General features: G+C 41.5%; 81 protein-coding genes and 1 pseudogene (1 of these 82 cut by a window edge). 8 read left to right on the plus strand and 74 right to left on the minus strand.

Going from position 1 to position 53,392, the window contains the following annotated elements; all coding sequences use genetic code 11:
* The 3 genes from ABHN01_RS00370 to ABHN01_RS00380 form a co-directional block, all read left to right on the plus strand.
* Nucleotides 1-589 (plus strand): hypothetical protein (locus ABHN01_RS00370; RefSeq protein WP_429873891.1); only part of this gene is annotated, 589 nt, incomplete at its 5' end.
* Nucleotides 589-741 carry a hypothetical protein gene (locus tag ABHN01_RS00375; protein WP_429873892.1) on the plus strand — a complete coding sequence of 51 codons (153 nt, stop codon included), beginning with the start codon at nucleotides 589-591 and terminating at the stop codon, nucleotides 739-741. The genes ABHN01_RS00370 and ABHN01_RS00375, both read left to right, overlap by 1 nt.
* 97 nt (nucleotides 742-838) lie before the next feature.
* On the plus strand, nucleotides 839-1,585 hold the full coding sequence (locus ABHN01_RS00380; RefSeq protein ID WP_429873893.1) for a type II toxin-antitoxin system PemK/MazF family toxin: 747 nt from the start codon (nucleotides 839-841) through the stop codon (nucleotides 1,583-1,585).
* A gap of 272 nt (nucleotides 1,586-1,857) precedes the next feature.
* On the opposite strand, the gene ABHN01_RS00385 is transcribed toward ABHN01_RS00380, so the two are convergent.
* The 23 genes from ABHN01_RS00385 to ABHN01_RS00495 form a co-directional block, all read right to left on the minus strand.
* Complete coding sequence (locus ABHN01_RS00385; RefSeq protein ID WP_429873894.1) at nucleotides 1,858-2,064, minus strand: hypothetical protein; 207 nt, start codon at nucleotides 2,062-2,064, stop codon at nucleotides 1,858-1,860.
* Between the two features lies 1 nt (nucleotide 2,065).
* Complete coding sequence (locus ABHN01_RS00390; protein WP_429873895.1) at nucleotides 2,066-2,332, minus strand: hypothetical protein; 267 nt, start codon at nucleotides 2,330-2,332, stop codon at nucleotides 2,066-2,068.
* 18 nt (nucleotides 2,333-2,350) lie between these two features.
* The gene (locus tag ABHN01_RS00395) at nucleotides 2,351-2,572 is read right to left on the minus strand and encodes a hypothetical protein (RefSeq protein WP_429873896.1); all 222 of its coding nucleotides are present in this window, start codon (nucleotides 2,570-2,572) and stop codon (nucleotides 2,351-2,353) included.
* 53 nt (nucleotides 2,573-2,625) lie between these two features.
* A complete protein-coding gene (locus ABHN01_RS00400; protein WP_429873897.1) occupies nucleotides 2,626-2,892 on the minus strand; it encodes a hypothetical protein in 267 nt (88 codons plus the stop codon).
* Nucleotides 2,893-2,953: 61 nt separating this feature from the next.
* Nucleotides 2,954-3,136 (minus strand): hypothetical protein, encoded by a 183-nt coding sequence (locus tag ABHN01_RS00405; RefSeq protein ID WP_429873898.1) that lies wholly within the window; start codon nucleotides 3,134-3,136, stop codon nucleotides 2,954-2,956.
* A 97-nt stretch (nucleotides 3,137-3,233) separates the two neighbouring features.
* Nucleotides 3,234-3,428, minus strand: a complete 195-nt coding sequence (locus ABHN01_RS00410; RefSeq protein WP_429873899.1) for a hypothetical protein — start codon at nucleotides 3,426-3,428, stop codon at nucleotides 3,234-3,236.
* Between the two features lie 316 nt (nucleotides 3,429-3,744).
* Complete coding sequence (locus ABHN01_RS00415) at nucleotides 3,745-4,440, minus strand: hypothetical protein (RefSeq protein ID WP_429873900.1); 696 nt, start codon at nucleotides 4,438-4,440, stop codon at nucleotides 3,745-3,747.
* A 185-nt stretch (nucleotides 4,441-4,625) separates the two neighbouring features.
* Nucleotides 4,626-5,129 carry a hypothetical protein gene (locus ABHN01_RS00420; protein ID WP_429873901.1) on the minus strand — a complete coding sequence of 168 codons (504 nt, stop codon included), beginning with the start codon at nucleotides 5,127-5,129 and terminating at the stop codon, nucleotides 4,626-4,628.
* A complete protein-coding gene (locus tag ABHN01_RS00425; protein ID WP_429873902.1) occupies nucleotides 5,126-5,371 on the minus strand; it encodes a hypothetical protein in 246 nt (81 codons plus the stop codon). The genes ABHN01_RS00420 and ABHN01_RS00425 overlap by 4 nt, the downstream gene beginning before the upstream one ends.
* Nucleotides 5,368-5,562 carry a hypothetical protein gene (locus ABHN01_RS00430; protein WP_429873903.1) on the minus strand — a complete coding sequence of 65 codons (195 nt, stop codon included), beginning with the start codon at nucleotides 5,560-5,562 and terminating at the stop codon, nucleotides 5,368-5,370. Before ABHN01_RS00430 ends, ABHN01_RS00425 begins: the two co-directional genes overlap by 4 nt.
* Nucleotides 5,559-5,753, minus strand: a complete 195-nt coding sequence (locus tag ABHN01_RS00435; RefSeq protein ID WP_429873904.1) for a hypothetical protein — start codon at nucleotides 5,751-5,753, stop codon at nucleotides 5,559-5,561. The genes ABHN01_RS00430 and ABHN01_RS00435 overlap by 4 nt, the downstream gene beginning before the upstream one ends.
* The gene (locus ABHN01_RS00440; RefSeq protein ID WP_429873905.1) at nucleotides 5,746-6,063 is read right to left on the minus strand and encodes a hypothetical protein; all 318 of its coding nucleotides are present in this window, start codon (nucleotides 6,061-6,063) and stop codon (nucleotides 5,746-5,748) included. The genes ABHN01_RS00435 and ABHN01_RS00440 overlap by 8 nt, the downstream gene beginning before the upstream one ends.
* Before the next feature lie 93 nt (nucleotides 6,064-6,156).
* Nucleotides 6,157-6,354: a hypothetical protein gene (locus tag ABHN01_RS00445; RefSeq protein WP_429873906.1), complete on the minus strand. Its 198-nt coding sequence runs from the start codon at nucleotides 6,352-6,354 to the stop codon at nucleotides 6,157-6,159.
* A complete protein-coding gene (locus ABHN01_RS00450; RefSeq protein ID WP_429873907.1) occupies nucleotides 6,351-6,770 on the minus strand; it encodes a hypothetical protein in 420 nt (139 codons plus the stop codon). The genes ABHN01_RS00445 and ABHN01_RS00450 overlap by 4 nt, the downstream gene beginning before the upstream one ends.
* A complete protein-coding gene (locus ABHN01_RS00455) occupies nucleotides 6,748-8,349 on the minus strand; it encodes a DNA cytosine methyltransferase (protein ID WP_429873908.1) in 1,602 nt (533 codons plus the stop codon). Before ABHN01_RS00455 ends, ABHN01_RS00450 begins: the two co-directional genes overlap by 23 nt.
* Nucleotides 8,350-8,446: 97 nt before the next feature.
* On the minus strand, nucleotides 8,447-8,638 hold the full coding sequence (locus tag ABHN01_RS00460) for a hypothetical protein (protein ID WP_429873909.1): 192 nt from the start codon (nucleotides 8,636-8,638) through the stop codon (nucleotides 8,447-8,449).
* A 71-nt stretch (nucleotides 8,639-8,709) separates the two neighbouring features.
* Nucleotides 8,710-8,922: a hypothetical protein gene (locus ABHN01_RS00465; protein WP_429873910.1), complete on the minus strand. Its 213-nt coding sequence runs from the start codon at nucleotides 8,920-8,922 to the stop codon at nucleotides 8,710-8,712.
* Nucleotides 8,923-9,394: 472 nt separating this feature from the next.
* Nucleotides 9,395-9,664, minus strand: coding sequence for a helix-turn-helix transcriptional regulator (locus ABHN01_RS00470; protein WP_429873911.1), 270 nt, complete (start codon nucleotides 9,662-9,664; stop codon nucleotides 9,395-9,397).
* A gap of 623 nt (nucleotides 9,665-10,287) precedes the next feature.
* Nucleotides 10,288-10,455, minus strand: a complete 168-nt coding sequence (locus ABHN01_RS00475; RefSeq protein WP_429873912.1) for a hypothetical protein — start codon at nucleotides 10,453-10,455, stop codon at nucleotides 10,288-10,290.
* A 282-nt stretch (nucleotides 10,456-10,737) separates the two neighbouring features.
* Nucleotides 10,738-10,923: a hypothetical protein gene (locus tag ABHN01_RS00480; RefSeq protein ID WP_429873913.1), complete on the minus strand. Its 186-nt coding sequence runs from the start codon at nucleotides 10,921-10,923 to the stop codon at nucleotides 10,738-10,740.
* Between the two features lie 329 nt (nucleotides 10,924-11,252).
* Entirely contained in the window at nucleotides 11,253-11,492 is a 240-nt protein-coding gene (locus ABHN01_RS00485; RefSeq protein WP_429873914.1) for a hypothetical protein, read from the minus strand.
* Between the two features lie 19 nt (nucleotides 11,493-11,511).
* On the minus strand, nucleotides 11,512-11,790 hold the full coding sequence (locus tag ABHN01_RS00490; RefSeq protein WP_429873915.1) for a hypothetical protein: 279 nt from the start codon (nucleotides 11,788-11,790) through the stop codon (nucleotides 11,512-11,514).
* 36 nt (nucleotides 11,791-11,826) lie between these two features.
* Nucleotides 11,827-12,414, minus strand: coding sequence for a recombinase family protein (locus tag ABHN01_RS00495; protein ID WP_429873916.1), 588 nt, complete (start codon nucleotides 12,412-12,414; stop codon nucleotides 11,827-11,829).
* A 630-nt stretch (nucleotides 12,415-13,044) separates the two neighbouring features.
* Here ABHN01_RS00495 and ABHN01_RS00500 point away from each other — a divergent pair.
* On the plus strand, nucleotides 13,045-13,200 hold the full coding sequence (locus ABHN01_RS00500; RefSeq protein ID WP_429873917.1) for a hypothetical protein: 156 nt from the start codon (nucleotides 13,045-13,047) through the stop codon (nucleotides 13,198-13,200).
* Nucleotides 13,201-14,184: 984 nt separating this feature from the next.
* Here ABHN01_RS00500 and ABHN01_RS00505 read toward each other — a convergent pair.
* The 43 genes and pseudogenes from ABHN01_RS00505 to ABHN01_RS00715 all read right to left on the minus strand — a co-directional run bounded on the left by ABHN01_RS00505 (nucleotide 14,185) and on the right by ABHN01_RS00715 (nucleotide 47,045).
* Nucleotides 14,185-14,700: a hypothetical protein gene (locus ABHN01_RS00505; protein ID WP_429873918.1), complete on the minus strand. Its 516-nt coding sequence runs from the start codon at nucleotides 14,698-14,700 to the stop codon at nucleotides 14,185-14,187.
* 172 nt (nucleotides 14,701-14,872) lie between these two features.
* Nucleotides 14,873-15,109 carry a phage holin gene (locus ABHN01_RS00510; protein ID WP_429873919.1) on the minus strand — a complete coding sequence of 79 codons (237 nt, stop codon included), beginning with the start codon at nucleotides 15,107-15,109 and terminating at the stop codon, nucleotides 14,873-14,875.
* Nucleotides 15,110-15,862, minus strand: coding sequence for an N-acetylmuramoyl-L-alanine amidase (locus ABHN01_RS00515; protein WP_429873920.1), 753 nt, complete (start codon nucleotides 15,860-15,862; stop codon nucleotides 15,110-15,112).
* Complete coding sequence (locus tag ABHN01_RS00520; protein ID WP_429873921.1) at nucleotides 15,862-16,230, minus strand: hypothetical protein; 369 nt, start codon at nucleotides 16,228-16,230, stop codon at nucleotides 15,862-15,864. Before ABHN01_RS00520 ends, ABHN01_RS00515 begins: the two co-directional genes overlap by 1 nt.
* A gap of 314 nt (nucleotides 16,231-16,544) precedes the next feature.
* Complete coding sequence (locus tag ABHN01_RS00525; protein ID WP_429873922.1) at nucleotides 16,545-17,879, minus strand: hypothetical protein; 1,335 nt, start codon at nucleotides 17,877-17,879, stop codon at nucleotides 16,545-16,547.
* Nucleotides 17,880-17,907: 28 nt separating this feature from the next.
* Nucleotides 17,908-20,025: a hypothetical protein gene (locus tag ABHN01_RS00530; protein WP_429873923.1), complete on the minus strand. Its 2,118-nt coding sequence runs from the start codon at nucleotides 20,023-20,025 to the stop codon at nucleotides 17,908-17,910.
* Between the two features lies 1 nt (nucleotide 20,026).
* Entirely contained in the window at nucleotides 20,027-20,311 is a 285-nt protein-coding gene (locus ABHN01_RS00535; protein WP_429873924.1) for a hypothetical protein, read from the minus strand.
* Nucleotides 20,308-22,389: a hypothetical protein gene (locus tag ABHN01_RS00540; RefSeq protein WP_429873925.1), complete on the minus strand. Its 2,082-nt coding sequence runs from the start codon at nucleotides 22,387-22,389 to the stop codon at nucleotides 20,308-20,310. The genes ABHN01_RS00535 and ABHN01_RS00540 overlap by 4 nt, the downstream gene beginning before the upstream one ends.
* Entirely contained in the window at nucleotides 22,389-26,387 is a 3,999-nt protein-coding gene (locus ABHN01_RS00545) for a transglycosylase SLT domain-containing protein (RefSeq protein ID WP_429873926.1), read from the minus strand. The genes ABHN01_RS00540 and ABHN01_RS00545 overlap by 1 nt, the downstream gene beginning before the upstream one ends.
* A gap of 43 nt (nucleotides 26,388-26,430) precedes the next feature.
* Nucleotides 26,431-26,733 carry a hypothetical protein gene (locus ABHN01_RS00550; RefSeq protein ID WP_429873927.1) on the minus strand — a complete coding sequence of 101 codons (303 nt, stop codon included), beginning with the start codon at nucleotides 26,731-26,733 and terminating at the stop codon, nucleotides 26,431-26,433.
* Nucleotides 26,734-26,741: 8 nt separating this feature from the next.
* Nucleotides 26,742-27,266, minus strand: a complete 525-nt coding sequence (locus tag ABHN01_RS00555) for a hypothetical protein (RefSeq protein WP_429873928.1) — start codon at nucleotides 27,264-27,266, stop codon at nucleotides 26,742-26,744.
* 101 nt (nucleotides 27,267-27,367) lie between these two features.
* Nucleotides 27,368-28,174: a hypothetical protein gene (locus tag ABHN01_RS00560; RefSeq protein ID WP_429873929.1), complete on the minus strand. Its 807-nt coding sequence runs from the start codon at nucleotides 28,172-28,174 to the stop codon at nucleotides 27,368-27,370.
* The gene (locus tag ABHN01_RS00565) at nucleotides 28,174-28,386 is read right to left on the minus strand and encodes a hypothetical protein (RefSeq protein ID WP_429873930.1); all 213 of its coding nucleotides are present in this window, start codon (nucleotides 28,384-28,386) and stop codon (nucleotides 28,174-28,176) included. Before ABHN01_RS00565 ends, ABHN01_RS00560 begins: the two co-directional genes overlap by 1 nt.
* A gap of 128 nt (nucleotides 28,387-28,514) precedes the next feature.
* Nucleotides 28,515-28,871 carry a hypothetical protein gene (locus tag ABHN01_RS00570; protein ID WP_429873931.1) on the minus strand — a complete coding sequence of 119 codons (357 nt, stop codon included), beginning with the start codon at nucleotides 28,869-28,871 and terminating at the stop codon, nucleotides 28,515-28,517.
* A 162-nt stretch (nucleotides 28,872-29,033) separates the two neighbouring features.
* Nucleotides 29,034-29,480 (minus strand): hypothetical protein, encoded by a 447-nt coding sequence (locus tag ABHN01_RS00575; protein WP_429873932.1) that lies wholly within the window; start codon nucleotides 29,478-29,480, stop codon nucleotides 29,034-29,036.
* 4 nt (nucleotides 29,481-29,484) lie between these two features.
* Nucleotides 29,485-29,847: a hypothetical protein gene (locus ABHN01_RS00580; RefSeq protein ID WP_429873933.1), complete on the minus strand. Its 363-nt coding sequence runs from the start codon at nucleotides 29,845-29,847 to the stop codon at nucleotides 29,485-29,487.
* Nucleotides 29,844-30,242: a hypothetical protein gene (locus ABHN01_RS00585; RefSeq protein ID WP_429873934.1), complete on the minus strand. Its 399-nt coding sequence runs from the start codon at nucleotides 30,240-30,242 to the stop codon at nucleotides 29,844-29,846. Before ABHN01_RS00585 ends, ABHN01_RS00580 begins: the two co-directional genes overlap by 4 nt.
* A 31-nt stretch (nucleotides 30,243-30,273) precedes the next feature.
* Entirely contained in the window at nucleotides 30,274-30,657 is a 384-nt protein-coding gene (locus ABHN01_RS00590; RefSeq protein WP_429873935.1) for a hypothetical protein, read from the minus strand.
* Between the two features lie 104 nt (nucleotides 30,658-30,761).
* On the minus strand, nucleotides 30,762-31,811 hold the full coding sequence (locus ABHN01_RS00595; protein ID WP_429873936.1) for a hypothetical protein: 1,050 nt from the start codon (nucleotides 31,809-31,811) through the stop codon (nucleotides 30,762-30,764).
* 14 nt (nucleotides 31,812-31,825) lie between these two features.
* A complete protein-coding gene (locus ABHN01_RS00600; RefSeq protein WP_429873937.1) occupies nucleotides 31,826-32,221 on the minus strand; it encodes a hypothetical protein in 396 nt (131 codons plus the stop codon).
* Nucleotides 32,221-33,489: a hypothetical protein gene (locus ABHN01_RS00605; RefSeq protein WP_429873938.1), complete on the minus strand. Its 1,269-nt coding sequence runs from the start codon at nucleotides 33,487-33,489 to the stop codon at nucleotides 32,221-32,223. Before ABHN01_RS00605 ends, ABHN01_RS00600 begins: the two co-directional genes overlap by 1 nt.
* Nucleotides 33,486-33,689: a hypothetical protein gene (locus ABHN01_RS00610; RefSeq protein WP_429873939.1), complete on the minus strand. Its 204-nt coding sequence runs from the start codon at nucleotides 33,687-33,689 to the stop codon at nucleotides 33,486-33,488. Before ABHN01_RS00610 ends, ABHN01_RS00605 begins: the two co-directional genes overlap by 4 nt.
* Nucleotides 33,686-33,859: a hypothetical protein gene (locus tag ABHN01_RS00615; protein ID WP_429873940.1), complete on the minus strand. Its 174-nt coding sequence runs from the start codon at nucleotides 33,857-33,859 to the stop codon at nucleotides 33,686-33,688. Before ABHN01_RS00615 ends, ABHN01_RS00610 begins: the two co-directional genes overlap by 4 nt.
* Before the next feature lie 343 nt (nucleotides 33,860-34,202).
* Nucleotides 34,203-36,524, minus strand: a complete 2,322-nt coding sequence (locus tag ABHN01_RS00620) for a phage minor head protein (RefSeq protein WP_429873941.1) — start codon at nucleotides 36,522-36,524, stop codon at nucleotides 34,203-34,205.
* Nucleotides 36,525-36,641: 117 nt separating this feature from the next.
* The gene (locus ABHN01_RS00625) at nucleotides 36,642-37,619 is read right to left on the minus strand and encodes a S8 family peptidase (RefSeq protein ID WP_429874004.1); all 978 of its coding nucleotides are present in this window, start codon (nucleotides 37,617-37,619) and stop codon (nucleotides 36,642-36,644) included.
* Between the two features lie 61 nt (nucleotides 37,620-37,680).
* Nucleotides 37,681-38,232, minus strand: a complete 552-nt coding sequence (gene terL, locus ABHN01_RS00630) for a phage terminase large subunit (protein ID WP_429874005.1) — start codon at nucleotides 38,230-38,232, stop codon at nucleotides 37,681-37,683.
* A 12-nt stretch (nucleotides 38,233-38,244) separates the two neighbouring features.
* Nucleotides 38,245-38,826, minus strand: a pseudogene (locus ABHN01_RS00635) (phage terminase large subunit); the annotation flags it as partial.
* Nucleotides 38,827-38,956: 130 nt separating this feature from the next.
* Entirely contained in the window at nucleotides 38,957-39,436 is a 480-nt protein-coding gene (locus ABHN01_RS00640) for a transposase (RefSeq protein WP_429873942.1), read from the minus strand.
* A complete protein-coding gene (locus ABHN01_RS00645) occupies nucleotides 39,405-40,196 on the minus strand; it encodes a sugar phosphate nucleotidyltransferase (RefSeq protein ID WP_429873943.1) in 792 nt (263 codons plus the stop codon). The genes ABHN01_RS00640 and ABHN01_RS00645 overlap by 32 nt, the downstream gene beginning before the upstream one ends.
* Nucleotides 40,197-40,214: 18 nt before the next feature.
* Nucleotides 40,215-40,955: a hypothetical protein gene (locus tag ABHN01_RS00650; protein WP_429873944.1), complete on the minus strand. Its 741-nt coding sequence runs from the start codon at nucleotides 40,953-40,955 to the stop codon at nucleotides 40,215-40,217.
* Nucleotides 40,952-41,587, minus strand: coding sequence for a ParB N-terminal domain-containing protein (locus ABHN01_RS00655; protein ID WP_429873945.1), 636 nt, complete (start codon nucleotides 41,585-41,587; stop codon nucleotides 40,952-40,954). The genes ABHN01_RS00650 and ABHN01_RS00655 overlap by 4 nt, the downstream gene beginning before the upstream one ends.
* A gap of 16 nt (nucleotides 41,588-41,603) precedes the next feature.
* Entirely contained in the window at nucleotides 41,604-41,927 is a 324-nt protein-coding gene (locus tag ABHN01_RS00660) for a thermonuclease family protein (RefSeq protein WP_429873946.1), read from the minus strand.
* Between the two features lie 186 nt (nucleotides 41,928-42,113).
* Nucleotides 42,114-42,572: a sigma-70 family RNA polymerase sigma factor gene (locus ABHN01_RS00665; RefSeq protein ID WP_429873947.1), complete on the minus strand. Its 459-nt coding sequence runs from the start codon at nucleotides 42,570-42,572 to the stop codon at nucleotides 42,114-42,116.
* Nucleotides 42,573-42,585: 13 nt separating this feature from the next.
* Nucleotides 42,586-43,113 (minus strand): hypothetical protein, encoded by a 528-nt coding sequence (locus ABHN01_RS00670; protein WP_429873948.1) that lies wholly within the window; start codon nucleotides 43,111-43,113, stop codon nucleotides 42,586-42,588.
* Nucleotides 43,114-43,272: 159 nt separating this feature from the next.
* Nucleotides 43,273-43,803, minus strand: a complete 531-nt coding sequence (locus tag ABHN01_RS00675) for a Holliday junction resolvase RecU (protein WP_429873949.1) — start codon at nucleotides 43,801-43,803, stop codon at nucleotides 43,273-43,275.
* Between the two features lie 4 nt (nucleotides 43,804-43,807).
* Nucleotides 43,808-44,068 (minus strand): hypothetical protein, encoded by a 261-nt coding sequence (locus ABHN01_RS00680; RefSeq protein WP_429873950.1) that lies wholly within the window; start codon nucleotides 44,066-44,068, stop codon nucleotides 43,808-43,810.
* A complete protein-coding gene (locus tag ABHN01_RS00685) occupies nucleotides 44,068-44,235 on the minus strand; it encodes a hypothetical protein (protein WP_429873951.1) in 168 nt (55 codons plus the stop codon). Before ABHN01_RS00685 ends, ABHN01_RS00680 begins: the two co-directional genes overlap by 1 nt.
* A gap of 64 nt (nucleotides 44,236-44,299) precedes the next feature.
* Nucleotides 44,300-45,064, minus strand: a complete 765-nt coding sequence (locus ABHN01_RS00690) for a DnaD domain protein (RefSeq protein ID WP_429873952.1) — start codon at nucleotides 45,062-45,064, stop codon at nucleotides 44,300-44,302.
* A 48-nt stretch (nucleotides 45,065-45,112) separates the two neighbouring features.
* Entirely contained in the window at nucleotides 45,113-45,880 is a 768-nt protein-coding gene (locus tag ABHN01_RS00695) for an ERF family protein (RefSeq protein ID WP_429873953.1), read from the minus strand.
* A complete protein-coding gene (locus tag ABHN01_RS00700; protein WP_429873954.1) occupies nucleotides 45,873-46,196 on the minus strand; it encodes a hypothetical protein in 324 nt (107 codons plus the stop codon). The genes ABHN01_RS00695 and ABHN01_RS00700 overlap by 8 nt, the downstream gene beginning before the upstream one ends.
* Nucleotides 46,196-46,381 carry a hypothetical protein gene (locus ABHN01_RS00705; RefSeq protein WP_429873955.1) on the minus strand — a complete coding sequence of 62 codons (186 nt, stop codon included), beginning with the start codon at nucleotides 46,379-46,381 and terminating at the stop codon, nucleotides 46,196-46,198. Before ABHN01_RS00705 ends, ABHN01_RS00700 begins: the two co-directional genes overlap by 1 nt.
* Before the next feature lie 96 nt (nucleotides 46,382-46,477).
* On the minus strand, nucleotides 46,478-46,744 hold the full coding sequence (locus ABHN01_RS00710; RefSeq protein ID WP_429873956.1) for a hypothetical protein: 267 nt from the start codon (nucleotides 46,742-46,744) through the stop codon (nucleotides 46,478-46,480).
* Nucleotides 46,745-46,826: 82 nt separating this feature from the next.
* A complete protein-coding gene (locus ABHN01_RS00715) occupies nucleotides 46,827-47,045 on the minus strand; it encodes a helix-turn-helix transcriptional regulator (RefSeq protein WP_429873957.1) in 219 nt (72 codons plus the stop codon).
* A gap of 464 nt (nucleotides 47,046-47,509) precedes the next feature.
* Here ABHN01_RS00715 and ABHN01_RS00720 point away from each other — a divergent pair, with 464 nt between their 5' ends.
* Nucleotides 47,510-47,905, plus strand: a complete 396-nt coding sequence (locus ABHN01_RS00720) for a helix-turn-helix domain-containing protein (protein ID WP_429873958.1) — start codon at nucleotides 47,510-47,512, stop codon at nucleotides 47,903-47,905.
* Between the two features lie 29 nt (nucleotides 47,906-47,934).
* Here the strand turns inward: ABHN01_RS00720 and ABHN01_RS00725 are convergent, their stop codons facing one another.
* The 8 genes from ABHN01_RS00725 to ABHN01_RS00760 all read right to left on the minus strand — a co-directional run bounded on the left by ABHN01_RS00725 (nucleotide 47,935) and on the right by ABHN01_RS00760 (nucleotide 51,601).
* A complete protein-coding gene (locus ABHN01_RS00725; protein ID WP_429873959.1) occupies nucleotides 47,935-48,261 on the minus strand; it encodes a hypothetical protein in 327 nt (108 codons plus the stop codon).
* Nucleotides 48,254-48,730, minus strand: a complete 477-nt coding sequence (locus tag ABHN01_RS00730) for a SprT-like domain-containing protein (RefSeq protein ID WP_429873960.1) — start codon at nucleotides 48,728-48,730, stop codon at nucleotides 48,254-48,256. Before ABHN01_RS00730 ends, ABHN01_RS00725 begins: the two co-directional genes overlap by 8 nt.
* Before the next feature lie 49 nt (nucleotides 48,731-48,779).
* Nucleotides 48,780-49,277: a helix-turn-helix domain-containing protein gene (locus ABHN01_RS00735; RefSeq protein ID WP_429873961.1), complete on the minus strand. Its 498-nt coding sequence runs from the start codon at nucleotides 49,275-49,277 to the stop codon at nucleotides 48,780-48,782.
* Between the two features lie 236 nt (nucleotides 49,278-49,513).
* Nucleotides 49,514-49,936 carry a hypothetical protein gene (locus ABHN01_RS00740; RefSeq protein ID WP_429873962.1) on the minus strand — a complete coding sequence of 141 codons (423 nt, stop codon included), beginning with the start codon at nucleotides 49,934-49,936 and terminating at the stop codon, nucleotides 49,514-49,516.
* Between the two features lie 33 nt (nucleotides 49,937-49,969).
* The gene (locus tag ABHN01_RS00745; RefSeq protein ID WP_429873963.1) at nucleotides 49,970-50,437 is read right to left on the minus strand and encodes a molecular chaperone DnaJ; all 468 of its coding nucleotides are present in this window, start codon (nucleotides 50,435-50,437) and stop codon (nucleotides 49,970-49,972) included.
* Between the two features lie 323 nt (nucleotides 50,438-50,760).
* Nucleotides 50,761-50,949 (minus strand): hypothetical protein, encoded by a 189-nt coding sequence (locus ABHN01_RS00750; protein ID WP_429873964.1) that lies wholly within the window; start codon nucleotides 50,947-50,949, stop codon nucleotides 50,761-50,763.
* Nucleotides 50,946-51,116, minus strand: a complete 171-nt coding sequence (locus ABHN01_RS00755; RefSeq protein WP_429873965.1) for a hypothetical protein — start codon at nucleotides 51,114-51,116, stop codon at nucleotides 50,946-50,948. Before ABHN01_RS00755 ends, ABHN01_RS00750 begins: the two co-directional genes overlap by 4 nt.
* Nucleotides 51,113-51,601: a hypothetical protein gene (locus ABHN01_RS00760; protein ID WP_429873966.1), complete on the minus strand. Its 489-nt coding sequence runs from the start codon at nucleotides 51,599-51,601 to the stop codon at nucleotides 51,113-51,115. The genes ABHN01_RS00755 and ABHN01_RS00760 overlap by 4 nt, the downstream gene beginning before the upstream one ends.
* Nucleotides 51,602-51,844: 243 nt before the next feature.
* Here ABHN01_RS00760 and ABHN01_RS00765 point away from each other — a divergent pair, with 243 nt between their 5' ends.
* The 3 genes in view from ABHN01_RS00765 to ABHN01_RS00775 are tightly spaced (at most 20 nt apart) and all read left to right on the plus strand, a layout consistent with a single transcriptional unit that may run on beyond the window.
* Entirely contained in the window at nucleotides 51,845-52,990 is a 1,146-nt protein-coding gene (locus ABHN01_RS00765) for a ParM/StbA family protein (protein WP_429873967.1), read from the plus strand.
* Nucleotides 52,987-53,319 carry a hypothetical protein gene (locus ABHN01_RS00770; protein WP_429873968.1) on the plus strand — a complete coding sequence of 111 codons (333 nt, stop codon included), beginning with the start codon at nucleotides 52,987-52,989 and terminating at the stop codon, nucleotides 53,317-53,319. Before ABHN01_RS00765 ends, ABHN01_RS00770 begins: the two co-directional genes overlap by 4 nt.
* Nucleotides 53,320-53,339: 20 nt before the next feature.
* On the plus strand, nucleotides 53,340-53,392 hold the 5' portion of the coding sequence (locus ABHN01_RS00775) for a hypothetical protein (protein ID WP_429873969.1). It continues 187 nt past the right edge of the window; only the first 53 of its 240 coding nucleotides appear in the window; it begins with the start codon at nucleotides 53,340-53,342; its stop codon lies off the right edge, out of view.

Genomic DNA, 53,392 nt, shown 5'->3' on the forward strand with positions numbered 1-53,392 from the left:
AATAACATTGACATTAATAACAATAATTATATCGGATCGTCTGGATCGACCGTTACAGGATGGGGCAGCTCCCCGTCCTACGGTTGCAGACAAGAAAGAACCCGAACAGAATGTGACCGAGAAAGATGTTCAAACTGTTGAGAACATGACAAGAAATCTGCTGAATAACTTTAAAGAAGGTCAAACGAGAACACCGGGACAAATAACCGATATCACCGAACAGATCATGAGCAAAGACTTTTTCGAAAATACGTACACCGTTGAATTCCAGAAAGAGAGATGGCTCGGAATGTACGGTTTAGGATCATTTTACGATGAAGAAGTAAAAACAGGATCGACCCCTTTATCGACCGAAACCGCTTATGTAAAGGGAGAGATCAAACAATTTGAAATCGCTGATATCCAGAAAGATCAAAATAACAACACGATCACAACTTATATCCGATACGATGCTTTTTCACCAAACGAGAAAGAATGGATCGAATGGAGAGACATCCCGGGAGAAGGTTGGAAGATCAACGCCGTTTCGTTTAACGCAAATATCGAAGATATCGAAATCAATATATCACCTAAAAAGGAGTGGGAATAATGAAACTATATGAAACTGCATGGTTCATGGCGATGTGTGCCGCAGAAGAAAAGAAAGGGAAGAAACCGAAACACCGCTTAATCAAAACACTGATCTTCTTTTATCTGCTGTATCACGTATTGAACTACCTTACAACTGAACTTCTGTATTAAAAAGCAGCCGGTGAACTGACCGACTGCTCTTTTTTTATGTATTCGAATTAACCAAAATCTGCTAAAATTAAGGTACTTTACGAAAGGAGAATATATATTGAGAACAAGAGAATATTATAAATCTCAGACCAAGAAAGACCCCACGACTCAACGAAACCTCTGTTTCCAAAAGAAAGTCAAAGATGATCCGCAGATCGTACTTGATCTCTATGAAATTAAGAGATCATTGGATGATGATTTTCGTGAATGGGATTTGGAACGAGGAATCCATTGGCTACTCGGATTTGAAGCCTATGTAAAAGAGAAAAAGATCGGATTTAAATCAAAATACTTAGATTACACTTTCCGCCGGGGAACAATCCTTATGGTCGATTTTTTCGGACACTTCGGTAAAGAATTAACCTATGAACATCCTGCCGTCGTCCTTTATGACGATGGTCATTGTGTCCTGGTTGCCCCTATCTCTTCTCCTTGTTATCAAGATGGAATCGAAACACATGTCAATATTGAGAAAAGAAAAAAAGACCAGGCTAATATGCCGAATAATTGTGGGATTAAACTGGAACAAATTCGGTATGTTTCAAAATCGAGGATCATAGAACAATTCCAATATATAACCAATCGCGATATACTCGCCGAGATTGATATCAAACTTATGGCGTTATTGTCTCCCTTTACCGTCAATGAACTGCTGAACGATAAAGACCTGATGCTCACAACAATGATCGATCAAGAACAAACGATCAACACACAAAAACAAAAAATCGATCATCTGGAGAAACGAATCCAGCTGCTCGAACAAGAATTAGGTGGATCAATTCAACCGGATGAAGATGCGTCATAATCAATGCTATAAAATGTTTCAAAATCTAATATACAACTGTAAGCACTTTTTTGTTGATTTTCGCATATAATGTGTTATATTTATATCTAAATAGGATATATTTAGTAATATACAACATAACAACACCTGACAACACCTATTATTTCCGGGCCTTTGAGTCCATCGCGTTAAGCGCGTAAAGCAGAGTAACCATTTGATCAGAGCCGAAGAGCTCATAACGGAAAAGAAGAAGGATACCATCTTACTAGGCCTTGATGGTGTCCTTCTTCTATTTATTTATTTAACAGACGATCCACGACTTTCTGATCCACCGCGACCGTCCGTTTATCAAAATCGGATGAAACCTCTTTGTCCGCTTCCTGATCTGAAAAGATGCCCGCCTCGTCGATCCTGTTTGTATAACCATGACGATTACCTTTCCAATACGTTGTGATACCGTTTAAAATGCTTCGTTCTAAATCAATCAATATTTTCGGCATTTTACCCTTCCTTGTTCTGATCTATAAAATGTTGCTTCGTTTGTTCCCACTCTTCCGAATTGAGATAGACTAATAATGCATTATTTACAAAAGAACTAAAATCAAGTCCCATTGCATCCCCTGAAACTTCTTCAACTTCTTTGTTCACCCGCTCGATTAACGATTTGTGCATGATGAACCGAACCCATGAATGTTGGTACCTCGCTTCCTCTGTATATCCTTCTGATCCGTCTAATTCAAAGAAATAAACATTTTTACCTTTACCCATGATCTAGCCTCCATTCGTTTAATAAACACCCGGAAATGCTTTCACGACACGATCCCGAAACCGATTGAAAGACTCTTCAACCTCTTTCCGCTTTTCTGCGATAGCTGCAGGTGTGCCGTAAAAATTTCGATACTTCTTTTTCTCGATCTGATCTAATGATAATTCTAACAGAAGGTTAAGTATTTTGCGCTGTTCTTCAATTTGCTTTTCATCCTGAAACAATCCGATCTGGACGTTCACAATTTAATCTCCCCTTTACTTATTAGATTAAGATTTATTCGGAATGTTCACTACTACAAACGTTTATTCCAAGCTTCAATAGCTTCCTCTCGACTGTCGTAAAGGTAAACACCAACAGTCCCACCATCTTCTTCAAAATTCGCTATTGGGCAACCTTTATTACTTTCGTGGTCATGTTGTATTTTAAAGGAAAGCCCAGACCACGGGTCATTTTCATATTCCTCATTGCGATGATTCCCTTCATCATCGCTAACAGAAATTTCTGCCTTTCCTCCACAAAACGGACACGGTTTAAGAATTTTTATTTCTTCCATTTTCATCTCCCTTTCTTCTGGTGATTAAACTGACTGCTCTTTTTTTATATTATCTTCGTAATGCGACTTACACTTCTTCAAATCTTCCTAACATCGTTTGCAAGAAATCACCATTATCATCATTTAATTTTTTCATGCTTTCACCATTTCCCAAGTTCTCCATTTCAACGTCATAAATTCCCCCTTTTGTTAAGCAATCCTCATAATCAATGTTGTTTACACATCTCATTCTTTTGGTTTCAATACTCATTTTTATCCTCCTTTCTGTGTCGCAATTTGGGTCTACTATTCAACTTCTGAACAAGAAAAGAACAGCATTTAACTGCTCTTTTTGATTATCTTCGTAATTAATCAAAATCTTTTCCCTCTTTTGCAACTCCTAATTTGTATTTTAAAGCAAACAAAAACCCCTGATCTTTCCCGAATGAATACCAATCTTTAATAAAAAAGATAAATTTTTTCAAATTAACTACTCCTTCACATTTTACTTTTCTTCCTCTTCTAATTTTTCTCTTATCTGTGAAGCGTGATGACTTGCCCATGCCGCCGCCGTCCTAACGTTTTCAACCTCATTCCGTAAACTCGTAAGCGTGTTTTGTATCTGAGTTAACATCAGAATCATAACGAATGATATTAGACAGATGGGAATTAATATGACTGCAAGTTCCATCAATATCCTTCCTCCTTTTCTAAATCAAAATAAAACTTTCCGACTAAACCTTGACAATAACAGCAATTCAACTCAAAATGCTTGTTCTGTATTTTCATAGATTGAATTACTTTCGGAGGGGTTATTGTCATTTTAGCCCCACAATCACAAGTTATGTTTATAGATACTTGCATTTTAAGAACCCCTTTCTATTGAACTATTCCAAAGATTTTTTCGGATTTTAGCCTAAAATATCTTTGTTTATTTTCTACTTTTGTTTCACACCATCCACGATTCCAAGTAGCTTGGAGGGTAGCAATCAGACTTGGTTTAGGTTTCGCATAATAAACCTCACAACTATTTAATATTTCCTCAATTGTTACCCATTGACCACGTTTTCTATAAGCAAGGAAATCCTTTATGCTGTCGATCATAACTGAATAATCGGTTTTTCCTTCGCCGCCTTTAACTCCTCCAACCTGATCTTTATGATATTCCCTAATAAATTTTCTAATCGAATATTGATTCCTAATTGTTAAACGGTTGAATCTTGCCGGAATTTCAACATGCATGAAACCTTCACCATACATTTCTTTATACAATTCACCATGCATTTCTTTATACATTAATAATCCAATTTTGTTTTCTTCCAAAATCCTTTTTACGCATCTTGGGAGAGGCCCTTTTCTGTTAGGGATAGCAATATATACATAATGGCCATAACTTAACCGTTCAATAGCTTGGTCAATTAATTTGAAACTCAATGTTTTTTTAAGTTCAACTATGATGTTACAAGCACCATTTATTCCTAAAACATCACAATCCAAAACCTCTCCATAAACATCAGAACAACCATTTTCTAAAAGGAATTCTTTTACTGGAGCAAACAATTCAGACTCTTTCAAAACAACCCTCTCCTTTTCTAAAATCTAAACCGTGGCTTTCCCCCACACCCCCGATTCCCCGGCATCGGCCTCGCCTTCAAAACGTTTGGTTTTGAAGTACATAAAAGGGGTAAAAGCAAAGGGCATCCGTCAACTCCTTATCCTCCTTCGTCCGGTACCGTTGACAGACAACCCCTTTAATTCATTTATGAACTCTTCTTGAAACTCTTTTTGAACTGCATCGGCTTGTGATTCTTGTCCTCGCTCATTCGCTCTAAATACTTCTCTAAATACTTTTCACTGATAACCTCTGGAATGTAACCCACTCTCTCCAGAAGAAGATTCTCGACCGCCCACATCCTCCTGGTGATCAACTCGTATTCATTTGCCGCGATCTGCTCCCCTTCTCTGTACTCTGGAGAATCCGCCTTTTTGATCGTTCTCATAAGATCGAAATTCTCTCTCCGTTGCTGGCGTAATATCCTAAGAACCAAAAGGAGATCGAACGTGTGATACGTCATTAACTCACTTAACGGTAATCTGCAATCATCCTCGGAGATCATCTGCTTGATCTCGAATTTGTTGGATCGCGCTCCATCCTCGACCGGATTCACCTTCATTACACATAACTGACAGGTCCAGACGCCCAATGAATAGGCGTCCCTCTTTTTCCTGACTACTTCGCTTCCACAATACGGACAAGTTTTCATGCTTCCACCCCTTCATATTGGTACCGCTTGATAAGATCAAGAACCGCCAAGATTTGCTCTTTCCTGTTGACCTGAACCGCTAAATCCTTTTTACATTCATTGATCCGTTCTTCTTTATGAACATCTAATAGATGCAGCTGCACTCCTAAGAAATGAATTTCTAACTCGATTGACCGGATGTTCTTGTCCAACTTTCCCAATTCATCACTTAATTTCTGTTCTGGATAAGTCATATCGATCACCTACAGCACACCTTTCCGCGATAGTTTCGGCTTTCCCCCGCTACTTCAAACACACATCCATCCGGTCGTAATTCATACCAATTTTCACTCTCGACCGATTTATAATAAGCACCTGTTTCCTGATTTCCGAAATACTGAACCGGTTCATCGACAACCCATGAAACCGATTCAACTACTTTATTACTGCTCATGCTGAACCTTCCTTTATGTCTGATTTCATTCGGCATTGGATCGTCATTGATGGCTTCTGACCGACGATCGGTTCCATCTCTGGATGATTCTTTTTTAAATAAGCTGCCGCATACTGTTTGAACTGTTTTTCATTGGAGAGGAACGCCCGATACATGACGGGCATCCCAATGGAATATATAATATTATTCATTTCGTTGACCTTCTTGTTTAACAAAAACTCGATCCCGGATCACTTTGAAATCCATCGGGAAAAGGATCGATTCAGGATACGTTGCTCCAAACACTGGGTATCCTGCTTTTCCTAGAGATAGAATGACACGTTCGATGTCGCACCCATCGAATATGTACCAATCTGTCCATGTTTCTCCCCATTCCGAAGTATAAACCGTTCCTCGATTGATCTCCCCTTCTACTGGAGAAGGAAAAGGAAAAGAGAAATTTCTTTTGTACCAATCCTTCATCGCTTTTTTCTCATCGCGCGTTGCTTCCGATACTGACATTCCGCAACATCCTTTCGTTTATGAACTTCCTTACAAGTAAATTATACCATACTGTTCTCGAAAAGAGAACATATAAACAGAAAAAAACAGGGATTATTTTCCCTGTTCTAACTGGTTTTTGAACCACAATAACTCCTGAACCCTGCCCTCTAAGATCATCGCCTGATTGTCTGCTTCTTCGTAATCGTCCAATTCTATATCCGTTTGACGTAATACATCTTCTCGATCACTTAATTGATCCTGAACCTCCTGCAAACGATCCTCGACCGCTTTCTTTAATGATAGGCTCATACGTCATATTCCTTTCTGTTTTCAGCAATATAACCGATTTCATACCAAACTTGATCGGCGGCAGACTCGATCAAAATCTCATCCACCTGTTCCATTAATTCTTTTACAGAAAGATCGGTCATCCCCTTATCTCTCATGATCTTTCTGATCTCACCTTTATTAAATTTAAGATGAAACGAAATATAGCTATCATCTTCACACATGAAATTCTCTTTCCATTTTTCCAGATTCCCTTTTGAAATGAAATAAGCATCCTTGTATTCACGACCTGACACCCAATCTAATTCTTGAACCTTATAGAACCCATTGGGCTGTAAACCGAACAGGCGAACTACATGGCCTGTCGTCTTATGAATATACTCTTTATAATCTTGCATAACTTTTACCTCTTCCTTATTGTAAGATTGATAACTCATTCTCTTCGCTTCCTTCCTCTGGAGTAACCCAAATTTCAGTGAATCCTAATTCCCATTCGCCCGCCGCGCTGACCATTAACGCGTATAACATAACGTTCGCGATCGCCTCGGCTGCTTCTGGAGGAACCGCATTTCCGATCCGTTCTCTCCATCTTGCATCGTTCTTTCCTTCTAACTGGAACGGAACTCCATCCTCGAAATGAGACGGGAATCCTTGTAACATGGCTAATTCGAATGTGGTCAATGGACGATGCCAGGTGCCGTCCTCTGCAATAATGACGAACACTCCTTTATCTGTATCCTCTGGAATTCTTGGATCGGCAATTGCTGAACATCCCGCGTGTACATCGCCTGAACCTGTAACTGTCTTTGCCGCTTCGTTCCAATCCATAACACCGAACGTTCCCGATCGCATTGAACATCCGAATCTAGGATCAGGAATGGAGAGAGCACCATTGTTCGGACGATACGCTCCGGTGATCGTGCTTGCTGATTCTTCCCATCTCGTAACCTTGTAAAATGTACTTGATGCATTTTCTTTAAATCCGACTCTTGGATCACTGATCGCAGGTGCGCCGGAACCGAATCGATTACCCGTCACTGTGGGGCTTGATTCGTCCCATTTTTCGATTTTATACACGTTTGGATGTCTGCTATCTCGATCGTTCAATTTTGGATCAGTGACGCCTGTACGATCCCTCTTTTCGACCTTATCATATCCACTCCCATGATAATGATCGATCCTGTAATTCTCCCAATCTATATCTTTTAAATCTCTCCAATCGCCGCCCGCCGGGATCAATGCTAATCTCACCCATGTTTTCCATTGAAGATTCGGCATCTTATGAAGAGGTCCAGCAGCTGCATCATCCGGTAAAGGCAAGGGACCAAATACATCCCCGATCGTCTTTAACTTCTTTTCGACTGGCTTATATACGAACGCGCTCATCTTTTCCTCATTACGTGCGATTAAGAGATATCGTTTTCGATGCTGTGCTAACCCGCCGATCTCGCCGCAATCATGAGACTCATCGCTGACGACATAACCACGGGAAATTAATAACGCTTTAATCTCGTCTAATAACTTCTTTCCTCTCGATGTGATCCTCGGTACATTCTCTAATAAGAAAAGAGACGGAAGATCATGATCGAATGCATCCAAACACAACCGAATGCCGCGAACCGTTAATTTATTCAATGCCTGATACTTACTTGTTTTTGCTGATTTCTCAGGTAACAATCCTGAGAAGCCCTTGCAAGGTGGAGATGTAAACACGACATCAGGTGCTTGGCATCCTGCCGCCATCCAGATATCATCCCCCGTCACTTCTCTCCAATCTTCCGGAGGCTCTTGACCGTGAAAATCGATATATTGATCTCTGGAGAACAAATCCATGCAAACTCCCTTTGAACCTGTGATCCTTTCATAATCCTTAACTATCTCTGGATCGGCATCTATGCCGCATATATTTTCAAATTGACCGACCGCGCCTTTATACTCTGTTTTGGATCTTCCGAATCCTAATGATCCGCCGCCGATCCCGCAAAATAGATGCATCGCCTTATATTTTGTTGTCATTCCGATTCCGCCTTTTCATTTTTTTAAGAAACAATGTCCTGTATTCATTCATGTGGTGGTTAAACTCATCAAACGTCATGATTTTTCCGTAATCGATTCATCGGCAGAATTTCGCAAAAGAGATCACTTGAGGCCGTCTGCCGTACTTCTTCGCGATCGACTTGGATCGTTCATTAAACTCATTGATATAAGGCATGATCTTCTCGGCTGCTTCCTTCCTGCTGATTTTATTGATCTGATAAAGATGTCTCGCCGCTTCTGCCTGTTGCAAAAACTCTGAATTGAACATTATCGATATTCTCCTTTATATAATTATTGATATTGATATTGATATTTAGGGGAAAATAATCTCCCCCGTTTTTACGCTTTTTTGAAACCCTTGTAATAACTTAACGCCTTGCCGATCGCTTGAGCTGCTGTTGGAAATGGATCAGACTGTCCTCCATAACCTTGACCATCCACCAAATCAACCACATAACCACTTTGATCAAAATATAGATAAGTCAAAAACTCTCCTTTGTAATGTACTTCTTTGAACTTCTTGCCAGGTACGGGCTTTACAAAAACCGTCATCTCATCCCTCCGTTTTTATCGTTCTCCTTACGAGAACTTATATTATTAATATACAGGTGTTTATAAAGGAGGTAAAGTATATTTTGGTAAATATTTATATTTTTATAAATAAAAATATCGATATTAATATCGATAATCCAAAACTTTCTTATAAAAAAAAGAGGGCGTCTACGCCCCCATTAATACCCCTCTTGATATTAATTCCTTTTCTATTGCTTCCCTTTGCCCTGTTGTCAATCTCTTATTATGGAGCAAGTACCCTAAAAGTAATGTTGAATTCAATTGGATTAGTTCTTTAATTGTCATTATATTTACCTCCATTTAATTGTTCTCTTTACGAGAACTTATATTATTAATATACAGGTGTTTATAAAGGAGGTAAAGTACATTTCGGTAAATATTTATATTAATATTTATATTATTATCGATAATGATATCGATCTTTTTCTGGACATAAAAAAAGAGATTGAAATCAATCTCCATAAAAACGAAACGAAATATGATTGACATCTACGACCGACTCTTTCCCTGCCAACATATCATTTTTATAAAAATACTTGCTCTTAACATGAAAGATCGATTTTAACTGATTAACTTCGTTCATCCCCGGATCACGATATCCGTTTTCATATTCCCATATGCGCCGCTCATTGACTCCAATTTTGTCCGCTAACGCTTTTTGAGATAAACCATACCAGAAACGCAAATTCTTTAAATTGACCCCAATAAACTTGTTAGCCATGATATACCCTCCTTTAATAAAAAGAGAGAAGATCATCCTCTCTCTTTCTTTTCCTTATGGTATTCTGCAACTCCCTTTAATTGCTATTTATCAACCTTGCTTTCCATTAGATTTTGTAACCATGATTTGAAATCACCGTCAACCACTCCAGAACCTTCACATGAGGGACAAGGTTCTATTTCGAACAGACCCCCATCGTCTCCGCTTCCGTTACAATCTGGACACTCTTTCACATTTCATCTCCTTTTAAATATTCTCTTTATGAGAATTTATATTTTCATAATACGGGCTTTTAATCGGTCGGTAAAGAACTTTTTTATTTTCTTTTCGATGTATAAATCTTATTCATTTTGAGAACACTATTATTATAATTCTATTTCTATAAATCTATTTCAATGAGTCTAGTTCAATGAATATAGTTAGTGCCGTTCTGGGCGACCATCCTAGCCGTTGAGAACGACTACCCCCGCCGTTCTAACAGACTACCCTAGCCGTTGAGAACGACTACCCCCTAGCCGTTGTGATCGGGTACCCTATAAAAAGAAAAAGATGAAGATTCATATGAACCTTCACCTAAATAACAATATTGATATTAATGTTGATATTGATGTTGTTTTAAAAGATTAACCGATTTTTTGCTTTGAAAAATTCTTATTGATGAATTCAATTTCATCTGTTAAAAAGTTGAACACTCCTTGTGGGTAATGTTGCAAACAATGACTGCCGTTTTCTAATTGGATAGATACCGTTTTGGACTCTGGATCAATTTGAATTTTTCCCTCAATCACCATTTGTGGTTTCCTCCTCCGGTTTTGAAAGATTTTTTAATTTCGTGGCACAAGTGGAACAAAGTTTCAAAGAATATTGATCCGAGATGTAGCATTGATGAGTGGCTTTTACCTTTTTGCCAATCTCTTTACAAAAGATACAATCATGATGTTTTGAGATGTCCAGACATCCATCATTGCATTGTGAATAATACGTTCGATTTTCAAAATCATCATGAATATCAACATATCGAACAGGTTTTACTTGTCCGCACTTATCACATTGGCGACAAGGAATTTTTATTGTCATTCTTCATTCTTCTGTCTTTTTATACATTTAGAACATAGACATGCATTATATAAACTGTCTTGTGCACACTCCAAATCTTCTTCCATTTCGTTGATCCATTCAAAATAATCTTGATCCAATCCGTTCCACCATTTAGGTACTTGGTTCCACCATTCTACTGTACTGCCCTTTCTTTCCTCCATTCTCTACCTCCTTTTTCAATTTGCTTAATTCGACCGTGAGAATGATTTATCTGGAGAAACTTATCCCCTTAATTGTTCTCTTTTTGAGAACTCTATATTTATTATTATAGTTACATTAACGGAATCGGTAAAGTGTTTTTTTACAAAAGAATTTAAATATTTGTATTCCTTTCGAGAACAACCTATGGTATTATGTATTTATTCCGGTTCTGCTTTCTGTGGTGGAAAGCGTAATTCAGAACAAACGTCCAACAACGTTAAATTCGACAAGAAAAAAGAGAGAACATCGTTTATTGGAGTAGGCGATGTGGCTCTCTTTTTTCATGCTTTTAATCAAATCCTTTTTTATAAATCATAACAGAATCCCTTAATCCAAAAAGTAACAATCTGTGTACCGGGCATTTATCTGTTGATTTATCCACTCCAATCACCCTATACATTATCTTATTATTCTTTTTAATTTCCTCAGCAAAAACAGGAACTTTATGATAATCATTCTTTAATTTAACAAATATTTCAGCCTCATATTTACTAATCGCTCCCCATGCCAATTTACATGTACATGGCATCCCCGAACCTCCTTCTATACTATACATACTGTTTCAACTCTTCTTCTAATACTTGCTCCGCGATCGATAAAGAGACAGCAGCTGCATGGATGCATTCTTCAAATAAGTTATTGGAATCTGAATCCTTTGCCCATTCCTCATCCTTTTGCATGGCCTCGGCTACTTCTCCGACCTCTTCAACTAAAATCTTCAACCAACGTCCATAAGACATCCTTTGTTTTCCTCTTTTGGCGATCTGCCGCTCACGTTCCTTTTTGACTGCGAAAAGTACAATAGCCCTTAATTCCTGATCCGTCACGAATTGCCTCCTGATTAAAGCCTTTTTCTCACCTTATCATAAAGACTGATCCTCCTGATTATCTTTAATATTTTTTAACTCTGCATAGATCGTTGATCTCGGAACACCTGTCATTTTACTTATATCGTTCACACTCATTTTATTGATCTCTCGTTCTGCATACATCTTTAACGCCCGTTTAATCGCCTTAGCGTCCTGGCTTGGACGTCCTAAATGCTTTCCTTCTCTCTTCGCCCGTTCTCTACCCTCTGATGTTCGCTCGATGATTAAACCCCGTTCAAACTCACTAATTGCCCCTAACATCGTAAACATGAATTTTCCTGCCGGGGTACTGAAATCGATCTGCTCTTTTATGAAAACAAGACTGACACCTTTCTCTTCCAACTCATTCGCGATATTATGAAGATCACGAACGGATCGGGCTAACCTGTCAATTTTGGTGACGACGATCTTATCACCTTCCCGAGCAAATTCTAAAGCTTGATTTAATTCTGGACGATTCTTTGATTTTGCGCCGCTCATTTTTTCTTTAAATATTTTCCCGCATCCATATTTTTCTAACTGCTCGATTTGGCTTTCCAATGTCTGCCCGACGGTCGAAACCCTCGCATAACCGATTAACATTTTACAATTACCCCCAGTTTGTTTAAAAGATTATTTCTTTTAGACGAATAATTTTAGACTAACTTTTAGACAGATAACATATAAAAAAATAGATCAAAATTGATCCGCGTTCTCTCTGTCCAGAACTTGAAACTTTTAGACGTCCACTTCATAATCTAATATACAACACTTTGTACTTTTTATGAAGGGTTGTACGAAATTTTAAAAAATTTTTTCAAAAGAAGGGAGAATATAAAATTCTGAATATTCCTTGACTAAATCAACTCAAAGATTATATACTTTTGGGCGGTAAAGATGAACCAAAAATTGACATGTAAATTATTGTTTTCAATCCCGAAAAATTCTGTTATAATCCCGGCGCTAGGTAATGAACGAACGACGAACTGAAAATAAATGCGCGATAAGATTTCAGACTTCGTATGATTCATTGAAAGGGGGAATGCGATGCAAAAAAAACAAAGAAATAAAATAGATATTTAATCACTTTGTTTCATACTGGATGAAGGGGAATTACAGGGGTTATTTCAGCAACGAAGAGACGGGGTGCTCACATAGGCATGGTAAATGTCTCCAACAGAGAATATAATATAAACAGGTGCTGAAATACCTCCCGAGAAGGGAGACCATCGAATGATAAAAAAACCGCAACAACAAAAAGACCGCGTCTCTAAAAAAGAGACAAAAAAGAAACAACCCGCCAGCAATGGCGAACGCTTTAAAAATGTATGCCTCGGTATCGCCGCTTTGGGTACCATGCTTCTTGGCTACATCCAATTTTTCATGTAAGACAATAGAACACCTTAGAATTACTTAATTGAAGATTGTCTGGAACATGCTCGTGACTCATGGCAGCTGCACTCAGGGACTGACCACCCCTGAGAGGCCATTCAGCACTCGAATCCCGGGAGAGACGATCGAGGATGGGAAAGACTTTCTTTCCATAAAAAAAGAACATCCAGGGAACCACCCCTGAATGCTCTTCGAACGTTAATGATCTTGATGCTTAACGATGTCGTTAAACCATCGAATGACGAGGGAACCACCCTCGCGAGGGAACCACCCCTCGTTGCTAGTTTAATCGACTTGCACCATAAGTATACCATTTTTTAGTGCTCTGTAAACAAAGTTAACGCATTTTCATCATCTTTTCTGAAACAAAAATCCGTTATTTTAATGAGACACGAAAAAAGGAACCCTTTCTATGAGTTCCTTTTTTACTTGCTCATCTATTTTATAGGGGAGTTATAATTCATTTCTTTTCCCCGTTTTTTGATCTGATAAACCTGTTTTTTAAAAAATGATGTTGCTGACGGCCTCTCTGTTGCAATTATCTTTTGATTCCTTTGTAACTATATGATTAATTGCAAATAAAAAAGAAGGGTCTGCCAACCCTTCTCTTTCGTCCGTCCGAGTTATCGCTCAGAACAGATGCAAACACAATTATTGCTGTTTGTTCGCTCCTTACTGTTACGCTGAGGATCGTTCAAATGAGCAATAATAGAACCAAAAAGTAATAAGAAGGGTTTGTGAGCCCCTTCTTTCTTGGCGTTTAGGATATTGCGAGTATCCTAAACATGTAGAAAGGGTTTGCAGCCCCTTCCTAAAAAGCAATACTTTTGTTTAAGGGAAAATATAATCTGAATCTGGGTTCATACACCATAATTTAATACTACCATTAACTGTATACTACTTCAACTACAAAACATTATTAAGATCAAAATAAAGGGGCGTCAATCGCCCCTGAACTTACTTAACCCTTACTAATTTCAATCAAGAAGCCTGATCTTCTTCTTCCTTATCCTTTAATGTTCGTTTGAAATCACCCGCTATAAAATAATTACCGAATTCGTCTTGATGTGGTAATCCTCTGCTATCTGCTAATCGAACAGGCATTTCATGAGAACAATCCGGTTTATGACAATTGATCTTTCTTGCCCCGTCTGGAACGAAATGTTTCCCCTTATTGCCGCATTCTGGGCAAATATAAAACGTTTGGTAATGCTTCGTTCCTAAGATCGTACGGACACCCATTTCCTTCGAATAGCCAGATGTGTTATATTCTGATTGTGGCTTATGTAATCCTTTAATGTCGTTTTTAAATAACTGATACCCTGACTTGTACTGCTTTTCCTGATCCTTCTTGATCTCTTCATCGAAAAAATCGGAAACATCTATATTAAAAGATTTCAATAATCCCTTAACCATAACCTCTTCTTTTTTCTTTTCGTACCCATCCCATTTAAGCTCCATTGTCTTTTCATTATCTGAAACCTTTAATTCTAACATGATCTCACTCCCTATATATGTTATATTATACAATTCGTATGTTGTTCTCTTTACGTGTGCTAAAAAAAGAAAAAGAACCCCATAATTACCATATGAGGTTCTCATTTCTATAGGATTATTAAGGACTTTAGAGGATTGTAAATTTTGTGTAAATTCTCGATTCGACCCTTTTTTATACAAGATTATTCCGTTTCAAGATCGCTTTTTGCTTCTCACCCTTCTTCGTGATGTAATTGTTTTTCCATGTTGCATAGATCACAAAACCAAAAGGAATAAGATTCTCCAAAGCAACTAATTGTTCATCGGTAAAGAAATTATATCCCAATGTGCCGATAAAAACTTTAATAGCTGCTAACATCGCGATTATAAACCTAATCTTGTCCTCGGTTGTATCAACAGACGGGATCATCTACTCGTCCTCCTTTGTAATAATCGCCGTGATTCCTTTCTTTTTCAGATCGGAGACCATTCGTTCCGCGTTTTCACGTAAAGAAAAAGCACCGACCTGAACCTTGTAAATTGCAGAAGGTTCTTGATCCGGTGCTTTTGGTGGTGTTGTTTCTGCTTTTTTCTTGATGCCGTATACATCGGCGATACCCTGTTCGATCGATGTCGCGATCAATTGCTGATACTCTTTTGTTTTTAACAGCTCGCATTCCTCGCGATTTGTCATGAATCCTGATTCAACGAGGATCGCTGGCATTTGAGTTTCACGGACGATATGAAGATTCCCACGTTTAACCCCTCTGTTCTTTCGACCTGTATTACGGATCAATCGATTCTGAACATGAGAGGCAAGGTTTAAAGATTCGTTTGAAGGTTCTGTATAAACCCATGTCTCGATTCCCGCATGATCTGTCCATTCGTTAGTCATCGCGTTTGCATGAATGGAGATGAATATTTGTTTTTCATCTCCTGATTGAATCTTCGCCCGATCATTTACAAACATTGCATTCGCCTTATCTGTTCGGGCTTTGAGAGGGGTATCTTCTGCATGGTTATAGGTCTGAACGACTGTTACATCCTCATATTCCGTTAATGCTCCCATAAGCATGACTGCCGTTGCATGATTGAAAAAATGTTCTCTCAAACTTCCGTCCGGGGATCTTTTTCCGGGTGTATCCGGGCCATGTCCGGCGTCTACATAAACGACCAAATTCATCAATCTGACTCCTTCCTCATTCGAAGTTTTTTAGTGTCATACTGGATTTCTTTTAATGCATCCTGAATGACGATCTGAGTCTCGGAGATTTTGTCTAAAGTTTTTGATTGCTCTTGGATGATACCGAGTAAAAGCGTTCTCTCTCTTATTGCATCCGCTCTGATTTCTGAATGAATTTCATCTAGTTTTGCTTGCCGCATCATGTGAGCTGCCTTGTCGGATTCCCTCACTTCCTTTTGTGTTTCGGCATCGAGAATTTTGGATTTCCACGACATCCACATCATCGCCCCGAGAAACGCGACAAAAAGCATTAACCAGGGTGCTTGACTGTCGGCGAAGGATTCCAACCCCGACACAATCCCATCCATAGGCATCACCACCTTTCAGGCATAAAAAAAAGCCCTGTACAAGGCTTTTACATTTTCTTACCTAGAATGATGTAAGTCCCACTTATACGAGCAAGAATAACAACGTCATTCGCCGCCGGTGTATAACTGGAGAGATACGGATACTGTTTTCCACTCACGAGAGTTTCACCGTCAAAACGAACCTTCGGTCGCCCTGAGACATAACTCGGATCGATCGTTCCTTGAACAAAACTCTCCACTAAATCCCGCCGATCACGAATGACCTGAGTTGAGACTTTCCGAATCAATGAGATAAGGTGATCACTGGATAACACTTAGATCATGACCACCTTTCGCACCTCATGGCGCATTTCTCCCCCAACATCAAAAGGAATGCTCCATGATGTCTCTGAATACTTGCCATCGATGGCAAGATTTGAATTTCGAATATATAAAGTGTCTGCATACCGATGGAACGGCATAATCGCAGTCGTGAATTGAAGTTTTCCATACACTTGAGACGCTTCGAACGCGATCCTCTCCGTGTATGCATCGAGTGATTCCTGATCCGCTATGTTTTCGACCTCCCGATAATCGACGATATTCCTTCCACGACTCGGAATAGATGTGATACTATCAGGATTTTCATTTCGATAAGACGATCTCAAATAGGTTGTATTCGTTCCTTCGCTGTCGATGTTGGAATAGACCACTGTCCAGACGTTAGGAACACTATAGAGATCAAGTTCTTCCTCCATTCCATTGAAGACGACCGACATTTCAAGATCATCAATATACTCATAAGATGGGGTCTTGTCCTGCGGTGAAACATACTTCGATGATGTATAATAACCATACTCATCGACCCAAAACGGAGTAAAATTGATCTGACTTGCAAGATCATTCAGAACTGATCGTTTACTTGTTCCTGGTTCATACTCCATATCGTTTGGAAGAACCTTGTCCGAGAATTCAACATTATATTTCTTGATCCCCGCACTCGATAAGATATCGACCATGACGGAATAATATCCGCTTCCCGCTTTGATCGTGTACCGATCCGAGAACTTATCTTCCTCCAGAACGACCAACCCATCGTAAGCATCGACTTCTCGATAAACTTCTTGATTGACTTCTTTTCTTACTGGAGTGCTGAGAAGAAAAATCCCTAAAGGAAACTCGATCCATCGCCCCTCTTCGAATTCATAATGAGATTCACTGTCCGGTCGATCTTCCATCACCGATGCCGTGTTTAATTCCGCGTTATTCACCGTGACACGCATAAAAACTGCATTGGATGGAGTTGTCCATGTTGGCTGTTGAGTACCCGAAATGTACTTTTTGTCACTGTCATAAAAGGCGACTCCCGCAGAAGCAGAAAGCCTTAATCCTGTACTGACATAAGGGGTTGAAGGATTGACGGAAATCCAATCGCTTGCTGTATTTCCTGCCGAAGATGCCCCGATCGCTCCTGTTGTATAATTGACAAAACTCGCCGTCGTTACCGTGTCTTTATTGAAGAGATTCACCCTCGGATTCTCGACCGTCACTGTCTTTCGCTTGTTTGGCATTTTGAAACAGATTACAGGTTGAATCCGATCACTTAACCAATCGACCTTTTGTCTCGTGACTTCCTGTGATTTGTACGATAAATCCATTAATCGGGCCATAAAAAAACACCTCCTTTAGGGGTGTGCGTTACACATCGACTCGCCAATTCATGACCACATTCCCGGTTCCCGTTGCAGGTGCTGTCTTGAAATTAACTGTCAAATTGGTTGCGTCTGCTGTCACATAACTAATTTCAGAGGTCCCCGCAGCTGCGCTCGCTTCCTGTACGATCCATGAAGAAGGCGTAACTCCCAAACCATGCGCGATCGTGAATGCCGTCTTTGTTCCGTCTCCGTTTTGTGTGGATTGACCGACTTTCGATCTCAAAACCGTTTCGTTCAAAATGGCCACATCACCGGTTGCTCCATAGAGCGTGTAGGGTGAATCAATGATCGTACGCTTACCAGAACCGCTCCCTAAATTGAAGTTAATACCTTGCTGGAGGGCTGAAAAATCTGATCCGATCATAATCACGCGTGCTCCTGTGGTTTGGAACAAGAAACGTCCTGCGGTTTCCGCAGTTGACAACACGTCGGAATTAATGATCGTCATTTTTCCGAAATTGGTTAAATTCATCCCCAGATACTTGTTTCCAAAATGGCAGTTCTCGATCAAAATATTGTCCAATTTACCTGTAGCGCTAGTGAACGGTGATGCAGGAGCAATTTGATACAAATGGTTGTAACTCTGATCATTATACACATTTCGTAAAGTCAAATTGTTGATATTATCCTTTGCCCAGAAATGAACGTTTTTACAATTTTCAATGGTCAGATCGTTGATCGTAACCGTTGGTGCGCTGGCATTGTTCGCCCCTTGAGGAGAACTCATGGCTGCATACAAGATAAACGTTCCGGAAGTTACTACATTACGCAAGGTGATGTTTGAAATCCTGTCTTGACCTGTCCAGGTTCCCCCTGATTGCATGGCACCTACACAACGCAACGAACCCACATTCGGAAAGATCACATTATCGAAAATATAACTGTTCTTCATCGGATCATCCCCCGGTTTATAGGAAGAATCCGTTCGTCCCTTGTGGTGAACCGTACAATTTGTCATTGTACAATTTCCGATGATCGTAAACGAATCAAAATCGCAATTCTCAAAATCGATCTTGATTGCGTTATCATGCAAATCAAAAGCATATTGAACCGAAAATCCTGCCGTTGTCTGCAATTCATGTTCATTAAAGAAGGAACAATTTTTGAAAGAAATACGATCTAGAGGTTCATTGCCGCCGCCTGTATGCCCATGTCGTCCAGATCGGGTATGACAATCCTCATAATGAATATCCCTTGATGATACCGTTGAAAATCCGTATGACCCGCCGGAATTGACGTTTGTCGTACCGCTGACCGTCCAATAATACGCGCGTCCTGTACGGCATGACCTGAACGTTCCCCCTGTGCAAAATACCGGGGTGATGTTCGTATCAAAACCATCGACAAATAAACCCTCGACTTCAAACCCCGCGCATCTTTCCAACTTTACCCCCATGCTTCCTGCTGATACCGATGTTTGGGTGGTGCTTGTCGCTGTATTAATAACATCCATTCGACCTTCGATCTTAACTTGTCCGGGCTTATAGATTTGCACTACATCGATCGCCGCCATACTGAAAGGCAATGCATCCGAGAAATAAATACGGTCTGATTGAACATGAGTGACCACAACAGAACCGCCTTTATAATAATAACTACGGGATGGATGATATTGTTCAGTAGTGGCACAAAACCTCACTAGATCGCCTTTCTCTATTCCTGCCGTTGAAGAAAGAACTAAAAAATCATCGCCCGCATTGTAAGTCGTCGCTGTTGGCGTCAGATTCTTATTCGTTCCGATGAAGGTTAACGCAGTGTTTTTATGCGTAACATTAAACACCGCGTTATACGAAAGAATCTCGATCCTGCCGGTTACTGTCACCGGAGAACTAAGGGTATATGTCCCCCCCACAACCAATCTTTTGTTTTGAGCAACTGCATCATTTAACGCCGTTTGAAATGCCGCTGTATCATCTCCGCCGGACGGAAGAAAAATAATGTCTCCACTTGCTCCGCCTCCAGCTGCTCCATCAAATAATTCCTTTAACAGATCGTCGATGACCCCCATCGTCCTTGTTGTTTCTGGAAGGAATGTTGATCCAAAAGAATCCGTAACATCTGAAGGTTGATACAATCCATAATTCGGTGTGTAATTAGGCATTTTACATTTCCCCCAATCTAAAATCTTGATAAGTTTCCAATGTCGTCGCTTCTGTCAATTTCTCGGTCACGATCTCATCTCGAAGGGAAAAACGTGCGGTTTTTTTAATATCGGAAAAGGCAGACATTTCAACCTGTCCGCCCGTAACTTCGAATAATTCATCTTTTAATTTTTCGTCTTTATCGAGAAGAAGATATTTGAACTTGATTTCCCTTTGACCATAAATCCCATGTAATAGGTTCATCACTTCTTGATGGGTATATCCGTTTCGACTCAAATCTCTCATGATATCCCCTCTTGGAAATAAACTCTTTCAGGATTAAAAGAGATGTTGTATCGCTCTTTTCCTTTACCGTCCTCGATGCTTAAACTGTCTGACGTACAAAACACCCTTCTTCCACGAGAATCGCGAAATAAGAGAGTTTGTTTGCTTTGAATGATATTTTGAATCATGTCCAATTCTTCATCGCTTCTTAATGCGAATGAAAGACTGATTGTATATCCTTCATTCTGACCGAACTCCGAAACTGGATTGACCCGATTATTAAAAGCCATTTGAGCACGAGTAACCGTAAAATCAAACTTTTTCGATGGATTCCATTTCAGAGAGACCCATAAATCAGGATTCGTCACGACCGCGACCTGCGAATCATTTAAAAAGATGGCTGCTGATACGATCATCGAATTGGTAAACGTTCCATTCACTCCCCATGTCTCCACCATATATTCATAACTGATTCCTGAAGCTGGCGTAAAATCGGTAAAATATAGGTTTGGAGGGATCTTGTCTGCGATCTTTAACCAATCGATTTCACCGACTTTTCTTCGATAGATATTGTTATGAATTGCGATGATAGGTGAATTCGATGGATTCTCAATGTCGATCGAAATTGAACCTCTTTCCTCGTCTATCATCAATTCAACGTTCGCCTGAGAAGGAGAAGTAAATTCTGTATTGATGGTAACTGATGCATAATCCGACCAAACTCCGCCGAAATTCTTTACCCTTAACCGAATTTCATAGGTTTGTCCCGTCGAAAGATTATAATCAATCGTTTGAGCCTTGTTTCCCGATACCCTCTCCAAGTCCCACACTTGCGTTCCGCCCTGCCAAACTTCCAGATCAAAACTCTCTTGATCTATGGACGACCATTGCACAACAGGGTTTGAAGTTGATATAGACTCATTCGGGACAGGTGATATAATTTCAGGTCTGTCTGAGGGATTGGCGCCAAAAAACACCCCCAACACTGACCACGGCGACGCCTGTTGCGACTGGTCATACGTTCTGACTTGCCATTCGATATCATCATTCGGGAAAGTGTTCCCATTGAAATTATGAAACTGATCTGTCGTATCTTTTGTAACCGTTGTCCAGGTACTTGTCCCCTGAACTCTCCACCTGATTTCATAACGCGATTGAGCATCACTATCGTTATGAACCCATGTGAATCTCTGAATCTCGCTGATATCAATACTGACACCATTTGCAGGACTTAAATTCGTCGGTGTCGTCGGGCCGATGTTGTGCTTTATGGTGAATACTCCGTCTGAATAATCATAAACACCATAATTCCCGTGATCGTAATCAATGTAGGAATCGAATGCATGTACCGCGACTTTCGCGACTGACGATTCTTTGAACTGACTGAAATCAACTTCTTGAGATAAGACTCCCGCTCCGGTTAACGGAAGATAATTCCATGTCCCATCATATACCGCGACTTGATACCTGAGCTTGCTTTGTGGTTCCTCTGCATCCGTCGCCGCGTTCCATGTAACGGTAGTTGATCCTGAAATCGTCTCTCCGCCGTTAGGATACGTCACTGTCGGCTTTCCGGGTGGTGTATTCCATTCACCAGTTACAAGAACCTTTACCTCATAACCGTTACGAGATGCCCCATATGCCTCCCCGTAATCACTAGGGGTCGTTGAGGTAAGAGCAATCCCTTCATAACCGCTGTTGAATGCCCCGACAAACGTTGACATTTGCCCTGATGCTAACTTTAACGTGTGACCCGCAGGGAAATCCGTTATATTTGTTTCACTGAATATCCCTGTTGCAAAATCTGGATGTAACCCCGTATAATCATGCGCCGGGACTGGGCTTGACGACGTATTCGCTGACGACCGATGCAAATGAATATCCATCTGCGCCCCATTTGTCGCGTAAATCCTTAACTTGACCGTTACCGGGATTTTCGATGAATTGATATCCTCTTTTAATTCAGAATAAAAACCAAATAAGGAAATATAATTAACGCTTCCCCCTGTTTTAATAGGGGTTCCGCCGCCCGTATATGCTCCTGTATCCTGTCTCCAGACACCGAGCCAACGGGCGATATATTCTCTTGTTTCTGCCACTATCTCGCCCCCTTATTGACGGACTGTGTGACTCCATTAATCATAGTAATCATCTTCGATACTTCATTGATCTGATCCGCTTGCACGTTCCAATAATGATTGTGAACCGTACTTCCGCCGATCTCTCCACCGAGAAGAGATTTCAAATTCTGGGCGACTGCTAGGCTGTACGGAAGCATATTTTTCCCGATCAGAGGCAGCGCCATCTCGGGGCCACCCTCGCCAAAAATTCCCATCTGAGCACCGTCTAAGAAGAAGCCGCCTTTTGCATATCCCTTATACGGGCCGCCGCGCATCATGCTTTTGATCCCCGGAACATTGAAGATCGATTTATATCGTTTCTTAATGTATCGGATCGCCGCAACTGCGTTTGCTACCGGATTAAGAATGTTGCCTAACCCCGGAAGCTTATAAGCATTAAAGGTCGGAAGGATAGTTTGCATTAAACCCATCGATGGCGTCCCTCGTTTTGCGTTAATGTCCCAATTATTTCGAGCCAGAGGATTTCCGCCGGATTCATGCTGTGCGATCGTCTGGAGACCGCCCAACCAACTCATTGGTGTATTTGTAAGGGCCATCGCTTGTTTTAACCAACTCGAGACATTGCCGCTTACTTTGCCGCTTACGTTGAATCCGCCTTTTAACCATGACTTGATCGCATCCAAAGAACTAAAGGCTCCGCCCGCGAAATCTTTAAAGACTTTTGTTCCTAACTCTTTTAAATTTCCGGCAGATAGACCGTTGGTTAAACCTGCGATAATATGACCCGCCATATCATAGAAAACGCCTGAAGGTGAATTGATATGAAGGGCTTCCTTAAACCGCTTTACAAGGGCACTTGCAAGGCTCGTCATGGATTTTGTGGCAGAAGAAATCTTTTTGCTGATCGCTGATCCGATCTTCCCCGGAATTTTGCCCGCTTCACTTGCAATATCCCCGATCTTTCCTGTAACCGTCGTCCAAAGGCTGGAAAAGAGACTCGATGTTTTTGTTTTTAATGTCGTCCATCCTTTTGTTACACCACTTGTAATTCTTCCCGCCGCTTTAAGGATGATTGTCCCTAAATTACTCCAGAAAGACCCTGATTTTCTGCTCTGGGTCGAATGGAAATTATCGAATGTCGTTCCGATTCTTCCCCATGTTGTGCTCGCCTTAGAACTTGCCTTGCTATGGAACGAATCAATCTTATTACCTAAGCTAGACCAGAATTTCGATGCACCGGAACTTCCCTTTTTATGAAAGCCATCGATCTTAGACCATAAACCCGACCAAAAGGCGGAAGAATTCTTACTTTCTTTGCTGTGAAATCCATCAATCTTACTTCCGAGATTACTCCAAAAGGTAGATGCTCCCGAACTCGCTTTCTTATGGAAACTATCGATCTTAGTAAAGAAATTGCCCCAAAATGCTGAAGTCTTGGCACTAAAATCCTTATACCATTTATCGATATTGGTAAAGAACGTTCTCAATCCACCGAGAACCTTGTTCACACCGTTTCTGAACTTCTCTGACTTGTTGTATGCTACGAAAAATGCAACACCGAGTCCAACGAGAACCGCGATCACCAAACCGATCGGATTCGCTAGAAGAACCAAATTCAACGCCGCTTGCGCCGCTGTCCAAATCTTTGTAGCAGCTGCGATCCTTCCTGCAGGTGTAAGTAATAACCAAATGGCTTTCGCAAATTTCGAAATGTGTCCCCCTGCAATTAACATCACGATCTGCAATGTCTCGATATATCCTGTCACCTTTTTGATAATGACCCACGTTGCAAACGCCGCTGATATACCGTAAATGATCGGTATCGACCCTTCCCATTGATTCACCCAATCAAGAACTTTACTCAACCAAGTCGCCGCTGTTGAAAGAATTTTAACCAATCCCGCGAATGCATCGATCAAAGGAGGGATCACATACAACGCAAGGTAATTTAAACCTTTTGCCAATAAATCCCCGAGACCCTTCCAAAACGACTTCGCATCCTTCGCATCTTGACCGATTAACGTGTTCAAAAACGTCATGAATGATTCTTTTAAATCTTTCAGAGAATCTTGTAAAGGATAAAGGGCTTGTGATACACCGTTTTTCAACTGAATCCAAAGATTACCGACCGCTGTCCGCAATTTTTCAGAAGATGACCACATCTTCATAAGAGAACCGCCGATTATAACAATCGCCCCTGATGCTATACCGACGACGCCCGCGATCCTTAACATACCTGTCGCAAAAGGTCTGATGATATTAAATACATAAGTAAATGCCGCTCTCATGCCGTTAGCCCTGCCGATACCGATCGCCATTGGAGAAAGGATCAACGACATCGACAACGCAAGATAAGCAAACATTCCCGCCGCCGCTGAAATCGATGGGTTCATTTCGTTTAAACGATTGATAAGATTCGAAATCGATGTTGCTACATCCAACACTTTCGACGCAATCTGTCCCCATAATTCAATAAAAGGCTGTGCCGCCTTTCCTGCCGCATTCTTAAACTTCTCCAGAGAGATGCCGAGAGGGGTTAAACTGTTCTGCAATTCCCGAACCGTTTTTTGTGTTTGCCGCTTCAAATACTCCAATTCGGTCACGGCTGCTTCTCGTGCTAATCGCGACCTTTCTTTCCATAACGCGACGTATTTATCTAATTCAAGACGCGTCATGTTCGCTAATGCCGCAACCTGTCCCGCCGCTTCTGGTCCCAACTCTCGCAAATTCTGAACAAAAGCAGAATTGACGCCGCGCCTAACTAATGTATCGAGATTTTTTTGCCAATCCTGTAAAGCTGTGACCTGGCTTTGAAGATTCTTTATTAAAGTCGTACCTTTTGTTTTCTCGATCGATGCTTTTTCGAAGAATCCCCATGTATTCAAAATCTCTTTCGTTCGATCATCGACCGCTTGCGCGTATTTATCCCACGCGTCCGCCTGTTGCTTCAAGACATCCTGAACGTCAGGCCCCTTTGCCATTTTAAATAATGCCGCAGTGATCAACCCGACCGCGATACTTGTTACCAATGAGACCTGTTGCATTCTCATGAGACCCGTATTTATCACCCGAGTCATGTCCGCTAAATCTTTCATACTGCGATTAGGGCCGAGTATCTTTAATGCAAGACTCGCCGCTGTACCTTGCTTCGCGATGTTCTCCAGACGATCCCCAATACCCAAAAAGAACCGATCCACCCTTTGAATATTAGATGTCTCAGGAAGGAAATCCATCATCTTCTTTGATTGGGTGGACCTCGCTTGCATTTCTTCGACTGAACGAATGAAACGATCCTTATATGCTTCCATTGCGATCGCCATACGGTTCGCCTGAGAACTCGTATTGACGCCTAACTCATGCAACATCTGATCGTACGATCTGCCGCCCTTAGCCGCCGCTCTCATCGCTTTATCGACGTCGGCTAACTTCCGCTCGACAACTCTCATTCCTTCTTCATATGATGCGAAATCGCCCGCATCTCGCAAGGCTTCGAGCTGCCGTTCGGTATCTTTTAACTCGGATCGGAAACGTAATAATCGTTTGGTCGATTCCTCTGGAGAAATCTTGATCTTTCCTTCTTTATTCAATCCAAGAACGGCAAGCTGCGTCTCTTTCGTTGCCTCGTTCAAATCATGGATAGACTTGATCGCCTTTTTACCGCTCCCTGATACACTGAAAAGTTTGTTTAATTCGACTTGTGTTTTAATTGCCGAATCGCTCATCTCATTTAAAGAGACTGATCCGTATTCCGATGTATCCCGCAACTCTTTACGCGTTTTATCCAATGCCTGATGAAATGGTTTTAAATGATTTGGTAAATCACGGATTGGTTTTCCGATCGTCTTTCCGAATCTCTGAACGCCGCGTTCCAATTCTTCAAATGGGGTATAATCGGACATTCTCTTTTTAAATCTCCTGCCGCTCGCTTCGACGGTTTTGAAAAAATTCGTGAATGTCCGATTGGCTTGTCGATCATCTGCTGTGATCTCGATATTGGAACGTCCTATCGTTGCCATGCTCTACCCCCTTTCATCTGAGAAATAAAAAAAGGCTGACAAGTCAGCCCTTCCACCACGTTCCCTCTTTGAATTTCTTTTTCGGTAACTCTTGCTGACGCACTTGATCCCTTGCCGTCTCATAAGATGGAGGCATGATGGAATCGATGTTCTTTCCTTTATTCATGACCATATCCAAGAGAATCGAGAGGCTTTTAAATCCTTCCCATGTCCGCGCCTGTGATTCTTCCCACTTCTCTTTCAAGGCTTGTTCATATTTACGATTGACCCATTCCGGCGTTCTGGAGAGAACGTATTCCTCCGCATACGAAAAATGGGAAGAAACGAATTCCATTTGACGGATCATCAAATCGATTATTTCTTCCCAGCTATAGACTCTCCGCTCTGAACTATCGTCGGTTTCTGTTGCTGTACTTCCTGTTCCTCTTCCACTGGAGGGAACATTCGATCCATCAACGTTTTGAAGTCCGGCATCTCCTTCTTGAACATCTTCTGATAGAGGTCCCGGACTTGAGTAAAAGTCTTTGCAATATTCGTTTTTTCCACAAACACCAATGCGACATCTAACATTTCATTTATATCAAGCTGCAATGTCTGTTCATCATCCAACTCCAAAAGAATCGAGAAGATATGGATCAATGTTTCTTCTTTTAATGACTCCAGAATTACAGCGAGTTTTTCTAAATCCGCTAAATTCTCATCAATCAGGATTTCTCGTGATTCGTTATACAACTTTGATCCATCGACTCCGAGAAACTTCACGATCTTAATGATCTTTAACATGCTCAATTTTGGAACATCAAGGACAGTAACCCCATCCGATAGGGTTACTTGTCCGATGTTCCTTTCAAAATCAAGAGTTTTCAATTTGTTTTCCATTAAATCTCCCCCAGATCACTTATTTCCTTTTTTACGCTTATCTTTGTTACCTCTTCCGCCTTTTGCTTTACCTTTCGACATTACAGATCACCCTTTCGCTTTTATGTGGTCTGCTCGATCTCATAATAGACATTCTCTTCCTGTGGTGCAGAAGAATCAGGATACGCGACCAATTGAAGAGGAAGTAATCGCTTTTCTTTTCCGAATGTCTGCTCTTTATCATCCCCGGATACTTTCGCTTTACGGAATACCGCCATATAAAGTGTCCCGTCCTTCTTCTGACTGATAAGAGCATAGGTTTTGAACGGAACTTCATTCGGTGTCCCATAACCGATCCTGCGAGTTCCTAAAGTCGTAATCGGACTAACTGTTGCCCCTGTTACATGTGCTTCAGCAAGAGAAGTCTCAAGATAGATCGATGTCCCTTCAACACGACTGACCTTTCTTGTCTCTCCGTCCACATCGACATAAGAACCGGGAGTAATACCCGCAACGGATGTCACTGGAACGATTGTGGCTCCAGCTGCTACATCTCCCGTCGTCGTGGTTGCTGTTCCTAGAACGGACGGAGTCTCGATGATCGGTGCACCAATCAACGCTAACTGACGATTTTCCAATGTATTTTCTGCAAGTGTCGTTTCCAGAGTATGCGTCCATGCCGTAATATCTGAATCCACTTCGCCAGGCAACTGATCCACTTCAAACCCCTCTACATCGAATCCGCGACTCGTTGCGATCCCGTCGGATGTTGCTCCGAGATCACTCCATCCCGGCTTGAGATCGTACGGTTCCGTCAAATTCATAACATCTTCGATCGTGTTTGGATAAGGGATTCCGAAATCCGCTACAACCAAACGACCGGGGCCGCCGACGATATTATTACTATTAACCTTGTAAATATCCGCCATTACTTGCCAACCTCCTTAAACGCCCAAGTAGAAGAATTGAGAAGATATTGACCTTCTTCTGCTGTGATCTCTTCTCCGACTGTAAGCTGCTGACCGATCGCGATATCAAGATTCTCTTTGTTCCCTTCTCTCATGAGACGGAAAATCTGTGATCCATTACTTGATTCTTTTGGGCCTTCATTGTAAAGAACGGTGCCTTTTTTTAAAGCCATTTCATACACTCCTTTTCAATGCCAGATTATCCAACCGACGAACAGACCAATAAAAAACGCGATGATCGGCAAACCGACAATCGCGAAATTTAAAATCAATATTAACTTTTGTAATCCTTCCTCATCCTTCATGCCTCGATGTTCTCCATTCTTAAATAACACCATGCTTCAGGACGACCTGTATCATCATCAAACGATGGAATCGGATTTGATTCTGCTTCCATCCAGATCACCCGTAATCCCCTGATCTCGTCAAAACGCTGTAGGAGAAGGTTCATACATTGGATACATAACTGCATCGCGTCTAAATCATTAGTCGCTCTAGCGACCAACTGAATTCGGGAGAAATTGACGCCGCCCGCACTTTTGACAAGGACTGCCGGTAGAGTCGTAGTTGTTGGGAACGTGTTTCCATAAATACGAGGTTCCATATAATCATCCAATAACTTCCGAACCGGAGGTATTGGGTCTTTATACCCGATCATTGAATCCCCCTCTTTACTTACATACACATACAACATATAGAAAGTGATCAACTTAACTTAATGAACCAAATAGAAATAAAGCAAACAAAATCCTGATAGAACCCCGCTCAAAAAGAAGAACAGACAATACCAAAAAATATCATTCTTCATGATCTCACACCCTTACTTTCCAAAAAGGGTTTTATGGATTTGAGTTTCTGCAACTCTTCTCATTCGATCCTCTGCCCGATCCAATCCCCGCGCCATGAGGTTATACCGCTTTTCCAATATCTCCGCATACTCCACATTTGAACCGATAATCAGTCGGGATTGATCGTCTGATTCAGACAATTCATAGACAACATCTTCCTCCGTTGCAACCCGCTTTCCTTTGCCGGATTTATTCGTGTCTGGATAATCCGTGACATACCCGATCGAATTCACATAAAGGGACGTATCGATATGACCATCCTCTCTTGTGACCGATTTCGTCTCATCCGCCCAAACCATTCCCGCCGCTTGAACTGCCCTTGAACGCGCCTCACGGAGTTTTTCAGGTGCCTTTTTTGTGAAATACTCGGTTGTCGTTTTACCTACCCGAAATTCGTATTTCATCGATCTTCCCGCCATGAAATCACTCCCTTTGAAGCATAACCTCATAATGATGGACAAAACGCCGCCGATAGATCGGCATCATCGAACGAACGGAATAAGAACCCGGTAACACGAGTTTCCCTTGACGATCAAAGATATCGACGATCTTCATATCCAATTGAACTTCGACCGATCCCTCAATAAACAGAACGTTCGTTAAAATAAAGTCAGTACCCGTTTGGGAAACGGATACCGACTCTCTGATTTGATCCGCCTTGCATGGTACATTTCCAATCGTGACACTTTCGAAGATGTCCCGACCGTAATCATCTACACCCTTAATCTGACCCGGAAGGACTAAAGAACACCGATGAACCAATAACCGCTTAAATGATGGATTCATACTTCATCCCTGCTTGGCCCCGACACTCGAAAGATGTTTCCAATGCTCGGTTTGTATCGATAAGATTTTAGAATCTGATCTAACTCCTTGATGCCCGTTTCCTCTCCCGGCATCGCTTGCTCCATCTGATTCAGGTTTTTATAACCAACGGAATATGATCCTAACCGCTCCCCGTCATAAGGCCCCATCGTCGTCTCTCGTATCTCTGGATTATCCCAATACCATAAATACTCGACCAACATTAAAGACGCGACCTGTATATCTTGACGGATATATTCATCCGCATCCTCAGTAAAGACACGGCCTGTCGCCCTCCTGATCCACGAATCCGCCCGATCGATTAATCTCTGGATCACTCCAGAATCAAGAGCCGCGACCTCTTCAAACGTGGTCAACGCCTTGACATCCTCGACGGTGAGATACATGTTAAGCCTTTACAATGAAACCGGATCGAATACGCGCGATTAATTCCGTTGAGGGATCTTCTGGGAGAGGCTTTTCCTGATCTCCTGCCAATGTGAAATCTGGATCACTGTATGACGTCTCTGGGTCTTTCAATTTGTATTTAACTTCTCCGCCGACTTCACCCTGAGCAACTTCTAACGCCGCTTTCTCGGACTCTGACAACTTCACATTTTCGTTTTCAACGTCTTGGGTGAAGAAAGACCCCTCCTGCGCTTCTTTTCGTTCCTGTGCCGCTTTAGAACGAGCCTCCGACTGCTTCTCTTGGGTCAATGCTTCTTCTTGGGCTTTTGCCTCTTGTTCTTTCGCTTCTACTTCCTGAGACCTCGCCTCGTTTTTCTTTGCCATGCGATTAAACCTCCTTTATTTACATTTGATTCAATGACTTTGATAAATGGTCTTGGAGTACGGTGCTTTCATAACTTGCTAATGTTGTCATGACTACACCCCTACTAGGGACGGGCAGTATCGATGGTCAAGATCACACGAGCATTCTTTTCGAAAGGAACAAACTCGCTGATCTCTGAACCGTAGCTGCCCTCGACCTGTGTTTTTGCTGAACGTTCTGATTCAACACCGAACGGCTTCCCTTCATAACGAACCAATGCGAAATTCGTATCGACGAGAATAATTCGATTGTCTGGAACCTGATTTGAAATGAAAGGTGCAGAATTGACCACATCTGCGAAATTGCCGCTCTGCATTTCCTGACGATACAGATACGCGCCGTTATCTCGAAGATTCGTGATCGTATATGCTGTATTCAGGTTCATAATTGCAAGATTCGGAGTAAACCCTAATTCCTGCTCCTGATACTTGGAAGCGTAAAAAATATCGCCAAGGGTAAGGGTTCCCGCTGTTTCTACACCAACCGTAGGTGCCGCGTCCACGCCGTCCGAGAAGTACCCATTTAACAGACGACTAACTGCCACATTTTCGTACTGACGCCCCAACTGTTTCCCGAGTTGTTGCAACCAGAGTCGAACCATGTCGATATTTGCGCGGCGACTTTCATCCGACCATTCCAAGCCTCTCCCACGCTTCGACATGCGAATGGAATTTTCGCCAAGAGCGATAGTACCGACCGGAATCGGTGCCGCCTGACCTACATCTCGAAGTTCATACCAATCATCATCGTGCTCCAGGTAATACCACTGTTGAGACAACTGATCGGAATTGACCGTCTGGGCGACGAGTTGTTGCCAATTAGACTGCTTCTGCCAACCCATACGAAGCCCGTCCTCAACGATGGCATTAAAAAGAGGCTTAGTCCCGTCATTATCTAAAAGTTCCCTGACGTTCACAGCCCCGATATTGTCATATCCTAATGCTCTAACCACTTCTTTGATCCCCAACCCGTTATCGGCAAGGTACCTTTTGTAATGATAAGATGATGCGCTTTTAAAAGATTCTGTTCCATAACGTTTTTCCATTTCGTTCTTTAAATCAGAACCCGTTGCAATTTCTATGCTCTGATTATTTCGGTTTTTAATTTTCAACACTATATTTCCCTCCTTTACGGCAATAGAACTTCAACATAAGATCGAGTCGTATCCACATAAACAACTCGTGAACCGTTATCAACACCCGCAGTAGCAGCACGTACGCCGCCTGTACCATTCGCGACAACGCTTGTTCCAAGTCCGGGTGCCGTTCCTGAATAGGTCAACCTTTCAACACGGCTGAACCCGTATACATAGACGCCTAGAGGCGTTAAAGGATCAGAAACCGGATGTTTTGCAACTAAATCCACTTCCGCGCCGTCTGCCGCCGGAACCGCTGTATAATTGCCGGTAGCTGACCATGACAGAACGTCTCCTTGCTCGATAGGATTCGCTTCTGATGCCGTTGAAACATAAACAGACAGAGACAATCCATAGCTATCAGGTAAAGTGCCGTTAACTCTTGGCATTACTTAACACCTTCCTCAAAGAAATTTTCATTTAAATCGATCTTGACTGGATCGCGAACTTCTTCTGGTTCTTCATTTCGTGGTTCTGGTTTTTCCGGTTCTGTTTGACGACCCGGAACAAAACGTTCCTTCGCCAATCGTTGATAGGCGTCGATCTCTTCTTTAATCACATCGATATCAGAAGAATCGCGAAGCATCTGACGATAAGAATCCACGTTAAACGTTGATCCCTGCGCTCTGACACGCGCCGAAACTGCATCGTCGATCATGTCCGCAAGGTAACGGCGTCCCTGCTGTGCTTCCTTCTTTAACTGACGGATCGCCTCGGTACGTGTATACTCACGACCTAATTCATTTCTGAGAGAGATGTCGTCCGGCTGACGGAACGGTTCGCCCTCTTCTGTTAAAATGTCGTAAATACGACCCTTCTCCATCTTGTTCTCTCTGATTGCTTGACGTAGGTTATCAAGTAACTCTTTCATTGAGACATTGCCCTCCTTCGTTTCTTGTTTTGGTGGCATATAAAAAGAACGCTTTCCATCATCCAATCGGACTTGATAAGCGCTCTCTAACCTTTGTATTTTTTTATGAGACAACTCACCTTGATCCACATACATCCTTGCTTTCTCGATATAAGCACTAGGCATAGTTTGCGCTCCCGGGGTTGCCCCTTTGTAAACCGTACTCACTTCTCTTAAATGCGCATCAACGATCCATGCGAAAGTACGTTCATCGTTCTCATCTTCTAAACCAGGGAAATGATTACATCCTGAATCCCATAAACTTCGATTACAAGTTGAGCACCTGTACCAAATATCATTCCCGCCAAATCCGACGGACATATCTCTCGTTATGCCCGCTTTGATTGCTCGGATCGTATCATCCGTATTTTCACCATTAATCATGGTGTTCCGCATGATATACCAATGACCTCTGACCGCTGTTCCTCCCTCATCCCTTTGAAGGGAAAGAACCTCTCCGTCATAACTTCGACCATATGGACTCTTTGAAATATCATGCCCTGATAACAACGCGACTCCTGATTGTAAATCCTCCGCATAATTTCGGAGAGTGGTCATCGGGTCCATCTTCGTATGGTACGAATCAAGTCGATCGTTCGAACAGACGCCGCTAAATACATAGAGATCGTCAATCGATTGAAAGGGTTCTAACGTGTGACGATTAATCAATTCCAATGTTTCATCCTTGTTTTTCTCTTCCGCTCGATTCGTTTCAAGACGAACCGGCAAATATAAGTTTTCACTCAATGGATATCACCCCCTTTCAAGTGAAATGGTACGAAATTGATATCCGGCAAGATTTCCTCAATATTGACCACGACAATCAATCCCTCGTATTCAAAATGATAGAGAAGAACCTTTGAAAGAACTTCCGATTCTTCATCACACCAAATAACGGCTGCCATTGGATTTTCATCTAAAAAATAATGAACGATGAATGACCTCAATACCGATGAACCTCTCTTTTCAACGCTTGCATGAATGCATGAATCTGTTCATCCGAAAACCCGAATTCTTTTCTTAATACCTTTCTGGCTGAACGTTGAAAGATCGCTGATTCCAATTTCCGATCCGGGCCTTTCGGTTCCATTCGATTAAAAGGTGTTGGTTCTGTCATTTCTTCCACCCCTAACTCTTCATAACAAAAAACACAAAGGATCATTCCCTCGTGTTCCACAATTGCCCATCCCTCATCGGACGGTATATTCTGTTCGCATCTAACACACTTATTCATTCAAGAACACCAAACAGATAATTAATGCCAAGAACGCCGCGATCGCCAATATGACATAAGCCCCGCCATCCATGACTATAAATCCTCCGCTGAGAAATATCTTTCGACATCGATATTACATACTGAACAATGCCAATGGGAGACGATCACATCTTCGAATTCGATCTCTCCGCTCCAATCACTCTGCCAGATTAAAGGCTTTAAACATGAAGGACATACCACAAGATCACCCCTTCAATAAATCCTCTTCACCTTCTAAAATCCGCTTGTACCAACATCGACACTGGATCACATTGTCCGGTGAACTTCCGAGAGAAGTATCTCCAGGGAACATTAACATTTCATATTGCCCTTCCTTGTTTGCTACCGAAAAAGGTTCGTTCAAACGAACGACCTGTTGATCCGCTTCTTGATGTCCCTTCCTTGTCCGCTGATCTAACGTCGATTGCCATATCTTCCCGATCACCATTCCAGATTGAACATCCGCGTGATATTGCCCGGATCGTCCCGCTGAAATAATTTCCGTTCGGGCAATGGTTCGCGCTCGATTCTTTGAAAATGCGAATTCTTCCCGTAATGCCTTTTCCGCTTTATCGATGGAATACTTCTCATCATAGACCACATCCCAAAGCGTCATTATGACTCTTTCATCACTCACACCCTGAATCAATTCCGCGTCTCTTCTGGAACGATCTGAAAGCCATCTGAGCAAATTCTCGTCCTTCATATCGAATTCATAATCGATATCAAGATCGATCAATGTCGATGAACCTGTTAAATAGACCGCCTCTTCTAATAAATCCATCTGCAATTCTGCAAGTTTCCCTGTGTATTCTTCTGAATCATAAAGAATGTAAGTACGAACCCAATCCTCGAAATCATCGGATGGATCAGGTATCGGATCGTCCGCCCGCGTGACCTTTTTCAAACACGAGATATCAACCTCGACACGGGAAGGTATTTCTCCCGCTTCTCGTAATCGTTTGATATAACGATCCCTCTGTTCTTTTAAGAACTCGTGATAATCATAGGCCGCGCTTGATGCCATCTGCGCTAATTCCGACGACCAACCCTCGCCCATCTCACTGACGAATTCATCCTGATCCGCTCTCGATTGAGTCCGATAGAACTTTTTTCTCGGATATAACCGATCCTCTTCAGAAGATGATCCGATGTCTGGATTCATGATTCCTGCGTTCGGCTGCATGGAAGTACTGACTTTAAACGGAACAACTGGATCATTAACCGCCTTATGACCGACCATTTCCTCCGCCGCTTCGTCGTTATCAATCCATCCTTGAAGTTGCTGAGTGATTTTGACGCGCGTTTCCGTCTCTTCCGCCTGTGCCTCTTTCAATCGATCATTTACTCGAATCGTATTGAATGTAAGTCTAGCCGTACGGGGTTTTCCATAGATTTGTAAGGCGACATTATATGCCTTTTCCATAATCCGCTTAATCACCCGCTGAACGGATTCAATACCCGCGACATAAATTTGCCATTGCACCGTACCGTGTGCTTCTGTGACCGTATCGTTTCTCCCTAGAAGAATCGGCATCTGTTTTAATGCTGTTGTGATCTGCTGATTAATCACTTCAATAACTGCCCTTGCATCGAGAGAACCTTTCATCGTGCCGCCCGCTGTATTGATCTGAACGCTGTCCGTATGGAAGAAATCATCATCCGGCTCCAGGTTCTTCATCTGATACTGAATGTCGTCAACATATGAACTGACATATCGTGCGATCGCTTCCGGGCCTTCGCTTTTAACTTCTTCAGGCATGTTCTGAATGATCGCCTCTTCCACAACCGATATATCAAATCGTTCATACCCCTGATGATGGACAGCCCGCCGTAAATCCCTCAATACTTCCATCTGAAAGAATACGACTTGTAATACCGAAAGGAATGGAGGTCGCCCATATGGGTCTTCAATGTCTGAATCGAAAGGTTGATAGAACACTGTCTCCCGATTCAACACCTTGTAAGTACCGTCCGGCTGTTTCTGGACTAACTGTAATTCCCCGGTCTCTTTATCCCGACGAAAATCCAATTTTGTAGGATCAACCGCGTGAAAATCGACGACATCTGTTAAACTCTCATTCAATTCCACTTCTAACGCAATCGCCCCATAAGTTAAGGCAGAGATCAAAAGAACGTTGATTAACTGATCCGTTCCGCCTCCATAAATCTCACCGACTCGACCCGCTAACTTATTGATAAGATCGGTACTGGATTTTTCAGGCTTTCCATTCGACTGCAAAGCCTCTAATTCATGTGAATTGTTGGCGAGACGGAGGAAATTCCATACGGCCATCCCGGCATCAGGATTCATATCTCGAATCAATTTCAGATTGTTCATGACGTTTTTAGTCCTGAATTCGCCTTTCGGGATTAACCCCTCATAAAGAAAGAAACTCGAATCATCGATAGACCGTGTTTGCCTGTTGGATGCCCGGATTCTTCCGATCGCCGCTGACGCTTGATGATGAACGATATTTTTTAAATCGTTGTTTGTTTTCTTGAATAATCGATCTAAAAGTCCCAATTAATCACCCCCTTACCTCTTTCGTAACATCATAAAAACCACAAAAAGAATAAGGATGAAAAACAGGATACAGGTGATCAAATCTTCCCGGATCACGTTGTCCCGCTCCCTTCAAAACTATGAACAATAATTCTTTTTGATAAAATCGACCAATTCCCTTAAAGATGCATCCCTGAACCTCACCAGACCGTTCCCCTCGCTACTTTTACGGAATCCGAGGGTTTCTGTACACTTAACCAATTGCGCGTAAATTTCCGCCTCTGAGAGTCCTCTCGCGAACTCCTTCTCCGCTTTTTGGATTAACAATGCGATCGCCCCGGATACATGTGGGGTTGCCATTGAAGTACCTGATAATCTTGCATACCTTGAACCCGGATATGTAGAAACGATATCCACGCCCGGAGCGACGACATCGATCTCCGCATTATTATTCGAGAAATACGCGAGCATCGAATCATAATCCACCGCGCCCACTTCGATCACCTCGTTATAAGCCGCAGGATACGCATATTCGAACGTTTCCTCTTTGTCGTCTCCTTCATTCCCTGCCGCTACAACGAACGAAATTCCCTGGCTTACGGCGTTCTGGATCAACTTCTGCAACCCCGGAACTTCCTCGGGACCACCTAACGACATACTAATGACGCGAACCCTCTCACCGTTTGGGCCTCTCCATTTGACTGCATAATCGATCCCTTTCATGATGGAATCGAATGTTCCTGATCCATCACCCCTGAGCACCTTACAGATCAATAACTTCGCAGCTGGCGCAACCCCGACCACACCCTGTCCATTTTGGACGGCTGCTATCGTTCCCGCTACATGGGTACCGTGACCGTTATTGTCCGCATACATGCCTGTATTGCCGCCATAATCCGTTGTGAAATTCTTTCCGTCGATCACTGAACTAATCAAATCGGGGTGATCCATTTGACAACCGGTATCAAGAACCGCGACGACGATCCCCTCTCCTTTGTATCCCTGATCCCAAAGATGAGGTGCTCCGATCATCTTTACCCCTTCCGGGACTTCATTTGTCTGATTTTGAACCGCGTGTACTTCAAACGGAATTAAATGGACATCTCTTCTTATCATCTCTTCCTCCTTGCCTCGGATTTCGATATAACTTCCTCTGGAATACCGAATCCACATGATCCTATCTCCTTTTAAACCCTGCAATCGTAGGTTTAACCGCGAATCTCTGATCCTTTATTTCATGAAGCTTTGAATAAGCCGCACTCGCCGCATCGACCTGATCTTTCTTCCCATAAGGGAATCCTGCCGCCTCATCGAGAAAATCACCGTTCCAATCTCCAGAAATTAAAAAGACGTTTCCTGCCTCAGCCGCTGAACTGAGAGGATTCGCCCGGAGTTCTTTATTCCCTGTGACCTTATCTGCATAGAATGCAAAACCTTTTAAGACCTGACGCCGATAATGATCGATCGTATTTACACCCGATGATCCCGGCTCCTGCTCCATCCATATCTCGACGCCCTTTCCGTCGATCATCGCTGTTTGATGGATGAGATTTTCAACATTTTTTGGTGTGGCCTGGGTACGAACCACATCCATGATCCAATACTGCCCGTCTTGCTCCAATACTTTAACACCCGCTGTATATGCCGGGTCTTTTCCGGGTGCCGGTTCGGTGGCTGCTAAATCCCAATACCTGACGACCCTCCCCTGAGATGGAGCACCATCAACAATCTTGAACCAATGCCTCTTAAATTTCTTTCCATCTGTACGGACGTTCCAATCCCCGTCTAGTAACTGTTGCCGCGTGATTGGATCGAGTTCCGCTAATGACTGCAAATAATCCTCTTCGTCCAGATGGGGATTATCTCTCAATGTCGCCGGAACAAATATCCGTCCTTTGCTTTGACCTTCTCGGATCATTCTTTGAAGAACCCAATCATGTCCCAACCCGCCCGGATTGCTTGCAGATCGAATCCTGATTGGAACCTTTGATCCTTTTAATCTCCTTAAACGAGAAAAAAGATATCGATACTGACTTTCCTCGAATTGAGTTAACTCATCGAAAAAAATCCCTTGAAATTCTGCCCCTTGATACCGATATTTATCGTTCTCATGTTGTAAGTATCCGAAAGAGATCGTCGCCCCGCTCGGAAAGACCCATGTTTTCTTTTTATCTGACCAATGTGCATCGGTGCCGTCTAGCCACATATGCGCCCGATCCATCAAGGCTCCAGGTAAAGCTAAATCCTGATAAGTACGACGAAACAAGATCGCCGCATAACCCGGAACATCAACATACTGCAACGCCGCCATTAATAATGCATCTGATTTTCCAACATCGCCGGGTAGACCCGGCTATCCGCCTCCTGCCGCGCCGCCATACAATGACTCACGCGCTTGAAGTAATAAGAATTCTGCTTGTTTAGGTGTTGGATCATGCGGAATATAAGGATTTTCAAGAATGGTCGCCCTCATAACTGCTTTCAACCTTGCCGCGGTCTGCGAGTTTGGAATAGACGTCCTCATATTGTTCGATTCGAGTGGTGATGTCGTATTCATGTCTGTTCGTCACCTGCCCTTTATGTTCAACATCTGCCGACACTTTTTCACGACGACCCCATCGATCAGGATGTTTCCTCTCCAGAAAGGCCATCGCCGCCGTCCACAACCTCGGATCGTTTTCCGCTTCTGCCGCCGCTCTCTGGATGATCTGAACATTTCGGATTTCGGCGTGTGCTTCCGCCCTTTTTATAGCATGGTAAAATTGGTTTTTTAAACCGGATTCTTCCTGCTCTCCTTCTCTTAACCAACGATAAAAGGTACTCGGATCAATGCCCAAGTACCTGCAAACCGTCTCATTATAATTTCCTGCCCGGATCAATTGCGCCGCTTCTTCGATTAATTCAGGCGTTAATTTCATCTTTCGTCCTGCCATTTATCTCACCCCGTTTCCGTTGTAACCTTTGATGAGTACCGATATCATCCCAATCAAAAAAACCCTCGACGATCTTCAATCGATGGGTTCTTTTAATAATGCTCTCTTCGAACTGCCGCGCGTCCATTTGATAAAGATCACGATCCGCAGCAGACATCATTTCAGGTTCAAACCGATGGAACTCTTTCATCATGTCCGATAATCGATAAACATAGATCGCCGTATTCCAAAGGAATCCTTCATCAATCAAAATCTTTGCCAAACCTTGCTTTGGTTTTTCAATGAAATCATGAAAGAGATGATTCTGCCTCTTTTTCATGTATCCATAATTCGGATCAGGAGAAGAAGGTTTTACCCCGATTGCCACGATCTTGCCTTTCCTTGCATGAACGATCGATTCTTTTAATGCTAAAAAGAAAGAAGGATCGACATCGATATAATGATCCGATGGTGTCTGGATCACAATACAATCATTCTCGATCTCCTTTATCTCTCGTAATCCATATAAAACAGAAAAAGCCGATTCTTTACGATCCGGCTCATAAAACATCCTCGGTATTCTGCTCTGAATCCATTTTCGATAACGCTCCAATGTAACCCCATAAACCTCATCCACATAAGGAAGGAACCGAAACATCGTGTTTTCAATCATTGTTCGATCGTTATACAACCTTAAAAACTGCTTCGGTTTATCCTCTGTACTTAATGGATATAGTCTCGATCCCTTACCACTGGCAAGAATCAGACTTACAACCCTCATGATGATTACCCCTTTTCTTTAAATCCCCTTTAATGGAACCTTAACGATCGGATCAACATCCTTTTTGATGTTATATTTAACGACCTTGTTCCCCCATTTCTTTTGCATGATCTCCAATTGCTCGATCTCTTTTTGTTTCGTCCGGTATGAAACAACGCCGCCCGCTTTGTTAAAATGATTGACCTTGTAATAATACTTATTGAATCTGAGAATCTTATGATACTTTTGCAAGACCTGGAGACTCATATCATAATCCTCTTTCAGATAAACCCGTTCATCATATCTCAATGGATTATTACAGAACGCTTGGAATGGGCCTAAACAAACGGAAAGCATCGAGAACGGTGAATACTCCCGATAGAACTGTTTATCATGGGTGACGTTCAATCCCCACATAACCGTTCCTAAATCCCGGCACATCTGAAAACCATTCTCCAGAAGGCGATCCACTCCGTCTAGGTCTAATCCGTATAACTTCCGCCCTTCGATATATCCGATCTCGTCATAATCATCATCGACGATAACCATGTTTCCATCGCACATGTCGGAGAAATGATCCATGATGTAATTCCGCTTTTTAACGATGTTCCCGTCTCCCCAATCAGGAATCGGCAACAACTCGCACCCGTTATAATAATGGTGCTTCTTATATTCTTCATACTGACTTTCGGGAATGACGATCTTTGCATTTCGAAACACTCGGTCGCTTGTGACTGCTCCTGCCCGCTTATAAGAAATGATGAAAACTTGATATTTCATTGGATTCGATCAAGGAATTCAGAACCATTAAAGACCCGTCCTGTCCCTTTCCTTTCATATCCTTCTTTACTGTCTAAACCCGCTTTTGGTTTAACACCGAATTTCTCTTTCGCGACCTGCCAATCCATCGAATTATCAAAATAAAGGACGATGTAATTATGTTCCTCCATTAACTCTTCTGAGAATTCGACCTCCGGCTGCTGAATCAATTCATCCGAATCATGCAATAACTTTTCGATCTCGTCATAACCGAAACCCGTCATTTCGACATCGTAATTCTTTTCATCGAGATATAAGAAATAATCTGCTAACTTGTTTTTATCCCAATCACCCTGAGCCTTGTTTAAAGCTGCATTCGCCGTCATTTCTTTTTCTTCGTCGAAATCGACCACGAATACATCCAACTCTTCATACCCTAAATCTTTAAGTACGGTCCATCTTTGATGTCCTCCGACGATGTTCGACGTTCGTTGGTTAAATGTGATCGGACTGATATATCCAAAATCTAAAATCGATTTCCTGATCCGCTGATATTCCTCGTCATGTGGCTTTAAACTTTTACGAGGATTATATAAAGCCGGTTGCAGATCATGAATATTCATTTTCTTCATACCGATGATCTTGTTTTCCATTTGTCCCCCGTTCCTCCTATTGCATGAACTGAACTGCCAACCCCTCGACAACTAACAACGCATTCACGTTCACACCATCGACCCATAAATCCGCAAGCCAACGCCCGAACGCATCTGTCTTGGCTGTTTTGATGATTACCTCTTTATTTAATACCAATTCTTCCAATCTCGTTTTTGTCTGATATCCACTTTCACGCGTCACTCCATGTATTTCGGGAGCATTGATACCAATCAACCTGAATTTCAATTCTTTTAAATGGATATAGAATCCTAAATCCACATTAGCGACTAGGGTATCCCCATCGATCACCCGGATTACATTCGCTTTATAGGTATACATGTTTTCACTCCCTTTCAAACAAAAAACCCCGCCGTTAAGGCAGGGCCGGATGGAGGACGCAAAGTGGCTTAGACTTTGCAACAACCAAGAGACGAATAATCTTACTGGGGGTAAGACTATGATTTCATATTATCACCCGTCAGATTAAAATTTCTCTCGGGTTTTTATTGTGATTTTCCAGATAAATTACGGAATTAATACAAGGTCTTTGCAACCGATGAGAAGTCGCTTCCTGACCTCATTTTTGAATTCATATGCTGAACTGAGAGACACGTTCATTTGCTGAGATACCTTCTCCATTGATTGATCCTCAATATATCTGGCGATCACGAAATCGCGTTCCTCTTTTTTTAAATCCCGAAGCGTTTTATCGATACTATCGATGATTAACTGATACCTCTTCATTTCCTCCACGATATCCAACGCCCGTTTTGATTCGATTCGATCGATTGCATATTTTTCAGTATCCGATTTAAAGGTAAAGACGCCGACACTCCCCTCCCTTAATTCATAAGAACTTGTGATATTCGGCATGATATAATCCAGTTTCCTCTTGAAGTTATGTATTCCGGCTTTGTATAACTTGTAATTCCGCAAATGATCCTCGATAATCTTGAAATTCCTTTTTTCTGTTTTCGTAACCATGCCTCTCCCCCTATCAATTATTCTCGATTCGCTCCAGGTTCCCGTTCCGATCCATCCTGAAAGAAACTGACGCTTGATTCTGATCTTTTAATTGATCCTGAAACTTCATCATCTTTCTGGATCGTTCATGGATCGCGATGGAAAGATCATAATATTCCTTGTACTCCTGCAATTCTTGTTTTAACTGCATGTTTTCGGATTTCAGATGTTGAAGATGCGCGATAATATCATCGGTCGTTATGTCCGAAGAAGATTCCTGATCCTTTGGCGAATCGACCGATGGTGCAGCTGCCATAGGTGAAACGACCATTGGTTCTTTGTTTCGATGCTTCTTTTGTTCTTTTAATCCCTTATACTCCTTTAAATATCTCTTCTTTAAAACATGTTGCCATCGATTCTGTACGGATTTCGCGTTTCGATCCATTGCCGCCGCTAACTCTTCATACCGATCCTTAATCAACATCCCTTTTCTAACTGCATCTAATACACCTTCAACGATCATTTCATCTTCAAAACTGCTAAATCGATTCCTCTCACCCATTTTAAAAACCTCCTAAGATCAAAAGATTAATCGTTCGGCACTAGGCCGTCTCCATTGGTATGGGAAAACCGTCCAGACCAATGAAGATCGGTCAACATACGATTAAGGCATGCGTCAACTCTTATCCTCACTACGTTCCGGTACGTTGACACACAAAACCTATGACGTCTGTCCAAATATTTCAGGAAAAACACATTTCAAAAAATCAAGCTGCATGAACCGACTGTGGCTTACTTTCGGACAATTCATATCGAACCATTTTTTCGGGATCGACTTTTTCCCATCCCTGATAAATCCCTGCCACCATTCATAGACCTGATCGAACGTGATATAAAACACTTCACCTGTTTTCGCGAATTCGATTAAAAAGAAACAGACACCGCCCTGATCTTGGGTATCCCGCAAATAATAGATTTGATGTTCCTCAATGTTCTTTAATGGAAAACGCGTATGTTCAATCGTGCTTTTCGCTTCAAATGCAATCGATCGCCCTTGCGATGTCCCTTCAAAATCAACCGTTGATTTTTTTTCGAAAACACCGGTACGGATATGAGAATGTTTTCTCTGATGATCCGTAAAGACTTTGAACGGTGTCGGTACTTTTGAAATGACCGCCTTTCCCGCGATCCTGTATTGTTCACATGCATTAATAAGTCGTTTTTCGAGAAAATCACCTGACGTTCTCGCCATTAAATCACCCCTTTTTGACGATGCCCCATTGTTTCTTTAACTCCCAAAGAAAATCTTTATCGATCCCATGAATACGGCAGACCGATTTATCATCATATCCTCGGAAAATCAAATCTTTATATCGAAACCGATCCAATTCGTTCACATCATGAGTTAGATGATTCCGCTTATTCAATCTACACTTTGGCTTTCCGTACTTTTTTATAACCTCTTCTAATTCTTCTGGAGAGAGTTGATAAGTGATCACATCTCCATGACCTGACATCATTTCTCATCCCTTTCAATCATGTTTTTGAGATTTAAAATTACATAATCATAGATAGCTAAAGGCATTTCTTTAGGATGGAAATCACCCAAATTAAAAACGTTTTTTTCAAGCAGTTCACGCTTATCCTCCAGATCACTTATGAACCTTTTAATCTGTCTTTGCATCGATCATCATCCTTTCAAATTTTTGTAGCTATAGAAGAAAGGCAAAGGATGAAACTCCCCCGCCTTAACCCTGTTTTAATAACTCCTGTAACCATTTTTGATTCGCTTCTTCTTCTGCTGTTTGATCAAAATCATTCAATTTTGGATCATCTTTTTTCTCTTCTTCCTTTAACCATTCAGGCATCGGCTTAGATGGAACTTGATTTCGATTCGGACGCTTCTTTAATTCCTGGTACTTCTGTTCTGCCGCTTTCGCTTGTTCGATCGTCCTGATCCCATCCTTCACCCATGAATGAAAAATCTTTTCCGCATACCTGAAATTCGCGCCCGCTAATCCCGTTTGTTCTAACCCATAAATAATGAGATCATCGGATAACCCTTCTTGCTGAAATTGCATCATTGATTGAGTCTGGATCGGTGTCTCCACTTTTCCGAATGTTTGATAAAACACTTCATAGATCGAGATTTTCTTTTCTTCTTCTTTAGGTGCAGCTGCAACCTGTTCTGGAACAAACCCCGAGACCGGGATGGACGAGATCATCGGAGGAATCTCGTAAACATTGGAATGATTTGATCCGTTCTCTTTTTTCCGGGGTTCCTTTCGCACCAGACCCAACCTCATCAGATTTTTAATAGACTTGTCCACCCGATCGACGGAACATCTCGCCTTTTTTGCGATCGTCGGACGCGAAGGCCACGCTTTCCCATCTTCATTTCCTGCATAACGATTGATAATCATGAAAACCATTTTGTCGTAAATATCTAAATGTTCTTCATCGTCAATGACCGCGATATCGACCATAACGAACGGAACTTGTCTTTTTAACATCCTTTTCAAACCCTTTCTATAGATAAAGGGGCGTCCATCGCCCCCTCTTTATTTCGTGTTTACTGGTTCTTTCGGTGCTTCGATTGATCCTTTCACTCGACCATTCAGATAATTAATCGCCCGAGACGCTTCACCGACCGCAATAACTTCAATCTTCATTTCTTCATCCTGAGAAACCCGATTCAAATTGATTTTCTGTTTACCTTTTGCTAACTCTGTGAGAACAGCATCCCGCGAGGTTCCTTCCTTTTTCGCTAAATCATTTACTAATCGATTCAAATATCCGAGTTGTGCTGTACTTGCATCCTTGCCTGATTGCTCCTGCTTCTTCTGCTGTCTTTGCTGATCGTACTGCTGGCGTCCCTGACTGATTCCCTGACGGCTTCCCTGATCCTGATCCACTGAGATTCCGTTTCCATCGTCGTCCTCTTCACTAGAAAGACCGAGCATCGATTCTAACTGATATCTACGTCCGTAGGTGACACCGATACCGACTGTTTGCGCGTTTAATTCCTTGTCGCCGTTCTTCTTGTCCTTCCATGCAGGGAGACGTAAAGGCTCACTTTCCAACCATTCGCCCGACTCATGCATTAACAACGTCGTCAATGAAACATAACCATCTTCATGTTTTGGACTCTGGACGTACGATAAACCGTATTTCGATAATGGCAATTTACCTGTATTGATTACTTCATCCAACGGAGCATAACTGCTGTTATAATAATCATTTTTGTTTGTACGTTTTGGATTCTTAACCTCTCCCTGAAACTTGGCCAATGCTTTTGCGATTTCCCCGATGGTTTCCGATCTATTCATTTGTTACTTTCTCCTTTTCCGATTCTTCTTTCTGTTCTGGAACCTCTGGAGAGACCTCCTGATCCCCCTGAGCTTCCTCTTCTTCGTCCAACAATTCCGCAGCTTCCTTCGCTCTTCTCTCGATAAGATCGATATAATAATCAAAATCCGCTAATTTCATTTCAAATAATTCCAATTTATCGATTCTATCCAGAACTTCATTTTGATGAAAATCAATCGATTCTTTGAGATCATATATATCCTTTTTGCAATTCCTACGGAGCCGTTTAAACTCTTCCAACGCCGTCTCAACATTGAACATGAACCGATCCGCCATTAAAACTCCACCTTTCGAGGCCCGTTCAAAGGAATAATTTCCTCGCAACCTTTATAGGCTTCAATCGTATGACCCGCATTTCTCGCCCACTTGTAAGCCGAATCATAATCAGGAGCATCAACTCCGAGTTTGTTATACATCAACGTTCTGAAAAAGAACGTGTACATTTTCTGTTGTTTTTCCATTATTTTGTTTCTCCTTATTGAAAAGGCAGAACGATCATGGTAATCTATCAGAGAACTTTACATTTTCTCATTCTGCCTTTTAGAATGTGAATTTCCTTACTTAGACTTGGTCTCGCACACCAGGTCTTTGTTCATTTCTGCATATCTTCTCGCACAAGATACGCTCGGATTAATTAACTCTTCATAAACCGTACTCATTAGATAATTCTTATCGTTTGTTTCGTCGATCAACGTTCCGCACCCACAAGCACATTCAATCTCTTCGATCTCTTCCTTTACTTCAATTTCTGGAACATCTGCGAAATAATTCATTCCGCTCCTTAAATCAATTTCACTTATAACCATGCCGTTTTCGACTGACATTTTACATTCTCCTTTACTTGTTCGTTCTCTTTTCGAGAACTTCTTACAAGCATAGAGTACAGGTTTTTCAGACGGCGGTAAACTATTTTTGATCACTTTTTTCCTGAAATTCATAAAATTTTTTCCACTCGAAATCGAAGAATTTACCCAATCTGTAAGCCTTTTCAGGAGACGGATTTTTCTTCCCTTTCTCGATCCCGCATATGTGATTCTTAGATAATCCGACCGCGTTTCCGACATCGGATTGAGTCAATTCCTTTTGTTTCCGCATATCTATTAACCAACTTCTTTCTTTTTCCATAAAATTAGACATCCTTCCCATAAGTTTCTATTGATTTTCTCTTTCCGAGAATCGTATAATTAGAATATACTCGTTCCGAGAACTTGGTCAAGAGTACAATTCAATTCAAAATAAAAAAGGTAAAAACGTCCTTTTAAGTTACTCTTTAAGAGAAGTTTTATAGTTGTAAGGTTGTAATTTAATCTAAATTATTATTTAATGTTAATAATCGAAGATTTCTTTTCGAGAACACGTAATGTTTTATTACATTAATGGAATTCTTTATAACTATCTAAATAAAATCTAAAAATTAAAACCTATTTAAAAACACAAAAGTTCCCGTTTCGGGAACAATCACTCTTTCAACATAATCCTGCTTTTTGTTGAAAGACTGACATAAACTTAAATAATTAATAGAACTATTAGAAATGAGAAGTTAGGGTAACTAGAGGAATATACTTACTATTACTGGGGGAGAAGATATAATGTTTAGAGGCGACCGCGCACGAAAAAGAAGATTAGAATTAGGTTTAAAATTACCTGAAGTAGCAGAATTAACCGGAAAAGCAAAATCGACGATTGCAGGTTATGAAAAAGAAGAAACACCCGGAAAATATTTCAGGACTCCGCTTGCAAAAGACCTTTCCAAACTGGCTGACGCTTTACAGACTACATCTGATTATCTGATTGATAGAACGGATAATCCATATAACCCACACATTAATCTTTTGCAATACATCAAGTATGAAAAAGACTTTACGATCGGTGGAAAAACGATGAGTGAAAATGATATGAACTTCTTAATTCGAACATTGGAAAACATCGCGAACCTTCCATCAAAATCGGAAAATCAAACAGACGAAATCAAATCGAATAAATAAAGAAATAAAAAGAGACTAGGTTCTGATCCTTAGTCTCTTCTTATTTCTATATAATTCAAATTCATTTCCCGATAGAGATCGAACATCGATTTCCCTGTCTTTTCATCCATTTTTTTCTTTAAACTCTCCGCGCAATATACAACCGACGGTTCGGTGCGACCTAACGCAGCTGCCATCAACCTCACGCCATCATGCTCGTAAAACTTGCATAGATACTCCAGATCATTCATCGTCCAGGCTTTCCCCTGATTTGGATGGATGTCGGGGTGATATTCCAATCGACCCCGCGCATCATATTTATAAATATCATTATCTTTATCGTTATTAATATTGATATTATTATTGATATTAAGCAATGACCTTCTCCCCTTTATAAACAATATGTTTTTTACATTTCCTGCAATGATGCCTGTCAAAATTTCTTCGCGTTTTGAATTTCCATTCCGAACATCCTGACGCGCATCCATACGTGTAAATCTCGCCTTTAAATTGATATGTTCTTGTCAATGCTACCCCTAACCGTCTGCATGTACTTTTGAAATTCTCGTCTTTATCTTTGTACGGCTGCTGTAACATGTATAACGCATAATGGATCAATTCGTGTCTCAATACATCGATCGATACCTCTGGATCATGATGTGTTAACATTTTTTCCGATAACTTAATCTCGATCGGACGATTCCACGATCTGTAATGTTTAAAGCATCCCATTGTACGCGTCATTCGTGCCGCAACACGGATCGGAACTTCTAAACTTAAACCGAAATGCTCATTTAAAAAATTCTCCGCCTCTTGATACAACTCCACCATTGAAACTTTTAACATTTTCTCTTTCCCCCAATAAGATTATTTAATTTGATTTATAAGGGGCGATTTACGCCCCAATGTTTTCTTGTGTCGGTAAGATAGGTTGAACTTCTTTCCACATCCATCCGAATCTCAAGCAACGGATCGTTTGATTCGATACTCCATATTCACGGGCCAGATGAGCTTGCTTCTCCCCTGCCGCTAACTTTGTTTTGATCTCTGAAACGATCTCAGCCGTTAACTTCGGTTTGAATTTATCCGTTCTTACTGATCCATCCTTTTTCAATGCTGATCGAGAATGTTTCCTCGGCTGATCCTCTTTCTTTTGTTCTTGCTTTTTAACTTTGATTACTTTTTTCTTCGGTGCAGCTTCCTTCTTGATTTCCTCTTTTTTCACTTCTGGAACGATCTCTTCACCGAGAACGAAATGACGTTTGATCGTTGCCGCTTTGATCTCTTTCTCCTTGCCTGTTGAACTTTCGATTGTTAGATATTTATCTTCACCAAGAACCACGACGACGAACTCTTTACCGCTTCTTTTATTTACTGCTTTAAATTTTTTCATTCTTTGAATCCTCCAATAAGATGTTTTATCGTTCTCTTTACGAGAACTTCTATATTTATATAATACAGGTATTCCAAATAATGGTAAAGTCTTTTTATAAATCTTTTTGAGTATATTTATAAATTTATTTTTCTCATTAAATTGATAGATAAAGACATAAATAAAGGCATTCACCTAAAGATGAACACCGATATCATTATCAATATTTATATAGATATTGTTATTTAGATCATTCTTTATATATTTAACTTGAATCCTTTCGCCTCAATCTCTGCCTGATGATCTCTTGCCAGCTGCTTCACATATAAGATCGCCGCGCTTCGTTCTTTGCCGGGAAACATCTTATGATGCGATCCGACTCCGATGATCCATTTGCCGCCGACACGATCCGTATCTAACACAGGCCGATCGTCCAGATGGACATAATACTCAACGCGTTTAGAACTCCAATTCTCACGCCGCTGAATGACTGCATATTTCTTAAAGGACGTCTGGATCACGTTCTGAACATGCTCATGGATTCCCAACTGATATTCCCGGCACTTCTTTATTGCTTCCAAACATCGCTCGATATCCCGTTCCGCGTATTCGGCATAATTCTTTAATGTATTCAGATCGTAAATGTGCTTAAAATCGTAATCCGTCGAATTGATATACACTCGTCTCATCCCCCTATAAAAACAATCGGAGCATTAAGCCCCGATCGCTTTCCTTTCCGGTTTGTCATATCGGACAACCGCTGATCCATGCATATTTCGAATATCGTCCATCGTGTATTCCTTTTTACCTTTGCGCTTGTACTCTCCTTCATGCCAATACCACGCTTTTTTCTTGTTTGCCCACTTAAACCCTAGAGACTTTAATTCTTCCTTTACGGGCTTTGTATCGCCTGTCACCCACACCCATGTTCCGACGATCTCAATCGTTAGATCGAATTTCATTAACCCGTCGATGATGTCCGCGAATTGATCCATTTCCTGAGCAGATGCTCCAGATGCTTTTCTTCCTGATTTGAACCCTTCCAAGATTCTTTCGTATTCCGCTCTCATTGCAACGAAATCCTCGTGCTTGCCGCCCGCGTCTGGATGATGAACCTTGCATAACTTTCTATAAGCTTTCTTTAACTCTTCCAATGTTTCGATGTTCTTAAAATATCTCATGATTCCGATCTCCTTTTTTATTGTTCTGTGGTGGATTCTCTTTTCGAGAACTTCTATACTCTTATTTTATAGGTCATGGATACGGCGGTAAAGTCTTTATTCTCATATTGTGAATAAATTTATTGATATTATTATCAATATTGATATCTTTATTGATAAAATTATAGCTATACTTGTATTTAAAGAGATATCTAACATTCTGGAGGTTAATATAAATATCGTTAAAAATCTAAATCGGGTTATTTTTGAGGATATTCACCTTTCGGATCATAAAGTTATTGATAAAAAGAAGAACAAAAAAAGAGCCGCTTGGCTCCTTTTTCTCATAACTGATTCATTTCTTTTGCTCTTGTTCTTGCTATGTTGTATTTCCCGTCGATCAACTCTGGAAGTAACGCCCATTCATTCGTAGTGTTATCTTTAACACCCCACATGTTTTTCCAAATCTCTTTTCCATTTTCATCTTCACCTATGCACCATTCTTCGCACCATGCAACATATCTCTTGTTCATTTCGTCGCCTCCTTCATAATCCGCTCAGCACGCTCGAGATAATGCTTCTGATTTTTAATCGATAAGTCATCGAACATATCCCAGAACATTTCTGTTAAAGCACCGTCACCGATTACATCTGCAATTTCCTGAAGTTTTTCACGATTCTTTTCTTTTGCAGCGCTCATTTCGTATAATCCCATCTAGTCAATTCAACAACCTCTCCTAATTCAATCACTTTCCATTCGACTGAAGGGAATCGTTCAACATATCTTTTTTGTACTTCTTCTGCTGTCGTGCTGTTCGCGTCCATATATTCAGTTAGGTTATGCTCGCTAGTCTTAGTTTTTCTATTTACGTTAATTTTCACCGCTCTTTTTAGTGGCTTATGCGGTGTTTTGCCAATAACCTCTATAACGTCGGCAACGCTTCCGCCGATTTCGTGTATTTTGATAAGCCCGCGTTTTTCAAGAGCCTGTAAGGTTTTAGTATCTGCTGTGATTCCGAACATACCATCATGATAAATCCAAGTATCTGTAAAACCAATCGAGAATCGACCTTTATCGTTATGAAATATGATGCTGTGATTCTTTTCCCCGACGACTTGATAATAATGTTCCGCTTCCTCAAACTGATTCATAACCTTTTGCATTGTTTTAGATAATTTAGCCATTCATTAACAACCCTTTCGATTCGTTCTCTTTACGAGAACTTCTATATTCATATAATAACAGTATTTTGGAGCATGGTAAAGCCTTTTTCGGTAAAAAAGTTCTCTATTTGCGAATTAATTTTATTGTTTTTGTTTCCTCTTCATGGTATATTAGATTACAAGAAGTCAATACAACTTCATACAGGTGTATACAAAATAGTCAATACAACTGTATACATCTCAATACAAAAAGGAGAGGTTAGAATGACGTTTAAAGCAGGCGCAGACGCCGGAAACAACGGTTTAAAACTATGTGTAAAGGACATGAATCCCCTTATGATTCAATCGGTTTACAGCCTTTACATGGGCGAGAAATCGACGGAACTTGATGCAAAAGACATCGCCCCGGAGGAACTTCATAACAACATCGATGTGACGATCGCAAGTAAATCACTGATCGGAGATAAAGCCCGTCGATACATCATCGGCGAAAAGGTAATGACTGATATGCTTGATCCGATTGAAATGGAGAAGAGATCGGACAAATCAACCGATGAGATGCCGCTTATCCTCACACTAGCCGGACTCGCGATCCAATCCATTCGAATGAACAAAGATTCAGACTTGATCCATATCAAATATGATCTATCTGTAGCATTACCGATCAAAACGATCACACCAGAAACCGCAAAAGAAAACGCTGATCGCTTCATGGGTAAACACGACGTCACATTTCATCATCCTTCTGGACGCGATGTGAAAATCGTGATTGATATTGAATACTGTGTATGTCTCCCTGAAGGTGCAGCTGGAGCATGGGGAATCGTCTTTGATTCCAACGGGAACACCGTCCCGCGAAAAATTGAAGTAAATGAAGAAATCATAACCGTCGATTTTAGAAACCGATCGATGTTGATCTTCGATATCGGTTCAGGAACAACGGAAATGGTGGTTATGAAAGGGGTTCGCTACATTGCGAAACTATCAGAAGGATTAGGTTACGGGGTGAAAAAAACGATCCTTGAAATCATTAAACGATGGAATCACATGAAATCGAAAGAGATTGATTCAATTGCAGAATTTAACGAAATCTATTTCGATTCAGAACATCCGAGACATAACGATCTCGTTCAATTTGCTGAAACCGGATTGTACGGTCTTGCTCTCCAGATGTCCCAGGCGATCATTAACAAGATCGACGAGATGAAAGATGTTCCGCATGTATTTATTTGCGGTGGTGGTGCCGCTGTTACTCATAACTACCTGTTTCAAATCCTGAAACAAAAGAAACGCCTATCGACCGTCACTTTCCTGAAAGACCCGATGTTCGTTAATGCTCTCGGCTTACTGGTGTATACCGTTTCCCCGCGATTTGAACAACGAAAAGAAGAATATTTCGAAACCGCATGAGAGAAAGAATCTTAACGCATGGCAGCCGCGTCCCTTTCTACCTGAAAAAAAGTCTGCCGCATGAATTTCTGGATTGGATCAACCAACAATCTGAAATCACTGATTTCGTTTTGTACGCGATCGAAGAACTGTATAAAAAAACAGGTCCGATCGACATCGGTTCGATCCTTCCGAAAAACCACAAATTTCAGCTTGTAGAAGGGGCAGAAGGGGATAACACTCCTGAACCCCCGAAACTCGCTCAAATCGCAAATACGGACGTCAGGGAGACGGATACACCGCCGAAAGAATGGGATACGATCGATGATTTAGACGATGACTATAGTTAAATAAAACGGAGGGATACAAGATGGAAAAGATGATTTCGGAAATGTTGATAAAAACTGCTGTTGCTTCACATGA

Source organism: Fictibacillus sp. NRS-1165, from assembly GCF_050468105.1.
Lineage (GTDB): Bacteria > Bacillota > Bacilli > Bacillales > Fictibacillaceae > Fictibacillus_C > Fictibacillus_C terrinigri.

What these genes read in the sequence shown, in the direction of transcription:
- ABHN01_RS00520 (WP_429873921.1), bottom strand. Translation starts at nt 16,230, where the DNA reads ATGGATGGGATTGTGTCGGGGTTGGAATCCTTCGCCGACAGTCAAGCA.
- ABHN01_RS00550 (WP_429873927.1), bottom strand. Translation starts at nt 26,733, where the DNA reads ATGATCCGTCAAATGGAATTCGTTTCTTCCCATTTTTCGTATGCGGAG.
- ABHN01_RS00760 (WP_429873966.1), bottom strand. Translation starts at nt 51,601, where the DNA reads ATGGCTAAATTATCTAAAACAATGCAAAAGGTTATGAATCAGTTTGAG.
- ABHN01_RS00735 (WP_429873961.1), bottom strand. Translation starts at nt 49,277, where the DNA reads ATGAAAAAATTTAAAGCAGTAAATAAAAGAAGCGGTAAAGAGTTCGTC.
- ABHN01_RS00450 (WP_429873907.1), bottom strand. Translation starts at nt 6,770, where the DNA reads ATGAGTTATCAATCTTACAATAAGGAAGAGGTAAAAGTTATGCAAGAT.
- ABHN01_RS00680 (WP_429873950.1), bottom strand. Translation starts at nt 44,068, where the DNA reads ATGTCAGGTCATGGAGATGTGATCACTTATCAACTCTCTCCAGAAGAA.
- ABHN01_RS00645 (WP_429873943.1), bottom strand. Translation starts at nt 40,196, where the DNA reads ATGAGGGTTGTAAGTCTGATTCTTGCCAGTGGTAAGGGATCGAGACTA.
- ABHN01_RS00445 (WP_429873906.1), bottom strand. Translation starts at nt 6,354, where the DNA reads ATGAGCCTATCATTAAAGAAAGCGGTCGAGGATCGTTTGCAGGAGGTT.
- ABHN01_RS00525 (WP_429873922.1), bottom strand. Translation starts at nt 17,879, where the DNA reads ATGGCCCGATTAATGGATTTATCGTACAAATCACAGGAAGTCACGAGA.
- ABHN01_RS00505 (WP_429873918.1), bottom strand. Translation starts at nt 14,700, where the DNA reads ATGTTAGAATTAAAGGTTTCAGATAATGAAAAGACAATGGAGCTTAAA.
- ABHN01_RS00570 (WP_429873931.1), bottom strand. Translation starts at nt 28,871, where the DNA reads ATGATCGGGTATAAAGACCCAATACCTCCGGTTCGGAAGTTATTGGAT.
- ABHN01_RS00705 (WP_429873955.1), bottom strand. Translation starts at nt 46,381, where the DNA reads ATGGAAAAACAACAGAAAATGTACACGTTCTTTTTCAGAACGTTGATG.
- ABHN01_RS00460 (WP_429873909.1), bottom strand. Translation starts at nt 8,638, where the DNA reads ATGTTCAATTCAGAGTTTTTGCAACAGGCAGAAGCGGCGAGACATCTT.
- ABHN01_RS00435 (WP_429873904.1), bottom strand. Translation starts at nt 5,753, where the DNA reads ATGAATAATATTATATATTCCATTGGGATGCCCGTCATGTATCGGGCG.
- ABHN01_RS00600 (WP_429873937.1), bottom strand. Translation starts at nt 32,221, where the DNA reads ATGCCAAGAGTTAACGGCACTTTACCTGATAGCTATGGATTGTCTCTG.
- ABHN01_RS00710 (WP_429873956.1), bottom strand. Translation starts at nt 46,744, where the DNA reads ATGTCAGTCGAAAACGGCATGGTTATAAGTGAAATTGATTTAAGGAGC.
- ABHN01_RS00695 (WP_429873953.1), bottom strand. Translation starts at nt 45,880, where the DNA reads ATGAATAGATCGGAAACCATCGGGGAAATCGCAAAAGCATTGGCCAAG.
- ABHN01_RS00730 (WP_429873960.1), bottom strand. Translation starts at nt 48,730, where the DNA reads ATGTTAAAAGTTTCAATGGTGGAGTTGTATCAAGAGGCGGAGAATTTT.
- ABHN01_RS00640 (WP_429873942.1), bottom strand. Translation starts at nt 39,436, where the DNA reads ATGGCAGGACGAAAGATGAAATTAACGCCTGAATTAATCGAAGAAGCG.
- ABHN01_RS00715 (WP_429873957.1), bottom strand. Translation starts at nt 47,045, where the DNA reads ATGGAAAAAGAAAGAAGTTGGTTAATAGATATGCGGAAACAAAAGGAA.
- ABHN01_RS00475 (WP_429873912.1), bottom strand. Translation starts at nt 10,455, where the DNA reads ATGGTGATTGAGGGAAAAATTCAAATTGATCCAGAGTCCAAAACGGTA.
- ABHN01_RS00555 (WP_429873928.1), bottom strand. Translation starts at nt 27,266, where the DNA reads ATGGAAAACAAATTGAAAACTCTTGATTTTGAAAGGAACATCGGACAA.
- ABHN01_RS00545 (WP_429873926.1), bottom strand. Translation starts at nt 26,387, where the DNA reads ATGGCAACGATAGGACGTTCCAATATCGAGATCACAGCAGATGATCGA.
- ABHN01_RS00590 (WP_429873935.1), bottom strand. Translation starts at nt 30,657, where the DNA reads ATGGCAAAGAAAAACGAGGCGAGGTCTCAGGAAGTAGAAGCGAAAGAA.
- ABHN01_RS00615 (WP_429873940.1), bottom strand. Translation starts at nt 33,859, where the DNA reads ATGACAGAACCAACACCTTTTAATCGAATGGAACCGAAAGGCCCGGAT.
- ABHN01_RS00670 (WP_429873948.1), bottom strand. Translation starts at nt 43,113, where the DNA reads ATGGGTGAGAGGAATCGATTTAGCAGTTTTGAAGATGAAATGATCGTT.
- ABHN01_RS00565 (WP_429873930.1), bottom strand. Translation starts at nt 28,386, where the DNA reads ATGGCTTTAAAAAAAGGCACCGTTCTTTACAATGAAGGCCCAAAAGAA.
- ABHN01_RS00625 (WP_429874004.1), bottom strand. Translation starts at nt 37,619, where the DNA reads ATGATAAGAAGAGATGTCCATTTAATTCCGTTTGAAGTACACGCGGTT.
- ABHN01_RS00650 (WP_429873944.1), bottom strand. Translation starts at nt 40,955, where the DNA reads ATGAAATATCAAGTTTTCATCATTTCTTATAAGCGGGCAGGAGCAGTC.
- ABHN01_RS00765 (WP_429873967.1), top strand. Translation starts at nt 51,845, where the DNA reads ATGACGTTTAAAGCAGGCGCAGACGCCGGAAACAACGGTTTAAAACTA.
- ABHN01_RS00745 (WP_429873963.1), bottom strand. Translation starts at nt 50,437, where the DNA reads ATGAGATATTTTAAGAACATCGAAACATTGGAAGAGTTAAAGAAAGCT.
- ABHN01_RS00535 (WP_429873924.1), bottom strand. Translation starts at nt 20,311, where the DNA reads ATGAGAGATTTGAGTCGAAACGGATATACCCATCAAGAAGTGATGAAC.
- ABHN01_RS00770 (WP_429873968.1), top strand. Translation starts at nt 52,987, where the DNA reads ATGAGAGAAAGAATCTTAACGCATGGCAGCCGCGTCCCTTTCTACCTG.
- ABHN01_RS00750 (WP_429873964.1), bottom strand. Translation starts at nt 50,949, where the DNA reads ATGAACAAGAGATATGTTGCATGGTGCGAAGAATGGTGCATAGGTGAA.
- ABHN01_RS00530 (WP_429873923.1), bottom strand. Translation starts at nt 20,025, where the DNA reads ATGCCTAATTACACACCGAATTATGGATTGTATCAACCTTCAGATGTT.
- ABHN01_RS00655 (WP_429873945.1), bottom strand. Translation starts at nt 41,587, where the DNA reads ATGGAAAACAAGATCATCGGTATGAAGAAAATGAATATTCATGATCTG.
- ABHN01_RS00675 (WP_429873949.1), bottom strand. Translation starts at nt 43,803, where the DNA reads ATGGCGAGAACGTCAGGTGATTTTCTCGAAAAACGACTTATTAATGCA.
- ABHN01_RS00755 (WP_429873965.1), bottom strand. Translation starts at nt 51,116, where the DNA reads ATGAGCGCTGCAAAAGAAAAGAATCGTGAAAAACTTCAGGAAATTGCA.
- ABHN01_RS00580 (WP_429873933.1), bottom strand. Translation starts at nt 29,847, where the DNA reads ATGAATCCATCATTTAAGCGGTTATTGGTTCATCGGTGTTCTTTAGTC.
- ABHN01_RS00575 (WP_429873932.1), bottom strand. Translation starts at nt 29,480, where the DNA reads ATGGCGGGAAGATCGATGAAATACGAATTTCGGGTAGGTAAAACGACA.
- ABHN01_RS00700 (WP_429873954.1), bottom strand. Translation starts at nt 46,196, where the DNA reads ATGGCGGATCGGTTCATGTTCAATGTTGAGACGGCGTTGGAAGAGTTT.
- ABHN01_RS00375 (WP_429873892.1), top strand. Translation starts at nt 589, where the DNA reads ATGAAACTATATGAAACTGCATGGTTCATGGCGATGTGTGCCGCAGAA.
- ABHN01_RS00515 (WP_429873920.1), bottom strand. Translation starts at nt 15,862, where the DNA reads ATGAATTTGGTCGTTTATGTAGACGCCGGACATGGCCCGGATACACCC.
- ABHN01_RS00660 (WP_429873946.1), bottom strand. Translation starts at nt 41,927, where the DNA reads ATGTATACCTATAAAGCGAATGTAATCCGGGTGATCGATGGGGATACC.
- ABHN01_RS00400 (WP_429873897.1), bottom strand. Translation starts at nt 2,892, where the DNA reads ATGAAAATGGAAGAAATAAAAATTCTTAAACCGTGTCCGTTTTGTGGA.
- ABHN01_RS00455 (WP_429873908.1), bottom strand. Translation starts at nt 8,349, where the DNA reads ATGACAACAAAATATAAGGCGATGCATCTATTTTGCGGGATCGGCGGC.
- ABHN01_RS00500 (WP_429873917.1), top strand. Translation starts at nt 13,045, where the DNA reads ATGATAAAAAAACCGCAACAACAAAAAGACCGCGTCTCTAAAAAAGAG.
- ABHN01_RS00720 (WP_429873958.1), top strand. Translation starts at nt 47,510, where the DNA reads ATGTTTAGAGGCGACCGCGCACGAAAAAGAAGATTAGAATTAGGTTTA.
- ABHN01_RS00385 (WP_429873894.1), bottom strand. Translation starts at nt 2,064, where the DNA reads ATGCCGAAAATATTGATTGATTTAGAACGAAGCATTTTAAACGGTATC.
- ABHN01_RS00560 (WP_429873929.1), bottom strand. Translation starts at nt 28,174, where the DNA reads ATGGCGGATATTTACAAGGTTAATAGTAATAATATCGTCGGCGGCCCC.
- ABHN01_RS00405 (WP_429873898.1), bottom strand. Translation starts at nt 3,136, where the DNA reads ATGAGTATTGAAACCAAAAGAATGAGATGTGTAAACAACATTGATTAT.
- ABHN01_RS00510 (WP_429873919.1), bottom strand. Translation starts at nt 15,109, where the DNA reads ATGATCCCGTCTGTTGATACAACCGAGGACAAGATTAGGTTTATAATC.
- ABHN01_RS00430 (WP_429873903.1), bottom strand. Translation starts at nt 5,562, where the DNA reads ATGAGCAGTAATAAAGTAGTTGAATCGGTTTCATGGGTTGTCGATGAA.
- ABHN01_RS00390 (WP_429873895.1), bottom strand. Translation starts at nt 2,332, where the DNA reads ATGGGTAAAGGTAAAAATGTTTATTTCTTTGAATTAGACGGATCAGAA.
- ABHN01_RS00410 (WP_429873899.1), bottom strand. Translation starts at nt 3,428, where the DNA reads ATGGGCAAGTCATCACGCTTCACAGATAAGAGAAAAATTAGAAGAGGA.
- ABHN01_RS00495 (WP_429873916.1), bottom strand. Translation starts at nt 12,414, where the DNA reads ATGTTAATCGGTTATGCGAGGGTTTCGACCGTCGGGCAGACATTGGAA.
- ABHN01_RS00465 (WP_429873910.1), bottom strand. Translation starts at nt 8,922, where the DNA reads ATGACGGTTTTTGTAAAGCCCGTACCTGGCAAGAAGTTCAAAGAAGTA.
- ABHN01_RS00440 (WP_429873905.1), bottom strand. Translation starts at nt 6,063, where the DNA reads ATGTCAGTATCGGAAGCAACGCGCGATGAGAAAAAAGCGATGAAGGAT.
- ABHN01_RS00485 (WP_429873914.1), bottom strand. Translation starts at nt 11,492, where the DNA reads ATGCCATGTACATGTAAATTGGCATGGGGAGCGATTAGTAAATATGAG.
- ABHN01_RS00690 (WP_429873952.1), bottom strand. Translation starts at nt 45,064, where the DNA reads ATGTTAAAAAGACAAGTTCCGTTCGTTATGGTCGATATCGCGGTCATT.
- ABHN01_RS00685 (WP_429873951.1), bottom strand. Translation starts at nt 44,235, where the DNA reads ATGCAAAGACAGATTAAAAGGTTCATAAGTGATCTGGAGGATAAGCGT.
- ABHN01_RS00420 (WP_429873901.1), bottom strand. Translation starts at nt 5,129, where the DNA reads ATGAAAACTTGTCCGTATTGTGGAAGCGAAGTAGTCAGGAAAAAGAGG.
- ABHN01_RS00665 (WP_429873947.1), bottom strand. Translation starts at nt 42,572, where the DNA reads ATGGTTACGAAAACAGAAAAAAGGAATTTCAAGATTATCGAGGATCAT.
- ABHN01_RS00480 (WP_429873913.1), bottom strand. Translation starts at nt 10,923, where the DNA reads ATGGAGGAAAGAAAGGGCAGTACAGTAGAATGGTGGAACCAAGTACCT.
- ABHN01_RS00470 (WP_429873911.1), bottom strand. Translation starts at nt 9,664, where the DNA reads ATGGCTAACAAGTTTATTGGGGTCAATTTAAAGAATTTGCGTTTCTGG.